We start from the raw sequence: 43,372 nt of genomic DNA, 5'->3' as shown, positions 1-43,372 counted from the left end.
AGTTCTACCGGGGCTCCGCTCCTCATGTCCGGCGAAACCACAGCTCGCGGCTACCTTGACAAACCCCACCCACCCACAAACTGAACGGCCTTGGGGCTAGCGGGGCGACCACCCTCGGCGCTCAAGTTCGCGGCGGAGAGCCAGGTTCTCCCCGTGCGCCTGCTCCAGCGCCTTCCGTAGCTCGGTGACCTCCTGACGGTGCTGGTTCTTCAGTCGGGCGACCTCGGCCGTCAGCGCGGCCACGATGTTGTTGCCGCTGTCGCCCTGCGTCGGGACCGGCCGGGGTGCCGGTCGGTGCGTGCGTCGCTGGTGCTCGATCCTCGCCCGCAGCTCGGCGTTTTTGTAGAGAAAGTTCTGCGAGACGCCGGCCTCGCGCTGGACGGCCTGGAAGGTCACCTGCTTGCCGCGCTTGACCAGCCGCCGTATGGCCGCCTCGGCGGCCTTCACCTTCTCCTCCGACTTGCGGCGGGCGGCTTGCTTGAGGGTGTCGATCCTCTGCTGTCGGTTGTCGTTCACGGCCACGTCCTCCGGTGGCGGGTGGTGTCGATCGTGATCGGGGTCGGCCCGGCGGTCGGGCTTCCGGCGCCCTGGCAGGGCCGCCCGGGGCTCTCCTGCATGGAGGTCAGCAGCTTCGCCAGGGCGTCACGCTCGGCGTTGCGCTGGACGAGCCACACGTTGTCGGCGGGCATCGGCCTGCCGTGCCGGGCCTGGAACGCGCTGGTCTGCCGCTGGATCAGGGCCTCGGTCTCGGCGAGTTGTCGCCGCAGCGTCTCCAGGTGGCTTGAGTCGGTGACGAACACCGAGCAGGTCAGGCAGGCGTTGCCCTTGTCGCAGGACTGGAGCGGAGGAAGCAGGCAGTAGCCGTGCGGCAGGAAGCGGTCTGCCCGGTTGAACAGTTGCATCCCGTCGTGGTCCTCGCGGGAGAACGTCACGGCGGTGCCGTCCGCCTTGAACTTCCTGGTGGCCAAGAACGCTTGCTCGGAGTGCTCCTCGCGCCGGGCCACGTAGTGCATGGACATGGTCGGGTTGGAGTGCCCGGCATACCGCTGGAGGACGTGAACCGGAAGACCCAGCTCGGCGAGCCGAGTGATCCGGGTGTGCCGGAACCGGTGGGTCTTGCTGACCTGGACCGTGCGGCCCTTGCTGTCGGTGATGTCGATCAGCTCACTGAACTCCCGCAGGGCTCGACGGTAGTTGGAGCTTCCGTAGGGCTTGGTTCCGTTGCTGTTGGCGGCACGTTGGAGAAAGAGATAGCGGACCTCGAGGCCAGGGAAGTGGTCGCGGACCCACTGCTGCTGTTCTTCGATCACCGCCACAACTTCGGCGTCCACGAGGATCGTGTCCGGCGCCCGGTCGATCTTGCTCTGTGCATAGCGGAAGCGTGCGACCTGCTCGCCCTCGGCTGCCTCGATGGCCCGATCGGTGGCTGGCGAGAGGCAGTCGAAGTCGCACAGGCTGATCTCGCTTGCCCTGCGGCCGGTGAGGATCTGCAACAGCAGCATCCGCATGGCTTGAGGGTCACCCCAGCCCTTCAGCATCTTCTCTGTGCCGTTGAGAGCGACGGTGACCTTCTTGTCGGTGCTGGCGCCGATCACCGGCAGGTATGCGGTGATCTGCGAGAGGGCCTGGTCATCGATGTAGTGCTCGTCATTCACCAGCGGGGCGCTCGGGCTGCGGGTGATCTGGCGAGTCCAGATTGCTGGATGCAGCTCAGTGAGGTCATCCCAGGGCGACGGGCCGCTGATCTTTTGGCATTCTTCCCGGTTGTCCAGCACGAACCTCATCAACGCGACGACGGCCCGAAGCTCATCGTTCACGTTGCGGGGCCTGACGGGCTGACCGGCGAGCCTGGGGCGTGTCTCCGGGGCGCTCGTCCAGCGGCGGAAAGCAGGAGCGAGGGACAACGCATCCGCCGGGGGTATCCAGGGCTGCCGCCCACTTCCCGAACCGAGCCAGGCAGGGGGTCCGCTTGGTGACAGTGCTCCAGGTCAAGGCTCCCGATTCCAGTGCGGTTCCAAGACAAAACTTGATCGTTTCCCGGAGCCATGGGATGTCCACTTGCCCCGGCGAACACCGCTCAGACGCCTTTGGCTCCCGAGCCCTGAGAGGAATGCGCGGGTCGCAGCGGGGATACCAGACATCCAGCTTCCACCAGGGGCCCTCGTTGAGCCGGGCGGTCAGGGCGAGTCGCGCATAGCTGAAGATCGCTCCCAGTCGGTCCTTTGCCGCCCCGGGAAGCCTTCCATGCTGGGACTCGAACCACGCTCCGTGGAGCTTGCAGAATGCCGTCAGATCGAGGTCTGCGAGCGACCGCACGGTTCGGCCGTGCTCTGCTGCCCATACAAGGGTCTTGGCGATCTGGTTGAAGGCGCCGACGCTGACCCTTGCGCCGTCGCGGAACTGCCAGTGAGCCATCCATGCCCGCTCGGTTCGCAGCCGATAGGGCAGCCCGCTGAGCTTGATAGAAGCACCTCGCCCCTGCTCGGCCCGTTCTTCCCAGCCGTCGATGCCGGGGCCAAGGACTTCGCCGTCCCATTCGGCCGGCAGGTCCGCCAAGACCCGCGAGAGCGGGTCCTGGGACGCCTGGTTGGGAACGACGCGGAGGAGTGCGTCAGAGCGCATCAACGTTGACCTTCCAGCCGTCGGTGTAGTTCTTCCAGTTCGCTGCCGCCTGCAGGGCCTCGTCTTCGGTGACCCAGCCGTAGAGATCCAGAGTGGTTTGAACGTGGGCGTGTCCGAGGCGGCGGGAGACGACCCACTCTGGGGTGCCGCCGATGAGGAGTGCGGTGGCGTGGGTGTGCCGGAACCAGTGCGGAGTCCAGTCGGCGGGGCCTGTGCCCTTGCGCTTGAGGGTGGCCACCTTGTCGCGGACGGTGCCCTCACGCATGGCGGCCAGGTAGGGCGGCCGGTCGAGGTTGACGAACAGCGGATCGCCGGGGTCGATGGGCATTCCGAGGTCGGCGGCCCTCATTGCGAGATGGGTGAGGTAGTCGGCGTAGAGGCGCTCGAGGTCGCTGCCAACGTAGACGCGGCGGGGCCTGAGCATCTTCACGCGGGCGTCATTGGGATTGTCGTCGCGGGGGACAACCTCCACGTGCGGTGTGCTGCCTCGGCCCATGACGAACTCGCGGATGTGCATCCCCAAGGCCTCGCCGAGCCGCATCCCGGTCTCGGCCAGGAGCGCGAAGAGGAACCGGTCGCGCAGGTTGCCGACCCATTCGCCGGAGGCGGGATGGTAGGTCGCGCAGCCATCGATGATCGCCTGTACCTGCTGTGGGAGGAGGATCGGGGGCCGGTCGCGGCGCTTGACGGTGCGGACGCGGACGAGCGACGACGGGCCTGGCGCGGTGCGAGCGTCCAGGTGAGACAGCAGTCCTCGGGCCGGTGCCCTGCGCGGGGCTCCGCGCAAGAGCTTGGCGGCCACGGGAACGTCGTTGATGGCGTCCTGCCACTTGTAGAAGGAGATCAGAGCGCCGAGCCTGGCCTCAAGCGTCTCGGGCGAGGGCCCGTCCCCGGCGGCGGTGAGGGCGTGCTCGACGGTCCGGCCGTTCCGCAGCCACGACAGGTACCCGGCGACAACGGGGACGCCGACCGAGCTCCACTTGTCGGCCTCCCCGCACTGTTCCAGGAAGGTCCACCACTGGGCCAGGCTCGTTGCGTACGACCGGACGGTGTTCGGCGACCAGTACCGGCGGTGGGCCTCAAGCCACTCCTCGACCGGGGCGACCGTCTTGTAGTCCTCGCCGACCACGGTCCAGGTACGGCGTTCCCCCGGCGGTCGGAGAGCAAGGGTGTAGGCCATCTCCCCCTCGTTCCTGCTCGTTGATGAGAGCCTGCTGATACCTCTTCATCAACGAGCAAGGTTGAGGGGGGTCACTGCTCGTTCAGTACGTAGATGAGGTGTGGCTGAGCCCCGTGGATAACATCAGGGAGGGGAGGATGTCAATGCCCCATGACGTACTTGACGGTCGGTCCGGCGGTCCAGCCGCCGTCCACTGCCAGTTCCGCGCCCGTGACGTAGGACGCGGCGTCTGACAGCAGGTACACCACGGCGCCCGCGATCTCGGACGGCTCGCCGATCCGGCCCATCGGCGTGTTCGGGTACTTGCCCTCGCCCTTCTCGATGCCGACGGACGCGGTCATCGGGGTGTACGTCATGCCCGGGTGAACCGAGTTCACTCGGATTCGGGCCGTACCCAGCTCCACCGCGCCGATCTTCGTCAGCCCCCGCACGCCCCACTTGGAGGCGCCGTAACCAGCCGTCAGCGCGAGGCCCATCAGGCCCGCCGCAGAGGATATGTTGACAATCGAACCGCCACCGTTCTCCTTCATCGCGGGAATCACGGTCTTCATGCCGATGAAGACTCCGGTGAGGTTGATGTCGAGCACCTTGCGGAAGTGCTCCACCGACTCGGACTCCAGGAGCTGGCCGGTCGAGACTCCAGCGTTGTTGACGAGGCCGTGGATCCCGCCGAACTCGGCGACCGTGAAGTCGGCGACCCGATGCCAGTCCTCCTCGGAGGTGACGTCGTGTTGCAGGAAGCGGGCGTTGCTGCCGAGTTCCTCGGCGGCAACGCTGCCTTCGTCGCTCAGCACATCGGTGATCACCACATTGGCTCCGGCCGCGATCGCCTGACGGGCCGCTTCGGCACCGAGGCCGCGGGCTCCGCCGGTGATGATCACGCTCTTACCGGTGAGGTCGTTCATGATTCGCTCCTTCGTTGTTGTCATCCCTACGGGACGGACGTCGATGGAAGGGGCCACGGTCTTCACGGGATCGACGGCGGACAGCGCCGCTCTCGTGCGCCGTAGCCGTACGTCCTCAAGCGTGGCCCCAGGCCGCCACCGGGGCCGTCTTCAGAAGTGGGTGCCGCCGTCGACGCGGACCTCGGTGCCGGTGATGAAACTGCCGTCGTCGGAGCCGAGCATCGCAACCACGGATGCCACCGTCTCAGGGCCGGCGAACCCCTGGCCAAGCGCCGGGGAGAGCTTCATGAACAGGCTCATGTCGGCGTCCTCGGGCAGCCCCGGTCCCACGCTCTGCTTGCTCGCACCGCTGCCGTCGGTCATGCCGGAGGAGATGGACCCGGGCTGGACAGCGGTGAAGCGGATGCCCTGCTTGGCGTACTCGCTGGCGAGCGCGTGCGTCATGGACTGGATGCCGCCCTTGCTCGCCGCGTACGCGGCCATGTAGGGGTGCGCGAACATCGCGGAGGTCGAACTGAAGTTGATGACCGCCGCACCCCGGCTCTCCAGCAACGCCGGGATGGACTCGCGGATCACGAGGAAGGTGCCGACGAGGTTGACCTGGATGACGCGGGTGAAGCCCTCGAGGCTCGTCTCGTGGGTGTGCGAGGAGCGCAAGATCCCGGCCGCGTTGACCAGCACGTCCAGACCACCGAGTGTGGTGACGGCAGCGGCGACTCCGTCGCGCACCGAGGTCTCGTCGGCTATGTCGATGACGAGCGTCGTGAGGCGGTCCGCGTCGGCGCCCGCCTTCTTGACGGTGTCCTTCAGACCTTGCTCGCTGACGTCCGCGGCCACGACGGCGCCGCCCTCCGCGAGGATGCGCAGCACGGTGGCCTGACCGATGCCCGAGCCACCACCGGTAACCAGGACTCGACGGCCTTCGTAGCGGTTCATGTGTTCTCCAAACCGAGCCTGAGATGTCCAGCCAGAGCCCTATGACGTCGGCTCTCTCGCCTTCGGGTTCTCAATCGTCATACACGTTACGCCGAGGTGGCACACTTTGCCACTTTGTCAGGGCATGCCAAACTGGGACCTCGAGCCGTATCCTTGTGCAGTGAGCACCCCCGCGTCCCCTTCCTTGACCGAGCGCCGCAAGGCCGCCACGCAGCTCGAGATCGCGAACGCTGCGGTGGAGCTGTTCGCCACGCGCGGACCGCATGGCACGACGGCCGAGGAGATCGCCCGGCGTGCGGGGATCGCACTGCGGACCTTCTACCGGTATTTCCGCTCCAAAGAGGATGCCGTGAGCCCCCTGCTCGCGATCGGTGCCGACCGCTGGCGGGCGCTGCTGGAGGCCACGAAGCCGGGAACGTCACTCCCCCAGGCGCTGGAGTCAGCGGTCGAGCAGGCGCTGCTCCCACCGGACGAGGAGGCCACCCAGGCACTGCTGCGTACGCGGGGGCTACTGCGGGCCGCGGCCGAAGATCCCGCGCTGCGGGCGGTCTGGTACCGGGTCAACCAGGAATCCGAGGAACGACTCGCCCCGGTGATCGCCCGGCTCTCGGGCGGGCGCGCCGAGGATTTGACGGTACGGCTCACCGCGGCCGCCGCCACCGACGCGATCCGGATCGCCCTGGAGACGTGGGCCGGCACGGAGGCCGGAGTCCAGGGACCCAACTCCCCAGCCGACCTCGCGGTCCGGTGCCTGCGCCAATTCGGGCACACAACGAGCTCGTTGGGGTCTGAGGACGAGGGCGCTCGCTGACGAGTTCGCGCATGGTCGGCGGTGAGGCGTCCAGCTCTTGATCGTTGATCCGCGATCCCGCTGGAGGGCGTCGAGCCGAGCCATGTGGTGCGGGCGACGCGGGCGGGCGAGCGCAGTCGCCTGGTGGCGGACTTCGGCACCTGCGCCCGAGCACTGCTCACGGGCCCCGTCCCCGCCGGGCCGCGGGACGGTGCCCAGGAGTGCGGCCTGCCCACTGGAGACCGCGGGATGGCGTGGGCGGACACCGTGCGCCCTGCCTGGGCAGATGCCTGAACGGACGGCCCGTCAGCCCCGCGGCGCGGGGCCAGTGGAGGCGCGGACGACCAGTTCGCAGCCGAGCAGCAGCGACCGGGGCGGTCCCGGTTGTTCGATGCACTTCAGCAGCATGCGTGCGGCCTCGGCACCGATTTCCTGCTGGGGCACGCGCACCGTCGTCAGCGGCGGGATCATCCGGGGCAGGAACGGCATGTCGTTGAAGCCCACCACGGACATGTCCTCGGGGCACCGCAGCCCGAACGCCGCGAGCGCGTCCAGTGCCCCGAGGGCCACCAGGTCGTTCGCGGCGAACACGGCTGTGGGACGTTCGTGACCTCGGTATGCGGTCAGGAGTTCGTCCATGGCCGCGGTGCCCGCGGCCTCGCTGAATGCGGTGGCGTCGACGACGGGGGTGTGCCGGGGGTCCAGCCCGGCGTGCTCACAGGAGTCGAGGAAGATGCGGCGCCGGATCAGCCCGGTCGACAGTTCCTGCGGGCCCGCGAGGTGGGCGATGCGCCGGTGTCCGAGACCGGTGAGGTGCCGGACGACGGCGTCGACGCCGATCGCCTCGTCCACCGCGACCGACGGTGTCCTCCGATCGTCCAGGACCCGGTTGACGAGCACCATCGGCACCCCGTCCGCCGCCGCGCGCTCGAGCAGGGGGTGCTCGCGGCGCGCGGTCGCGACCAGGAAGCCGTCACACTGACGACCGCGCAGCTCCGCGAAGAGCCGTGCCTCCTTGTCCTCGTCGTTGTCCGTGCTGACCAGCAGCGCCGAGTAACCCGCGACGGCGAGCGCTTCCTCCGCGCCTCTGACGATGGGAGGGAAGAACGGGTTGGTCAGGTCGGGGATGAGGATCGCGACCATCCGGGAGCGCCGGGTGCGCAGGGCACGCGCGACGGAGTTCGGCTGGTAGCCCAGGCTTTCGGCCGCTGCCAGCACCCGTGTTGCCGTCGCCGTCGACACCCGGTGGCGGGTGTCGGGATTCAGGGCTCTCGACGCCGTGCCGGGATGGACGCCGGCCGCTCGCGCCACGTCGCTCAACCTCGTCACAGGCCCCACCGTAAGGCCGGGAACAGCGCGATGGCAATGGATTGCATCAGGGCGATGGCAATGGATTGCATCAGTGGTTGCCGGACATCTTGACACCCCTTGGCCGCGAGCCTAACTTCGCGGCAACCGATTGCGCAGCGGTACGGCACGACCCCGTGCGGTGCACCGTTGCATTGCCCTGAATGGCCATGAATACCCCCTCTCTTCGAGCGTAGGGACGGCTCGCCATGAAAGACAATCGATTGTTGTTGAGGCTCAGTGGACACCGGTGGAGCCGCCGCGGGGTCCTGGGGGCCCTGGCGGCCACGACCGCGGTGGCGCTGGCCGCCTGCGGACCCGCGACCGGGGGACCCGCCCAGGGGGCGGGCAGTGGCCCCGACAAGAAGACGCTGACGATCGGCATCTCGCTCTCCCTGACGGGGGACTTCGCCGATCCCGGCAAGGCCGCCAAGCGCGGCTACGACCTGTGGGCGTCCGACGTCAACGCCCGAGGCGGTGTGCTCGGGCGCAAGGTCTCCGTCAAGATCGTCGATGACACGTCCAACCCGAACCAGGTCACGACGAACTACACCAACCTGATCACCAAGGACAAGGTCGATCTGGTCGTCGGCCCTTACTCCAGCCTGCTGACCATCCCTGCCTCGCAGGTGGCCAAGCGCTACGGCTACGCCTTCCTCGAGCCGGCCGGCGGCGGGCCGAAGGTGTTCGCCCAGCACCTGGACAACCTCTTCTTCGTCCAGCCCGCCGCCATCGTCAGACAGGGCGACATCTTCGTCGACTACCTGCTCTCACTGCCGCCCGCCAAGCGCCCGAAGACCGCCGCGTACGCGTCACTTGACGACCCGTTCGCCACGCCGCTCGCCGACAACGTCCGCAAGCGCCTGGAAGCGGCCGGTATCAAGACGGTGTACTCGCAGACCTACCCCGACAACCTGACCGACCTGACCCCGGTCATCACCAAGGTGGCGGCCGCCAAGCCCGATCTGCTCGTCGCCGGAACGCAGTCCGAGGACGCCTACGGCCAGGTCAAGGCGATGATCCAGCTGGGCTTCAACCCCCGTTGGCTGTTCGTCTCCAACGGCGCCAACAACCCGGTGGAGTTCCCCGACAAGGTCGGCAAGAACAACACCGAGGGCATCTTCACCACCGGTGACTGGTTCGCCGGCTCCCGGCAGCCCGGGGCCCCCGAGTTCGTCAAGGCGTACCTCGCCAAGTACGGCGGCGCGGAGACGGACATCGACACGACCAGCGCCGAGGCGTACTCGGTCGGCACGCTGATCGAAAACGTCGCGAAGAAGACCGGGAAGATCGACAACAAGACCATCATCTCCGCACTGCACTCGGGCACGTGGCAGACGCCGATCGGCAACCTCTCCTGGGACGCCAACGGCGAGCCGAAGAGCCACTACACCCTCGTCCAGTGGCAGAAGCAGCGGTTGACGCCGGTGTACCCGGCCGACGTGGCAGCCGCCAAGCCGGTCACCGCGAAGCCGGCCTGGGGGGAGTGAGCGGTTGTGCACACCTTCATCCAAGCGGTCCTGCTGGGCATCCTCACCGGCGGTGTCTACGCCCTGATGGCCAGCGGCCAGACCCTTGTCTTCGGCATCATGCGGGTGATCAACCTGGCGCAGGGCGCGCTGGTGGTCCTCAGCGCCTACCTGTCGTACTCGCTGTTCACCTGGGCCGGAATCGACCCGTTCGTCGGCATCCTGATCGTCACCCCCGTGATGTTCGTGCTCGGGGCCGTCATCCAATGGGTGTTTCTCCGGCCGCTCGGGAGCGGTGGGGGTGAGCTGAGTCTGCTCGTCATGTTCGCCGTCGCCCTTGCCATCGAAGGCGTGCTGGCGTCGGTGTACAAGACGACCTTCCGCTCCATCAACACCGGTTACCGCGACGCGGCCTGGCACCTGGGCGACTACCGGCTGCCGGTGACGAGGCTGGCGGCCTTCGGGCTGTCCCTCGTCGTCCTGGGCGGGCTGTGGCTGCTGCTGCACCGCACCCGCTTCGGTGCCTCGGTGCGGGCCACCGTGCAGAACCCGACCGCGGCCCGGCTGCTGGGCGTCAACCCCGAACGCATCTCCGCGTTCGGCTTCGGCCTGGGCACGGCGACCGCCGGAGCCGCCGGAGCGGTGTTCGGCCTGGTCTACCCCTTCAACTCGAGCAGCCACTACGACCTCATCGCACGGCTCCTGGCGATCGTCGTCCTCGGCGGACTCGGCAGCCTCGGCGGTGCCGTCGTGGCCGGCGTGCTGATGGGCGTCGCCGAGGCGGTGGTGGCTGCGACCTGGTCACCGTCATGGGCCGGATTCACCTTCTTCACGGCGCTGCTCCTCGTCCTGCTGCTGCGCCCGCAGGGGCTGTTCGGAACACGACTTCGGGGGGCGCTGTGACGTCAACCCTCTCCGCGACGCCTGTGGCCGCAGGCTCCCGCTCCGAACTCGTACGCCGTTCGCGGCTCTGGCGCATCGCAGTGCCGGTCGTCGTCTTCGCGGCGCTGCTGGCCGCGCCCTGGACCGTGGGCCAGGCGTGGATCGTCAACCTGCTGATCTTCACGCTCATGTACGCCACCATGGCGAGCGCCTGGAACCTGGTGGGCGGCCTCGCCGGCTATCCCTCCCTCGGCCACGCGGCGTTCTTCGGCATCGGCGCCTACGGCGAGGCGATCTGGTTCCACAACCACCCGCCCGTCTCCGGCTGGGAGCCCTTCATCGCGCTGCCGGCCGTGGCCGTCGGTACCGCACTGCTGGGGCTGCCGGTCGCCTGGATCGCCATGCGCACCAGAGCCGCGACCTTCGCGATCGTCACGATCACCCTGGTCTTCGTCGTCCAGACGCTCGCGTTCAACGTCCGCGGGCTCACCGGGGGCGCGCAGGGCATCGGGATCGGTCCGGCTCCCTTCAGCGCCGCCTACTTCGCCTTCCCCTTCTACTACGTGCTGGTGGCCCTGCTCGCCGTCGCCGTCGCGGTGACCGCTTTTGTCATGCGGTCGCGGCTGGGCCTGATCCTGGCGACCGTCCGCGACGACGAGGACAAGTCCCGCGGCATCGGGGCCCCCACGGCGGTGGCCAAGCTCGCGGCGTTCGCGCTGTCGGTCGGACTCACCGGTGCGGTGGGCGCGGTGTGGGCGTACTACGTGTCCTTCGTCTACCCGCCGTTCGCGGTGGACCCGCTGGTGACCATCGGCATGGTGCTCATGGTGTACCTGGGCGGGCGGGGGACGTTGTGGGGGCCGGTGCTGGGGGCGTTCCTCGTCGTGCCGGTGCAGCAGTACCTCGCCTACCGGCTCGGCGCCAACTCGCTGCACCTGGTGGGATACGCGGCCCTGTTCCTGGTGGTGATGCTCGTGCTGCCCCGCGGCATCCTGCCCTCGCTCGCGGACCGGATCGGAAAGCGGGTGAGCGGACGATGACGACACTCCTCGAAGTGCGCGGACTGACCAAGTCCTTCGGCGGGGTGCGGGCGGTGGACGACTGCTCGTTCGACGTCGAGGAAGGCTCGGTGACGGCGCTCATCGGTCCCAACGGATCGGGCAAGACGACCGCGTTCAACATGATCACCGGATATCTGGGCGCCGACTCCGGCTCGCTCCGGTTCGCGGGCACCACCTACCAGCACCCGGACCCGGCGGTGCTCTACCGCCGCGGACTCACCCGCACGTTCCAGCAGGCCCGGATCTTCGGCTCGCTCAGCGTACGGGAGAACCTGATCGCCGCCGCGGGGCACCGCTGGACCGGACTGCTCGCCCCGCGCGCCGCCCGGGCCGACCGGGCCCGCGCCGACGAACTGCTCGATGACTTCGGGCTGTCGGCCAAGGCCGACCTGAAGGCGGCCGAACTCTCCTACGGCCAGCGCAAGCTGTGCGAGTTCGCCGCCGTGCTGATGGCGGATCCACGGCTGGTGCTGCTCGACGAACCGACCGCGGGCGTCAACCCGGTGATGATCGAGACGATGGAGCGCCATGTGCGCAGCAGGAACGAGCAGGGAGTCACCTTCCTGATCGTCGAGCACGACATGCCGCTGGTGATGCGGCTGTGCGACCCCGTCGTCGTCCTCGACCGCGGCCGGCCCATCGCGGCCGGTGTACCCGCCGACATCCAGGCCGATCCCCGGGTGCTCGACGCCTACCTGGGGGAATGATGACCGACACCACCTCCGAACCCGCGAACGCGCTGCTCACTCTGGACGGCGTCACAGCCGGATACGGCGCGGGCCTGATCCTCAAGGGCGTCGACCTGACGGTCGCCGCCGGACAGGTCACCTGCCTCATCGGGCCCAACGGCTCGGGCAAGTCCACGACCCTGAAGACGATTTCGGGGCTGCTGAAGCCGGCCTCGGGCACCGTCACCTTCCGGGGCGAGGACATCTCGCGGCTCAGTGCCCGGGAACGGCTCCTGCGCGGCATCGTCCACGTACCGCAGGACCGCAGCCTCTTCCCGGCGATGACCGTGCGGGAGAACGTCGAGATGGGCGGCTACGTCCTGCGCGACCGGCGCCTGATCGCCGAGCGCTGGGAGCACATCGCCGCCTCCTTCCCGATGGTGGCCGACCGGGCGAGCGCCCACGCCGGCTCCCTGTCCGGCGGCGAGCAGAAGACCGTCGAGATCGCGCGGACCCTGATGCTCGACCCCGTCCTCATCCTCCTGGACGAGCCCTCCATCGGGCTCGACCCCAAGTCCCGTGTCGCCGTCTTCCGCAGCGTCGCGGACCTCGCGGCCGCCGGGCGTTCCGTCCTCCTGGTGGAGCAGAACGCCCGTTCCGGCCTGGCCGTCTCGCACACCGGCGTCGTCCTCGAGGGCGGCCGGGTCGCCCTGACGGGCACCGGCGCCGATCTGCTCTCCGATCCGGAGGTCGGCCGGCTGTACCTCGGGGCCGCAGCCCGGCCCGCCACACCTCTCGCCTCCTCCCTCCCGTCGCCCGCCGGCGACCGCACCCGACAGGACTGACTCATGACCGACAGCACGACTCGTCCCACCATCGGCTGGGCCGGCACCGGCCGCATGGGCTACGCCATGGTGTCCCGCCTCCTGCGCGCGGGCCACGACGTCACCGTCTACAACCGCACCCGCAGCAAGTGCGAGCCGCTGAGCGAGCTGGGCGCCACCATCGTGGACAGCGCCGCGGAACTGGCCGACCGCGACATCGTGTTCACCATGGTCAGCGCGAGCAAGGACTTCGCCGAGGTCACCCTCGGCGAGCAGGGCATCCTGCGGCAGTCCGCCAAGCCCCGAATCCTCGTCGACTCCTCCACCGTCTCCCAGGACGTCTCGGCACAGGTACGGAAGGAGGCGGAGAAGGCCGGCACCGCGCTGCTCGTGGCCCCCGTGTCGGGCAACGCCAAGGTCGTCAAGGCAGGCCGTCTCTCCACGGTCGTCTCCGGCCCCCGCGAGGTCTTCGACGAGGTCGAGCCGCTGCTCGGCATCATCGCCGCCTCGGTCACCTACGCCGGGCCGGACGACGTGGCCCGCCTGGTGAAGCTCGCGCACAACATCTTCCTCGGTGTCGTCGCCCAGTCGATGGCCGAGATCACCATCCTGGCCGAGAAGGGGGGTGTGAGCCGGGCCGCGTTCCTGGACTTCCTCAACGGCTCCGTCCTCGGCTCGGTCTTCACCCGCTACAAGACCCCCGCCTACGTGAACCTCGACTTCACGCCGACGTTCACGCCCCAACTGCTGCGCAAGGACTTCGACCTCGGCCTCGCCGCGGCCCGGGAACTGGAAGTCCCGATGCCGGTCGCGGCGCTGACCCACCAGATCGTCCAGCAGTCCGTCGGCCGTGGCTACGAGGACACCGACTTCGCGGTCCTGCTCCTGGAGGCCGCCCGCTCGGCCGGGCTCACCCTCGTGCCCGAGGAGGCGGATGTCTCCGACGGCCTGAGCGCCTCGTAAACCACACCTTCACACCACCAGGAGAAGATGGTGACCATCACCCAGCTGTCGGCGGCCCCCGGGCACACCGCCGTCGACTTCGAGACCCGTGTCGACTTCGACCGACTGCGCGCCTATCGGCTGTCCCGCGCCCGCGCCGCCCTGGACGCCTCGGAGCTGGGCGCGGTCCTGCTCTTCGACGTCAACAACATCCGCTATGTCACCGGCACCATGATCGGTGAGTGGTCGCGGGACAAGATGACCCGCTACGCGCTGCTGACCCGCGACCACGAGCCGATGGTCTGGGACTTCGGCTCCGCCGCCCGCCACCACCAGCTGTACGCACCCTGGCTGCAGCCGGAGAACTGCCGCGCCGGAATGCTGGGCCTGCGCGGCGCCGTCGCACCCGAAGTGGGTCTGATGCGACGCGCGATCGCCGAGCTGAAAGGCATCCTGGCCGACCACGGCGTCGCCGACGCGCCCATCGGCATCGACATCGTCGAGCCGCCGTTCCTGTTCGAGATGCAGGACGCCGGGCTCACCGTCGTCGACGCCCAGCAGGTCATGCTGGACGCCCGCGCCGTGAAGAACCCCGACGAGATCATGCTGCTGTCGCAGGCCGCGGCGATGGTCGACGGCGCCTACCAGCAGATCTCCGAGGCCCTCAAGCCCGGTGTGCGCGAGAACGACATCGTCGCGCTGGCCAACAAGTACCTCTACGAGCAGGGCTCGGACGACGTGGAGGCCATCAACGCCGTGTCCGGGGAGCGGTGCAACCCCCATCCGCACAACTTCACCGACCGTCTCATCCGGCCCGGCGACACCTGCTTCTTCGACATCATCCAGTCGTACAACGGCTACCGCACCTGCTACTACCGCACCCTGAACGTCGGCTCCTCCACCCCCAGCCAGCGCGACGCCTACACCAGGGCACGCGAGTGGATCGACGCCGCCATCGAGCTCGTACGCCCCGGGCAGACCACCGACGTCATCGCCAAGGCCTGGCCCAAGGCCACCGACTTCGGATTCGCCACCGAAATGGACTGCTTCGGCCTGCAGTTCGGCCACGGGCTGGGGCTGGGCCTGCACGAGCGGCCCATCATCAGCCGCCTGAACTCCCTCGAGCACCCGGCGGAGATCCAGGAAGGCATGGTCTTCGCGCTCGAGACGTACTGCCCGGCCTCGGACGGCTACTCCGCCGCGCGCATCGAGGAGGAGGTCGTGGTCACCGCCGACGGCGCGCGTGTCCTCACCCTGTTCCCCGCGCAGGAGCTGTTCGTCGCCAACCCCTACTAGACCCACCGGAAAGGAGGTACGGGATCGTGACAACCCCGCAGACCCGGCACACCGCGCCGGACATCGACGAGCCCACCCGTCTGGCGCTCTACCAGCAGATGGTGCGGATGCGCGGCATGGAGAAGCGCGCATACGACCTGTTCCTGCAGAACCTCGTCAAGGGCACCAGCCACCTGTCCCTCGGCCAGGAGGCCATCGCCGCCGGCTTCGGCGTCGCGATGCGACCTGACGACTACACCTTCGCCACCTACCGCGGCCACGCCCACACCCTCGCCCGCGGCGTACCGATGACCGGCATCCTGGCCGAGCTGATGGGCCGTGCCAACGGCCTGATGGCCGGCAAGGGCGGCAGCATGCATCTGACGTCCGTCGAGCACGGGATGATGGGGTCGTACGCCATCATCGGCGCGCATCTGCCGATCGCCACCGGAGCCGCCTGGTCGGCCCAGCACCGCGGCACCGGGCAGGTAGCCGTCTGCTTCTTCGGCGACGGCACGACGAACATCGGCGCCTTTCACGAGGCGCTGAACCTGGCGGCGGTCTGGAAGCTGCCCGTGGTGTTCGTGTGCGAGAACAACCTGTACATGGAGTACACGCCGATCGGCTCGGTGACCGCCGTGCCGAACCCGGCGGCCGACCGGGCCGCGGCGTACGGCCTGTCGCCGGTCACCGTCGACGGCAACGACCCCGACGCGGTGTACGAGACCGCGGCCGCCGCCCTGGCGCGGGCACGCTCCGGCGAGGGCCCCTCCCTCATCGAGGCCAAGACCTACCGGCACGGCGGCCACTCACGGGCCGACCCGGCCAAGTACCGCCCCGCGGCGGAGGTCGAGGCATGGCTGAAACGCGACCCTCTCCCCGCCTACCGGCAGCGGCTGCTCGATCTCGGTGTCGCGGAGTCGGTCCTCGGCGACATCGAGGCTGAATCGGCCCGCCTGGTGGACGAGGCGACCGAGCAGGCCAAGGCGGGACCGCAACCGGGTGTGGACCTGGTGTTCAAGGACGTGTGGGCTGACGGAGGTGCAACATGGCGCAACTGACCTACCGCGACGCGGTCGCCCGCGGCATCGCGCAGGAGATGCGGCGGGACGAGTCGATCGTCTTCCTCGGCGAGGACATCGCCGCCGCCGGGGGCGTGTTCAAGACGACGGCCGGCCTGCTGGACGAGTTCGGTCCGGCCCGTGTGCGCGACACGCCCATCTCCGAGCAGGCGATCCTGGGCGCCGCGATGGGCGCGGCCATGACCGGCCTGCGACCCATCGCCGAGATCATGTTCTCCGACTTCTTCGCGGTCTGCTGGGACATCGTGGTGAACCAGATCGCCAAGTCGCGGTACATGACGAACGGCCAGATGTCCTTCCCCCTGGTCATCAAGTCCGGCAACGGCGGCGGTCTGCGCTTCGGCGCGCAGCACTCCCAGGACATCGCCAACTGGGCGATGGCCGTGCCCGGCCTCAAGGTGGTCGTCCCCTCCAACCCCACCGACGTCGTCGGTCTGATGGCGGCCGCCGTCCGTGACCCCGACCCCGTGCTCTTCCTGGAGGCCAAGGGTCTGTACCCCACCAAGGCCGAGGTGCCCGAGGGCGACATCGTCGACGAGCTCGGCAAGGCGCGTGTGCTGCGGCACGGCGGCGACGTCACGCTGGTCTCGCTCGGTCTGATGGTGCCCCGCACGCTCGCCGCCGCCGAGCAGCTCCGGCAGCAGCACGGCATCGACGCCACCGTCATCGATCTGCGCAGTCTGGTTCCGCTCGACGTCAGCACGGTGCTCGGCTCCCTGGAGCACACCGGCCGTCTGTTCACCGTCGAGGAGAACCCCCGGCTGTGCGGCTGGGGCGCGGAGCTGGTGTCGATCGTCGCGGAGGAGGGCTTCACCACCCTGGACGGGCCGCTGGTGCGGATCACCACACCGCATGTGCCGCTGCCGGCCGCCGACGCCCTGGAGGACGCGACCCTCCCGAGCACCGCCCGCATCGTCGAGACCGTCGCGAAGAGCGTCGACTGACCGGCTCCGGGAGACCGATCGTGAGTACTTCTATGGACACCCCGACTCAACTGCTCATCGGCGGCCGGTGGACGCCGGCCGGTGACGGCGGAACCCTGGAGGTGGTCGACCCCGCGTACGCCGAACCTCTCGCGGAGGTCGCGAACGCCACCACGGAGGACGCCGTGGCGGCCGTGGACGCCGCGCACACCGCCCTGGACGCCTGGCGGGCCACGGCGCCGCGCGAGCGCGGCGAGATCCTGCGGCGGGCGTTCGAACTGATGACGGAGCGCGCCGACGCTTTCGCCGAACTCATCGTCAGGGAGAACGGCAAGGCCCTGGCCGACGCACGTGCCGAGGTGGCGTACGCGGCGGAGTTCTTCCGCTGGTACGCCGAGGAGGCGGTACGCGCGACGGGCACCGTCCAGACGGCGCCCTCCGGTACCAACAAGATCATGGTGCTGCGCCAGCCCGTGGGCGTCGCGCTGCTCATCACGCCGTGGAACTTCCCCGCCGCCATGGCCACCCGCAAGATCGGCCCTGCTCTGGCGGCGGGCTGCACCGTCGTCCTCAAGCCGGCCTCCGACACTCCGCTGACCGCGCTCGCGCTGGGGGCGCTGCTCGTGGAGGCGGGCGTGCCGGACGGTGTGGTCAACGTGGTCCCCTCACGCCGCTCCGCCCGGCTCGCCGAGGTCCTGCTCGCCGACCCGCGGGTCCGCAAGGTGTCGTTCACCGGTTCCACGGAGGTCGGGCGCGAACTGCTGCGCCAGGCGGCCGGGTCGGTGGTGAACGCCTCCATGGAACTCGGTGGGAACGCCCCGTTCCTGGTGCTCGCCGGTGCCGACCTCGACCGGGCCGTCGCCGGAGCCATGGTCGCCAAGATGCGCAACGGCGGGGAGGCGTGCACGGCCGCCAACCGCTTCTACGTCCATGCCTCGATCGCCGAGGAGTTCGGCCGCCGCCTCGCCTCGGCCATGACCGCACTCACGGTCGGGCCCGGACTGACAGCGGGCGTGGACGTCGGACCGCTGGTGAACGAGTCGGCGCGGAAGAAGGTCGGTGAACTCGTCGCGGGGACCGTCGACGCCGGCGCCCGGCTCCTCGCCGGAGGGACGGCCCCCGACCGCGCCGGATACTTCTACCTGCCGACCGTGCTGGGCGACGTTCCCCAGGACGCGCCCATCCTGTCGGAGGAGATCTTCGGCCCGGTCGCGCCCGTCGTTGCCTTCGACGACCTCGACGAGGCGATCCGGATGGCCAACGACACCGAGTACGGCCTGGTGTCCTACGTCTACACCGGGGACCTGGCCGAGGGGCTTCGGGTGTCCGAGGCGCTGGAGTCCGGCATGGTCGGCCTCAACCGCCCGGTCGTGTCGGACCCGGCCGCGCCGTTCGGCGGTGTCAAGCAGTCCGGTCTCGGGCGCGAGGGCGGGCCCGACGGCCTGCTGGAGTTCACCGAGAGCAAGTACATCGCCGTGGACTGGTGACCGGTCCGGCTCCCGGCAGCAGGGCAACGGGGCCGGTCGGGTTCGCCCGGCCCCAGGGGCTCGGCCACCTCGGCCGAGCCCCGGCCCCGCGGGATGAGAGCGATCCCGGCTCCATGGGGAAGGTGGTGGGACGAGCGGAGGGCGCCTGACGAGCGGTGGGGAGGTCAGGCGCCCTCCGCGCGGTCTCTGGAAGAAGCCCGGCACGGGTGAGCGGAGTGGGGCCGGATGAGCGGCCGGCCCGGCCGGCACCGACGTCAGGCGGTCGCGATGAGCGGCTCGGCCTGGTCGGCCCGGGCGGAGGCGGCGAGAGCCGTACGCTGACTGTGCAGATGCATCGTGCACCAGATGCCGATGACCGAGATCGCCATCAGGAGGGCTGCCGCAGGCCAGTAGTGACCGCCGGCCAGCGCGGTGAGCGATACCGCGGCGAGCGGGGCGAAGCCGCCGAAGACCATGTTGCAGATCTGGTACGACAGCGAGATGCCGGTGTACCGGACGCGCGGCTCGAAGCCCTCGGCGAGGATCGCGGCGATCGGGCCGTAGAGTGCGGACATCACCAGGCGCATCGCCAGCATGGCCGCGTAGATCAGGAAGACGCTGCCCGTGCCCATCACCATGAACTGTGGCGCCGCCAGCACCACCACGCCCACGAGGCCCCCGATCACCACCTTGTGCGCGCCGACGCGGTCGCCGAGCCAGGAGAGGACGGGGGTGACGACCAGTTCCAGGAAGGCCGCCAGGGACATGCCGTTGAGCAGCATCGACTCCGACAGCTTCAATTCGCCGGTGCCGTACGAGAGCAGGTAGCTGGTGACGACGTAGTAGCCGCCGGTCGCCGTGGCGAGGGCGAAGACACCGGTCAGCACCGTCCGCCAGGAGGTGTGGAAGACCTCGAGGACCGGCAGCCTGTCGTCGTCGGCAGCCGCCCGCTCGGCACGGATCTCTTCCATGACGGGAGCCTCCTCCAGCTTCAGCCGGATGGCGAGGCCGATGCCCACGAGCACGGCGGAGGCGAGGAACGGCACGCGCCAGCCCCAGGACTTGAACGCCTCGTCGCCCCACAGGTGCATCAGGGAGAACGCACCGGTCGACAGCAATGCCCCGACCGAGGAGCCCAGTTGGGCGAAGGACCCGAAGAAGGTCGCCTTGCCCTTCGGGGCGTTCTCGACGGCGACCAGCACCGCACCGCCCCACTCGCCGCCGATCGCGATGCCCTGAACCAGGCGCAGGGCGATCAGCAGGGCGGGGGCGAGAGCACCGACCTGGGCGTAGGTGGGCAGCAGGCCGATCGCGAAGGACGCGATACCCATCATCAGCAGAGTGATGACCAGGGTCTTCTTACGGCCGACCCGGTCGCCCATGTGCCCGAAGACGATGCCGCCGAGCGGGCGGAGGAGGAAGCCGACGGCGAAGGTGCCGAACGCCGACAGCGTCCGGAGGAACGGTGACATGTCCGACGGGAAGAAGACGTCGTTGAAGACGATCGCCGCCGCGGTGGCGAAAGCGTAGAAGTCGTACCACTCGATGGATGTCCCGACGAGCGCGGCGAACGCCGCTCTCAGTGGGTGCTGTCCATGCGCCTGCTGGGTTGTGTGGGACATACGGGCCTCCGGAAGGAGCGGGGGAGCGGGGACGGAAGGAGGGGAAGGAGAAGGGCGGGCGTCAGCGGGCCGGTGCCGACCAGGCACGTGCGCCGCCGATCCATGTCTCGCGCACGCCGATCGAGGTGAGTGCGTCCGGCTCGGCCGGCAGCGGGTCGGCGTCCAGGACGACGAAGTCCGCCAGCATGCCCGGTGCCAGGGCACCCACCATGTGCTCGCGGTGCAGGGCGCGCGCGGCCGAGGCCGTATGGGCGTGCAGGCCGTCGGCGACCGGCAGCCGCAGGGACGTGTCACCCAGAACGGTGCCGAGGACCGTCCGCCGCGTCGCCGCCGCCGACACCGCCTCCAGCGGGGCGGGCGGTGCCACCGGGGCGTCCGAGCTGAACACGACCGGGACGCCGGCGGGCAGGCACAGGCCGGCCGGGTTGTAGCGGTGGCCGAGCTCGCCGACCGCCGTCAGCGTCCCGTCGCCGGTCCGCAGATGGTGCTGCGGCTGCATCACGGGTACGACGCCGAGCGTTCCCATCCGGGTGATCTGCTCGTCCGTGGGCAGCCCGCAGTGCTCGATGCGGTGCCGCATGCCGGGGCGCGGCGTCTCCGCCTGCGCCTTCTCGACGGCGTCGAGCACCATGCCGATGGCGTACGGCGACTGGGCGTGCGTCGCGGTCTGCAGCCCGGCGCCGTGGGCGCGGCGGACGATCTCCGCGTACTCCTCGGCGGAGTGGTACAGCTGTCCGTGGTGGCAGCAGTCGGCCGCGTAGCCCTCCGGGAAGTACGCCGTCCAGCCGCCGAGCGTGCCGTCCGCGTAGAACTTGACGCCCTGCACGCGGAAGAGGTCGTCGCCGAAGCCGTGCACGACACCCAGGTCCAGGGCGGTGTCGAGCAGTGCGGAGGTGAGGTACGCGGAGACCCGCATGCGCAGGGTGCCCGCCTCGCGGGCGCGCAGATACGTCTCCATCTCACGACGCGAGGCCTGTGCGTCGCCGACCGTCGTCACACCGGCGGCGAGGAACGTCTCCTGAGCGCGCATCAGATGGTCGGCCATGATGTCGTCCGGCTCGGACAGATGGAAGTTCGGGCCGTGGTTGCCGATCTTGACCCCGCCGGGGCCGGTGAGCATGTCGCAGGCCGCGTCCCACAGCTGACCATCCGGGTCGCCGGACGGGAAGCGGCCGATGGAGCCGCCCTCCGGGTCCGGCGTGCCGGCGGTGATGCCGCAGGCGCGCAGCGTGTGGGTGTTCACGACGCCGCCGTGGCCGGAGGCGTTCATGACGTACACCTCGCGGTCGGTGGCGATCCGGTCGAGATCGTGGCAGGTGGGGTGGCGGCGCTCGGCGAGGCGGCGGTGTTCGTACCCGAAGCCGCGCACCGGTACGCCGCCGGGCAGTTCGCGGGCCGCCTCGGTCAGTACGGCGACGAGTGTGTCGATGTCCGGTACGCGCTCCGGGCGGCAGTCCACCCAGGCCAGCGCCTGGCCGTACATCACCGGGTGGCAGTGGGCGTCGACGAAGCCGGGGTGGACCAGTCCGCCGTCGAGTTCCAGGGACTCGTCGATCCGGCCACCGAGCGCTGCGCGGGCGTCGTCGACGGTGCCGATGTGCACGATGCGGTCACCGCGCACGGCGAGCGCATCGGCCCGCACCGGGGTGCCCGCGGCGGCGACGGCAGCACCGGTCACCAGCAGGGTGCGGTCGGTGCGGGAGTCAGGGAGGGGATGGTGCATGAGTGGTCTGCTTTCGGCCAAGGGAACGCCGCAGGGCACGAGTGATCCAGGACGCCTGAGTGCGGCTGATTCGTTCGTCGAGACCATAGATAACGAACGACAGATTGACTAGAAGGTGAGTAGAAAAACTTTTCGGAAGCCGTGAGGCTTCTTGCTTACGGATCCTCTGCACTGAAGGGATCGGGGCGGGTCAGGCGGTCGGGACGGTCAGGTCGTAGCGCTCCTTCACCAGCTCCAGATGCACCCAGCTCTCCACGCCTCGCACCCCCGGGCACCCCCGCATGTCGTCCAGCGTGTCCCGCACCGCCGCCAGCGACTCCGCGGTGATCGTGCCGACGAGCTCCGCCCGCCCGACGCATGCCGACAGGAAAGACACCCGGTCCCAGGCGGCCAGCGCCTGGGCTACCGGCTCGCGCGCTCCCTCGATGCGCACCGCGAAGCCGCACAGGTAGCCGAGTCCCAGGAGTTCGGGGCGGACCAGGGCCAGCACCTTCAGTACGCCGCCGTCCAGCAGGCGCAGGGCGCGGGAGCGGGTGGCACCCGCGGACAGGCCCACCCGGTCGGCCAGCTCCGCGAACGGCAGTCGCCCGTCCTGCTCCAGCTCGTCCAGAATCCGCAGATCGATGGCGTCGAGCTCGGCCGCGGACACGGTCGGTTCCTCGGCCGGCAGATACGGGTCCTTCAGATGCCGGATGCCGATCAGCGGGTCGACGGCCGACACCCCGGGCAGCGCCCTCACTCGCTCGATGCCCCGGTCCAGCTCGTCGAACCCCTCGGTGCGCAGCTCGGCCATGATCGCGCGCTGGCCGGCGGTGAGGGTGACGAACGGCGCCTGCGGCATCGCGGCGATCGCCCGGGCGACCGGCTCCGCCCTGCCGTACGTCGCGATCGACAGATGCGCGGACGAGGTCAGGCCGCGCACCGCCGGATGGACGACAGCCACGACGCGCACTGCTCCCGAGTCGAGCAGGCGCTGGACCCGGGCCCCGGTCGCCGGGCGCGACAGGCCCACCCGCTGTGCCAGCGTCTCGTAGGTGAGGCGGCCGTCCGTCTGCAGTTCGCGGACGACGGCCAGGTCGATGCGGTCCAGATCCACCGGGGCTGATCCCTTCGGTTCGGCGGCCCGGCTGCGGGCCGCCGCCCGGGTCCGGTGACATTCTCGGGCACCCGGCCGACCGGACGCGCCGCCGGTGAGATCCCTCACAGAATTACGAGCCAGTAGTGAATAGACAGAACGGCAAGAGGAATCGTAACTTGCAAGCGCAAGAAACCGACGAATCCTCTGTGGAGGGATGTGTGGGGCACCCCGTGGTCGTCTTCACGGACACCGAAGACCTCGATCCGGAGCCCGGAGTGCGGCTGCTGGCCGATTCCGGCTTCGACGTACGCGTCGGCGACAGCCGTGATCCCGACGCCATTGCCGCGCTCGCCCACGACGCGGTGGCCCTGATCGTCGGGTACGCCCCCGTCGATGCCGCGCTCCTGGACCGGCTGCCGCGGCTGCGGATCATCGCGACGATGTCCGCCGGACACGACATGGTGGACATCGCGGAAGCCCGGCGGCGCGGACTGTGGGTGGCCAACCTCCCCGACGCGGCCACCGAGGACGTCGCCGTCCACGCCCTTGCCTGCGCGCTGTCACTCGTACGCCGCCTGCCGCAGGCCGACGCGGTGGTCAGGGCGGGCGGCTGGAACACCGACTTCATCAGCGTCGGCACAGGCACCGGCGCCGGCACAGGCACCGGTGCCGGACTGCCTCGCCGGGCGAGCGAACTGACGCTCGGTCTCGTCGGTCTCGGCCGGATCGCCCGGCACTTCGCGCGCCTCGCGGCGCCCGTCTTCGGGCGGGTCGCCGCGTACGACCCACACCTCGGCCGGGAGCACTGGCCGGCCGGCGTCGAGCGGTACGACGACTTGGGTGCGCTGGCCGCCGCCTCAGGAGTGCTGTCCCTGCATGTGCCGCTCACCCCGGGCACCCACGGCCTGGTGGGGGAGGAGCTGCTGGGGCGGATGCCGACCGGCGCCTTCCTCGTCAATGTCGCCCGCGGCGAACTGGTCGACCCGGCCGCACTGCTCGCCGCGCTCGACAGCAGCCGGCTCGTCGGCGCCGCCCTCGACGTCTTCCCCGTCGAACCGCCGCCCGCCGACGACCCGTTGCGTCGGCACCCCCGTATTCAGACATCTCCGCACAGCGCCTTTCTGTCCGACGCCTCACGGCGGGCCTATGTCTGCAAGCCCGCCGAGAACGTCATCGCCTGGCTGCGCACCGGGCGCCCGCTGACCCCCGTCGTCGACCCGATCGCCGAAGGAGCCACCCCGTGACCACTGCCCCCCTTGCCGCTGAGGTGTCCACTGCCGAGGAGCTGCGGCTGCGCCGCGAACTGGCCGCCGTCTACCGGCTCGTCGCCCACTTCCGCATGACGGACCTGATCTTCACGCACATCTCGCTGCGGCTGCCGGGCCCCGACCACCACTTCCTCATCAACCCGTACGGGCTGCTCTTCGAGGAGATCACCGCGTCCAACCTGGTGAAGATCGACCTCGACGGGAACCTGGTGGAGCCCTCTCCGTACCCGGTCAACCCGGCCGGTTTCGTGATCCACAGCGCTGTCCACGCCGCCCGCCCCGACGCCCACTGCGTGCTGCACACCCATACCAAGGCAGGCTGTGCCGTCGCCGCCCAGCAGGGTGGGCTGCTGCCGCTGAACCAGATGTCGATGGAGTTCCACAACCGGGTGGGCTACCACGACTACGAAGGCGTCGCTCTCAACCTCGACGAACAGAAGCGACTGGTCGCCGACATCGCCGGCCATCCAGCCCTCATCCTGCGCAACCACGGCCTGCTGACGGTCGGCGAGACCGCCGCGCAGGCGTTCCTGCGCATGTACTACTTGGAGAAGGCCTGCGAGATCCAGGTCACCGCCCAGGCCGGCGGCGGCCCGCTGGTCGTCCCGCCCGCCGAGGTGTGCGCATACACGGCGCAGCAGCTCGCCGGCGAGGCGTCCGCCGACTTCCAGGACGAGGACGCCTACGAGCTGGCCTGGGCGGCGCTGCTGCGCCTGCTGGACCGGATCGCTCCTGAGTACAAGGACTGACAATGTGAAGTGGAGCGAGGCACAGCACCACGAGGCAGCGGTGGGCGGTGCTGCGGCCACCGTCACGACCCGGACGGCGTGCGCGACTGATGGCGCGTCGTGGCATGTCTGCCGCGGTCATCCCGATGGCGGTCCTGCAGCCGGCCGCCCGCATCAGCCTGGCGACCCGGCGGCGGCCGCAGGGGCACCCTTCCGTTGCAGGGCTGCGTGGATGCACGGGGCTTCGTAGCTGCCGCGCGAGTGCTGGTGAACCGCTGCGATCTGACCGGTCAGTTCGGCATCACGGACCGCCCGCGGACCGGGTCGTCCGGTTCGGCGGGCGTAGAAGGCGGTTCGCGAGACCTTCAGCAGTTCATACGCGCGCTTGACGTTGTGGCCGCTCTGCTTCTCCGCCTCGATGAAGGGGAGGGCCGGACGGTCCAGCCCTCCCCCCGTGTGTACCGGGAGTTACTCGGCGACCTCGTGGTCGTGGCCCTCGTGCAGGCCACCGCCGCTGCCCGCCGACCCCTTGGTGTTCTGCGGCGCCACCGGCTTGCTCAGGAGGCTGGTGTCCCAGGCGTACTGGCCCACAGCGTTGGCGATGACGTCGACGTTGACGTCGAACGCCTTCATGTTGATGTTCTTCAGGGTGTCGCAAGCGGCGTGGTAGCAGGCGTCGTACGCGACATCGGCCTTACCGCCGTACACCTTTGCCTGCTCGGCCGTCTTGATGCCCTCGGCACCGGTGAAGGTGCCGCCCGAGGGGATGCCCACCTCGATGAACGGCCCGTAGTCCGACCGGCCGGTGAAGTCGGTGCCCTCGTGCGGGATGCCCCGGCTGTCCAGGTAGTCGGTGATCTGCCGCTCCAACTGCGCCGAGCCCTCCGGGCCGGGGCCGGCACCGACCTGGTCGGAGTCGTCGCCGTCGTAGACGAACTGGGCGTAGTTCGGCGAGGCGATCATGTCAAAGTTCAGGTACAGCTTGACCTTCGCAAGGTCCGCCGCCGAGAGGCTGTTGACGTACGCCTGCGAGCCCAGCAGGCCGAACTCCTCAGCCGACCACCAGGCGAAGCGCACCTTGTTCTTGACGTTCTCGTGGGCAAGGTTCAGGGCCACATCGAGGATGCCGGCGGAGCCGGAGCCGTTGTCATTGATGCCCGGGCCGGCCGCCACCGAGTCCAGGTGGGCGCCGAACATCACCACGTTGTCGGTGTCGCCGCCCTTGGTCTCGGCGATTACGTTGTAGGTGTGCCGGGTCTCCGCGAAGGTGCGGATCTCCAGGTTGACGGTCACTGCGCCGGCGGCGGCCTTGGCCGCGAGCGCCTCGCCGTCCGCCTGCGTGACGCCGCCGGCCGGGATCTTGGCGACGGACGGGTCTCCCAGGGTGCCGTTGAGCGCGCCCTCGGTGTTGTTGTAGATGATCGCGCCGACCGCGCCCGCACCGGCGGCGGTCTCCTGCTTCTGCGCAAAGGGGCAGCCACCGCGCTTGATCAGCGCGATCTTGCCGGTGAACGTCCCGGGGGCGTAGTCCTCCGGCTCGCAGCCGGTGGTGGCGTCGACCGGCACCACCGCGACCGGGGCGGTGATACCGCCGACCGGGCTGCTGGCGGAGTACGTCATGGCGATCAACGGGACGTCCTGCTGCTGCGGCGACACCACCCGCAGGCTCTGCGCCAGCGTCTGGGTGAACGGGTAGTCGAACTCGTTCCGGGTCACCGAGTACCCGGCCTTCCTCAGCAGGCCTTCGACGTACTCGGCCGACTGTCGGTGCCCCTCCGACCCGGCCACCCGGGTGTTCCCGTTCTTGTCAGCGATCCGCTGGAACTGCTTCAGATGTTCGTAGGCATCCTCGCCGTTGCTCTTCTTGACGAGCTTCTCTGCGAGCTTGGCAGCTTCCTTGGCAGGGTCGCTGTGGGCGGAGGCGGTGCCCGATCCGATCAGCAGCAGCGGCGCTATGAGCCCTGCGACGGATACAGCGGCTACCGTGGTGCGGCGGTTCCGAGCGTTCAAAACGCTTCCTTCCGGCGGTTCATGAGAAAAAGGCGTAATGGCCGAACATAGGCCGAACGGCGTGAGGCGGTACTCCGGGGCAGGCAGGGGTGACCGGATCGCTCCGCCCTCTGCCACCGGCAAGGAGAAAGGTATCTGTTCAGTAAACGCTTGGTAATGGGTTGACATGAATCTTCGGCGGCGACGCCGTCCGTGCGCGGTACCGAGCACACCGATCGATGCTGATCCAACCGAAGTTGACGGCAAGTCACCGGAGCTGACCAGGGCCGTGACTGGTTCGCCCGGCCCGGGCACGCGGCGGCCGTCCGTTGGACTTGCGGGCTGAACTGGCCCGCCCGCTGCCGTGGGGGCCGGCCGTGCTCGCTTTCGCGGCCGCGTTCACCGCGATGCTGCCGTTCATGAACACCACGCTGCCTCGGCCGACGAAGTCGGAGGGCGACATCCTGACCGAGTGCGTGTGCGTGCGTTGGGTGGTGATGATGGGACCGTCCCCAAGGAGGCGGCACTTCCAGATCGACGTCGCACCCGGCAACTCCGTGCTGAGGAGGGCCTACCCGGACCGCCGAACGGACCCGCGCGACGTTCTACGACGCGTTGCGCGGGGTGGACCCTGCGACCGGCGCGCACCCCCGCAGCGGCGCGCCTGGCCTGTGCTTGTCATGGGCCGCCGTTCAGCAGCCCGATCGTCCAGGCCACCCTCCTCAGCGGCCTGCTGGCATACCCCAATGCGGAGAGTTCTGCATCGACGCCATGAAGGACGAGGTTGATCATGCCTCGATCACTGATCGTTCCGCAGCCTTCCTGCTCGACCGCGGCCTGGAGTGCGTGGCCGCGACGCCCGGGGTGACGATGGCCACGGTCACAGCAGTCCCGCTCGACCCGGACTGTCCCGGGCCCCGGCCACGACTGGTGATGTGCGGGCCTGCGGTGTGTCACAAGGAGTGGTCCGCGCGGAAGGCGTGCGAGTGGGCGTCGTCTCAGGTGCGCCGCTCCTTGTATTCGATGGGGCCACGACCAGGGTGTGCCGCTCGGAGGACCGGGTGCAGCACGTACGACTGGTCGCGGCACACCCGCGCGCACCGACGTCGTACTTCTACGACCGGCCCCCCGCGGCAGAAGCGGGCTGACCGACACCGGGGCCCTGCCCGCACGTATTCCGGCCCCGGCTTGCCGCTCAGAACTCCTCGTGAGTGTCCGGATCGCCGCCGGTCCGGCCGCGGGCCAGGGCCGAGAGTGCCGCGACCTCGGTCTCGGTCAGGGTGAAGCGGAAGAGGGCGAGATTGGCACGTTGGCGGGCCGGTGAGGCGGACTTGGGGATCGGCAGGGCGTCGAGCTGGAGGTGCCAGCGCAGGACCACCTGGGCCGGGGTCACGCCGTGGCGGTGGGCAGCCTCCAGGACGACGGGCTCGGTGAGGAGCTCGTTGCCCCGGCCCAGGGGGCTCCAGCTCTGGGTGGCGACACCGCGGGCGACGTGGGCCGCGCGCTGCTCGGGCTGGGGGAAGTAGGGGTGCATCTCGATCTGGTTGACCGAGGGCATGACACCGGTCTCCTCGTACAGCCGGTCAATCTGTCGAGGAGTGAAATTGCTGACCCCGAGGGAACGGATCAGCCCTTCCTCGCGTAGGTCGATCATGGCCCGCCAGGAGTCGGTGTACCTGTCCAGGCGGGGCAGCGGCCAGTGGATGAGGTAAAGGTCGACGTAGTCCACGCCGAGCCGCGCGGCGGACTCGGCGTACGCCCGGCGGGTCTCGTCGTAGCCGTGCGCGCTCCCGCGCAGCTTGGTGGTGACGAACACCTCCGCGCGCGGCAGACCGCAGGCCGCGATCGCGCGGCCCACGGCGACCTCGTTGCCGTAGCTGGCGGCGGTGTCGATCAGGCGGTAGCCGACGTCGAGCGCACCGCGTACCGCGGCCTCCGCGTCGGTCTCCTCCAGTGGATAGGTGCCGAAGCCGACGACGGGCATCGGCACGCCGTCGGAGAGGATGCGAGTGGGGGCCGTGGCCATGGGAATCCTCGGTCTCGAATGGGGGTACGTCGGTACGCCGACGTGTCCGCCCGGCGCCGGGTACGGCTCGCCGGGCGGACACGCCGGGGGTTCAGCCGGTCTGGGCCAGAGCGGTGTCGCGGGTTTCCGGGGCCGGTTCGGCCGGGGGCACCGACACCGGCCGCAGCAGCGCCCACGCGCCGAAGGCGGCCGCGAAGGCGAGCATCCCGAGCCCGCACCAGAGGTTGACGTTCCAGCCTCCGGCCTTGCGGAGCTCCGCGGGCGTCTCTCCGGCCGCACCCATCACGGTGAGCACGGTTCCGTAGATCCCGAACAGAGCGGCGATGATGGTGCGCAGGTCGAACAGTGCCTGCGCCCTCTGCGAGGGCATGGTCCGCGGTGGTTGGTTCTCGGACATGGAAGGTCTCCGCTTCTCACCAGAAGGCGATGTTCAGGGCGGTGGCGAGGGCCAGGACGCCGGCGGCGAGGACGGCGGGTCTGCGGTACCAGCCGGCGTCTTCCCCGGTCGCCTCGTGTACACGGTCGCTGCGTGGGGTCAACGACCAGACCAGGCCCTTCAGTTCGGCGTCGGTCTTGGGACGGGTGACCAGGGAGACGACGACGCTCAGCAGGACGTCGACCACGAAGGCGGCGATCGCGCCGAGGAAGCTGGCGCCCTGACCGGAGACGTGCAGGACCCCGGTCCGGTTGAGCATGTCGATGGTGACCGCGGACGCGGTGCCGGCGATGAGACCGATACCACCGGCCGCCGGGGTCATGCGCTTCCAGAACATGCCCAGGATGAAGGTGGCGAACAGCGGCGCGTTGAAGAAGCCGAAGAGCGTCTGCAGGTAGTCCATGATGTTGCCGAAGTTCCCGGCGATGAACGCCGTGCCGATCGCCACCAGGCAGCCGACCACGGTGAGTACGCGGCCCGTGCGCAGGTAGTACTCGTCCGGCCTGTCCTTCTTCACGTAGGTCTGCCAGATGTCGTAGGTGACGACCGTGTTGAAGGAGCTGACGTTGGCCGCCATACCGGCCATGAAGGCGGCGAGCAGACCGGCGATGGCGATGCCGAGCATCCCGTTGGGCAGGAGGTCGCGCATCAGCAGCTCGATGGAGTTGTTGAAGGAAACCCCGCCCAGGCTCTGCACCGAGGGGTCCGCGGCGTTGGCGGCCTTGAGGGCGGCCAGCTGCGGGGAGAGCACGGCGGCGACCATGCCCGGGATCATGATCAGCAGGATGAGCAGCGTCTTCGGATAGGCGCCGATCAGCGGGGTACGGCGGGCCGCGGACATGCTCCTCGCCGAGAGTGCGCGCTGCACCTCGGTGAAGTTGGTCGTCCAGTAACCGAAGGAGAGCACGAAGCCGAGGCCGAAGACGATGCCGAGCACGGAGAGCGTGGAGTCGCCGATGCCGGTCAGGTTGGTGCCGGGCCAGGAGTGCAGCTGCAGCGCGGCGTCGCCGCTGGTTCCGTCGATCTTGTCGACCAGTCCGCTCCATCCGCCGACCCGGTGCAGCCCGACGAGGGTGAGGGGCAGCAGCAGCGCCAGGATGACGAAGAACTGCATGACCTCGTTGTAGATCGCCGCCGACAGCCCGCCGAGCAGGGTGTAGACGAGGACGATCGCCCCCGCGGCGAGAATCGACAGCCAGGAGGGCCAGCCCAGCAGCAGGTTCACGACGGTGGACAGTGCGTAGAGGTTCACGCCGGCGATGAGTACCTGGGCGAGCGCGAAGCTGACGGAGTTGACCAGGTGGGCGAAGCGGCCGAAGCGGCGCAGCAGGAACTCGGGGACGCTGCGGACCTTGGAGCCGTAGTAGAACGGCATCATGACCAGGCCGAGGAAGACCATGGCCGGGATGGCGCCGATCCAGTAGTAGTGCACCGAGGGCAGGCCGTACTGCGCGCCGTCGGCCGTCATGCCGAGGATCTCGACGGCCGCCAGGTTGGCGGAGATGAAGGCCAGTCCGGTGACCCAGGCCGGCATGGAGCGGCCGGAGAGGAAGAAGTCCAGGCTGGAGGCGACCTTGCGGCGGGCGAGGACGCCGATCCCCAGGACGAAGGCGAAGTAGACCGCGATCAGCACGTAGTCGATCGGCTGGGCGTTCAGGCGCAGATTCGCGTCAGCGAGTGTGAGCACGGCTCGCACCTCCCACCCCTGCGGCGAGACGCGGGGGCGTCGTGCCCGTCGATCGTCTCGGCGGTGGTCCGGCGGGGCCCGGCGGCGCTGCCGGGGCCGGTACGGCTTCGATCATGTTGGCGTCCCTATTCTCCGGGGGTGCGTTGGGCCGCTCGCCCGGAAGACAGTGCGGGTGGTCGGAAAGACGCCCACTGTGATCAAATCACTAGTTAGGAAGGGGTCCTGACCAAAGAATTCGCGTTAACGTAACAGCGGCTACCGACGGCCGCAAGGGGTGAGATGGAAATCCGTAAGGGGCTCGGTCTGCAGGCATTGCCGAGCATGACGCTGCTGCGCGAGCTGACCGACCAGATCGTGCTGGACACCGTGTTCGAACAGGCGCCCATCACCCGGGCGGAGATCGCGCAGCACACCGGTATCTCGAAGACCACGGTCTCCGAGGCGGTGCGCCGCCTGGGGGCGGCCGGCCTGCTGCTGCCCGCGGGGGAGCAGCGTGGCCGGCAGGGCAGGGTCGGGACGTACTACAAGGTGGCGCCGAGTGCCGGTTTCGTGGTGGCGGTCGACCTCAACCCCACCCTGATCCGGGTCTGCGCGGCCGACCTGTTCGGCCGGCCCTTCCTGGAGACCGCGCACGCGCCGGTGCGGCCGCGCGAGCCGGTCCGGGTCGCGGAGCAGTTGCGTGAGCTGGTGGCTGACGCGATCACCGCGGGCGTCCCTGGCCACGGCAAGCCGCTCGCGGTCGCGGTCTCGGTGGCGAACCCGGTCGACCCCGCGACCTCGCGCGTCGTCGTGCTGGACGACACGCCCTACCCGGAGGGCCTGTTCCAGCCGCAGGAGGCACTGGACGGGCTGGCCGACGTGCCGGTCCTGGTGGAGAACGACGTCAACCTCGCCGCGGTGGCCGAGCGCTGGCACGGTGCCGCCCGCACGGCGGCCAGCTTCGCCTACGTCTACGTCGGTACGGGTATGGGCATGGGGCTGGTGATCGGCGACCAGTTGATCCGCGGTGCCCGGGGGGTCGCCGGGGAGATCGGTTACCTCAGCGTCAGTGTGCAGCCGCCCGGACCCCGTCACGGCCGCCACGGCCTCGCCAGGGCCGTCGCCGCCGGGTTTCCCCCGCGCCGCGAGCGGGGCGGCGACCAGGTCGGGGTCGAGGCCGCCCGCCAGGTCTTCGACCGCGCGGCGACGGGCGACATCGAGGCCGGGCGCATCGTGGAGCGGGAGGGCCGCATCATCGGCGAGGCGATCGCCGCGGTCTGTGCGGTGGTGGACCCGGAACTGGTGCTGCTGGGCGGGCCCATCGGGCTGCACCCGGCCCTGCTGGAGCCGGTTCGCGCCACGGTCCACGACCTCGCGCCGCTGACCCCGCCGATCGAGGTGGGCACGCTGGGTGACGCCGCGGTGGTGCGCGGCGCGCTCGCCCTGGCGTTGCGGCGGGCGCGCACCGACCTGTGGGCGGGGGCCGGTCGTCCGTCCGTCTGACCGGCGCGCCGGGCTTTAGTCAGGAGCCTTGTCTAAACATGGGTCGCTAGTTACGGTGACGTCAATAAGCTAGGACTCCTGACCAAAGGGGGATGCGCCATGTCCACCATCAACGATCGACGTCACGCCCTGCCCGCCCTGCCGAACTGGCAGAGCACCCCCGAAGACCTGCCGAAGGCCATTCGCGAGATCAAGGCGGCGCTGCGCGCCCGGATCGCGGCCTCGGGACGCACCGTCGAGGAGGTCTTCGCGGTCGTGGAACGGCGGGTCGCCGCCCGGATCGCCGAGATCGAAGCGGACCGGGAGCGCGGCGAGGAGGTGTGGCCGGTCATCGACTACGCCGACATCGCCTCGGGTGGCGTTTCCGCCGAGGAGCTCGACAAGCTGAGGCGGCGCGGCTGCCTCGTCGTGCGCGGCCACTTCCCGCGCGAGCAGGCCCGCGCCTGGGACTCCGGCATCGTCGACTACGTCGAGCGGAACGAATTCTTCGAGAACTACTCCGGCCCCGGTGACGACTTCTTCGGCAGCGTCGGCTCCAAGCCGGAGATCTACCCCATCTACTGGTCCCAGGCCCAGATGGAAGCGCGCCAGAGCGAGCGGATGGCCAACGTCCAGCGGTTCCTCAACGCGCTGTGGTGGCACGAGTCCGACGGCACACAGTGGTTCGACCCTGAACGCGACGCCCTCTATCCGGACCGCATCCGCCGCCGTCCGCCGGGCACGGACTCCGGCGGCCTCGGCACCCACTGCGACCCCGGCACCCTCGACCTGTGGATGACCCGGGAGAACCAGCAGGCCTTCCGTCACCTCTTCGACGGCACCGCCGAGCAGTACGACCCCTGGGACGCCGCCTTCCGCACCACGGGCCCCCAGTACCCGGGCACCACCATGTGCTCCGCCTTCCGCACCTTCCAGGGCTGGACCGCGCTCTCCGACATGGACCACGACCAGGGCGTCCTGCACACCGTGCCCGTCCCCGAGGCCATGGCCTACCTGATGCTCCGCCCGTTGCTGTCGGACGTGCCGGAGGACGACATGTGCGGCGTCACCACCAACCAGGTCTTCCCCGCCAGCGAGAAGTGGCACCCGCTGCTCCTCAAGGCCCTCAGCGGCATCCCGGACGTCAAGGCCGGCGACTCGGTCTGGTGGCATTGCGACATGATCCACAGTGTCGCGCCGGTCACCGACCAGCAGGGCTGGGGCAACGTCATGTACATCCCCGCCGCGCCCTGGTGTCCGCGCAACGAGCACTACGCGACGAGCGTTCGGGACGCCTTCCTCACCGGCTCCAGCCCCAGCGACTTCCCCGAGGAACACTACGAACGCTCCTGGACCAGCCGCTTCAGCCCGGCCGACCTCAACGAGACAGGTCGTCGGGGACTCGGTCTGGACTGAACCGGCAGCACGCTGATCGGCGGAAGACCGGGCCCCTTGCCGGGCGCCGAGGAGTTCGAAGCTGCGCGGGGTCGGCAGGACGAAGGTCGGCCGGCGCCGCCTCCCACCCCCGTGCACCCCCAGCGTGCGAGCTGCTGGCGCGGGGGAAACGTCGACACCCGACGACGGTGATCGTCGCGATCCGGTACCGCGGGACGGGCCGAGAACTGCCGGATCGGCGCGTTCCTCGCCTGTGCCACCGGCTGCTGACGCACGCTGATCGACCGGCGGTTGGGGCGGGTTCACTGGGAGTCCATACCGTGGCGCAGGGTGTCGGGTTGATCGCGGAGCGTGGTTTCTGTGCCGGTGGTCTGGAGCACAACGATGCCTCCAGGCAGCCGACTTCAGGCTCTAGTTAGCGAGACCTTGGCCCGGAAATGCCCCGAACTGCTGGTCGGAGCTGGGATGCGGGTGGGAGATATTGGGAGTAAGAGCGCGTTTCGACTCGCTGCTTAGATGATCACCGAGAAGGGCGCCTGCCGAGCATCTTCCCTGGTCAGGCGCCCTTTTCCTGCGCCTAGAAGAAGCCCAGTTTCTTCGGCGAGTACGACACCAGGAGGTTCTTCGTCTGCTGGTAGTGCTCCAGCATCATCTTGTGGGTCTCACGGCCGATACCCGAGCCCTTGTAGCCCCCGAACGCGGCGTGTGCCGGATACGCGTGGTAGCAGTTGGTCCACACGCGGCCCGCCTGGATGGCGCGGCCCGCGCGGTATGCGGTGTTGACGTCCCGCGTCCACACGCCGGCCCCGAGCCCGTACAGTGTGTCGTTGGCGATCTTGATGGCGTCGTCGAAGTCGTGGAACGACGTCACCGACACCACCGGCCCGAAGATCTCCTCCTGGAAGATCCGCATCCGGTTGTCGCCCTCGAAGACCGTCGGCTGGACGTAGTAGCCGCCCTTCAACTCGCCGTCGTGCTCGATGCGTTCGCCGCCCGTGAGGACCCTCGCGCCCTCCTGACGGCCGATGTCCAGATACGAGAGGATCTTCTCCAACTGGTCGTTCGACGCCTGCGCGCCGATCATCGTCTCCGTGTCCAGCGGGTGCCCGGTCTTGATCAGCTCCGTGCGGGCGACGGCCGCCTCCATGAACTCGGCGTAGTGGCCGCGCTGCACCAGCGCCCGCGACGGGCACGTACACACCTCGCCCTGGTTGAGGGCGAACATCGTGAAGCCTTCCAGCGCCTTGTCGCGGAAGTCGTCGTTCGCCGACCAGATGTCGTCGAAGAAGATGTTCGGGGACTTGCCGCCGAGCTCCAGCGTCACCGGAGTGATGTTCTCGGAGGCGTACTGCATGATGAGGCGCCCTGTCGTGGTTTCCCCCGTGAACGCGACCTTGGCGACGCGCGGGCTGGAGGCCAGCGGCTTGCCCGCCTCCACGCCGAACCCGTTCACGATGTTCACCACACCCGGCGGCAGCAGGTCGGCGACGAGGCTCAGCCAGTAGTGGATGGACGCCGGGGTCTGCTCGGCCGGCTTGAGGACGACCGCGTTGCCGGCCGCCAGGGCCGGTGCGAGCTTCCACGTGGCCATGAGAATGGGGAAGTTCCAGGGAATGATCTGCGCGACCACGCCGAGCGGCTCGTGGAAGTGGTACGCCACCGTGTCGTCGTCCAGCTCGCCCAGGGAACCCTCTTGGGCCCGGATGGCGCTCGCGAAGTAGCGGAAGTGGTCGATGGCGAGCGGGATGTCCGCGGCCAGGGTCTCCCGGACGGGCTTGCCGTTCTCCCAGCTCTCGGCCACCGCGAGCTTCTCCAGATTGGCCTCCATCCGGTCGGCGATCTTCCGGAGGACGTCGGACCGCTCGGTCACCGACGTACGGCCCCAGGCAGGCGCGGCGGCGTGCGCGGCGTCCAGCGCGTGCTCCACGTCCTCGACGGTGCCCCGAGCGATCTCCGTGAACGGCTGCCCGTTGACCGGACTCGGATTCTCGAAGTACTGGCCGCGGGCCGGCGGCACATACTCGCCGCCGATGAAGTGGTCGTAGCGCGCCTGGTAGGAGACGATCGCGCCCTCGGTGCCGGGCGCTGCGTAACGGGTCATACGGGTCTGCCTCTCGGGAAAGCGCTGCCCGCCGTTGGGCAGCTCTCGGCGCGAGGCTAGGCATGCGGACGTTGCGAGTACGTTGCGTCCGGGCCGTCCCCTCGCGGTTGTCGCGGCCTTCGTCCTGTCGCGGTCTTCGAGGCCGTTGCGTGGACGGGCGGTCGGGCAGGCTGTGGGGCCGCCCCACCGCCCGGCGCCTCAGCGAGGCATCGCCGGACGCGCCCACCCCGCCGGTGCCGCCAGCTCCGACTCCAGCTCGTCGAGGCGCGCCCGTACGGTCGTCGTGGGCCGCACCGCCGCGAGCGCCTGCCAGATGTCGAGGTCGTCCGCCCCCCAGGGCGCGTGAGCCCAGCAGGCCAGCAAGTCGGGATCACGGCGGGCGATGAGCGCCCTCCGCAGCCCGTCGGCCAGCCTGCGCCGCAACAGCGCTACCGCTGGCGCCAGCGAACCCGGCAGCAACGGTCCCGGGTAGGCGGCCGCTGCCTCCGCGAGCGCTCCCGCCGCCAATCGGCGTTCCACGACCGCGACGTCGGACTCGACCGGAGCCGCCAGCCGATAGGGACGCGAGGCCAGCACGCCGGGCCCGAGTATGCGGCGCAGCCGTGCCAGCTCGGCACGCAGCGTCACCGGGGTCACCGACTCGTCCTCGTACAGCGCGCACAGCAGCTCGTCACCGCTCAATCCCTCCGGATGCCGGGCCAGCAGCACCACGATCTCGCTGTGGCGGCGACTGAGCCGGAACTGCCGGCCGCGGGTGCGCAGCCCCGCCTCATCGCGGCCCAGCGCGGTGAGCTCCATCGTGTCCGCCGGTGTCTCTGCCGGCGAGAGCAGCGCCAGTTGGGACTCGGCCGCCCGCGCCACCGCCTGGACGAACCCCAGACTGTGCGGGTGTGCGAGCCCGTCCCCGCCGGTGATGTCCAGTGCGCCGAGCACCCGCCCGGTGCGCGGATCGTGCACCGGTGCCGCCGCGCAGGTCCACGGCTGGACCCGCCGGATGAAGTGCTCGGCCGCGAACACCTGTACCGGCCGGTCAACTGCGACGGCCGTCCCCGGCGCGTTCGTCCCGACCGCCGACTCCGCCCAGCGGGCTCCCGGTACGAAGTTCATCCGGGCTGCTCGCCGTCGTGTCGCCGGGTCCCCCTCGACCCAGAGCAGCCTGCCCTGTGCGTCGCACACCGCCAGCAGATGTTCGCCGTCCGACGCGAATGGGCCCACCAGCTCGCGGATCAGCGGCATCACACGTGCCAGCGGGTGCTCTACCTGGTAGGAGCCGAGGTCGCCGCCCGTCAGTTCCACGTGTGCGGTGCCGTCCGGTCCCACGCCCGCCCGAGCGGAACGCCGCCACGAGTCGGCCACCACGGGACGCACCTTTCGGGCGACCGTGCCCGCAGCCGTGAACGTCTCGTGGGCGCGACGCAGCTCCCGCACTCGCTCGACGGGATCGGCCCCCGGCTCCAGCGCCACCCACGGATCGGTCAATGCGGCCTCCTGGGACGGCGATGCGGTCCGGGACATCGTCACTCCCGGCGGGGACGCCGACAACCGTCTCGACAGCCATCCATCCGAACGAGACCGGGGGAGCCGCCCCGGACCCGGACGCGTCCCCAGGCGCTCCGCCGGCCGACGGCGCTGCCTTCCGGGTCAGGCGAGGTGCACGAGTCTCATGTAGCGCGTCCAGTCCCAGTTCGGCCCGGGATCGGTGTGGTCCGTCCCGGGGACCTCGTAGTGGCCGATGATGTGGGCCCGGTCCTTCGGGATGCCGTACCGCGTGCAGATGGCCGCCGTGAGCCTGGCCGACTCCTCGTACAGGGCGTTCGTGAAGTATCCGGGCTGCTCCACCCACCCTTCGTGCTCGATGCCGATGCTGCGCGTGTTGTAGTCCCAGTTGCCCGCGTGCCAGGCGATGTCGTGCTCCCGGACGCACTGGGCGATGTGCCCGTCCGCCGAGCGGACGACGTAGTGTGCGGACACTTTCTTCCGCGGGTTCGTGAAGATGCTCAGGGTGTTGGTGTACGTCGCCTGCGTGACATGGATGACGACGTGGTCCAGCGGCTGGCTCGCGGGCCGGTCCGCGGCCGTGTAGTTGGCGGGGTCGGCCGAGAGCCAGACGGCGGAGGGGTGATCGACGGTTCGGGGCCGGGCGCGGGCCGGAGCCGAGGGGAGCAGTACGTAGGGAACCGCGGCGAGAACCGCGCCCTTCAGCAATCGTCGTCTGCCGGTGAATGAGTTTGCTCGCTGTGACTCGGTTCGTTCCACGAAGAGAGCGCCTTCCGTATCCGGAGTTCCGAAATGTGTCGATCTCGTGTACTCAACGCCTCGGTGCGGCCGTCGTTTCGCGCGGATCAGACAGGGATCTCGCGTTGCGTCGCGCGTGCGGCGGGCCGTGCCTCGCGCGGTGCGACCGCTACGTGTGCGGTCGCCGGTGTGGACGTGAACCGTCTCACCCGTCATGTGACCCCCCCGATTCGACTCCCGTGCAACCGCCGCCCGACGGCTGCGTCGTGTGTGCATCACGTTACGATGCCGGGCGGTCACACAGCGGGAATGCGGCGTCGTCGGTGGACAACGCCGGAACTGTGGATATCTCCGCCACCCGTGGGAGGGAACACGCGCCGACCGAGGCCTTGGGCGACAGCACCTCGGGCGGATCCCCTTACCCCCGCCCGGCCACCGCCGCCGGATCGTCGAGCACCGCCCGTACCACCGAGTGCGCGGCACCGAGCAGCGGCCCCTCGGGCCCCAGACGCGAGACCGTCACGGCACAGGCGGGGCCGGCCGTACGGCGCGTCAGCTCCCGTTCCAGCGACGGCAGCAGCCAGGGCGCGAGCGCGGCCAGCGCTCCGCCGAGCACGACGGCCTGCGGGTCCAGCAGATTCACCGCACCGGTCAGTGCGATGCCGAGCGCGGTTCCAGCGCTGCGCAGGGCTCGGCGTACCACCTGGTCATCCTGCGTGGCGCGTTCGGTCAGCAGTTCCACGCGGTCCTTGCCCGGCGACAGCCCGGCCGCGCGCAGCAGGGCCTCCTCGCCGGCGTACTGCTCCAGGCAGCCTCGCCCGCCGCACGGGCACTTGGGGCCCTCCGGGCGTACGGGCACATGCCCCAGCTCGCCCGCGAAACCGCGCGTGCCCCGCAGCAGCCGCCCGTCCACGACAACCGCACCGCCGATGCCGATCTCCGCCGAGACATGCAGAAAGTCGCGTGGAGTGTCGTCGCCCAGCCAGAGTTCCGCGAGTGAACCGAAGTTGGCCTCGTTGTCCACGGTCAAGGGCAGTTCGGACGGCAGGAGCGGGCCCAGGTCGACGTCGCGCCAGCCGAGGTTGGGGGCGCGGACCACGGTCCGGGCGTCGCGCGCCACCAGACCCGGCACCGCGATCGCCAGGCCCGCGGGCCACAGCCCTTTCCGTTCCGCCTCGGTGACGACCTGTCGCACCAGGTCGGTCAGTTCGCCGAGTACCAGCCGCGGGGGGCGGCGGTTCGATCCGTGCCGCACTGCTCGCGCCCGTATGATCCCGCGCAGATCCACCGCACACACCGCCAGGTGGTCCACCCCGATCTCGGCGCCGATCCCCGCCGGACCCTGTCCGCTGACGGCCAGGGCGGACCCCGGGCGCCCCACCCGGCCGGGACGCTCCGGCCCCAGCTCCTCGAGGAGTCCCGACCGGATCAGCTCGTCGACCAGGGTGGAGACCGCCGCCCGGGTCAGCCCGATCCGTGAGGCGACCGCGGCGCGCGACAGGGGTCCCTCGGCGTTCACGGTGTGCATGACGCGCGCCAGATTGCGGCGACGCATGCCCTGCTGGGTGTCGGGCACCCGACTGCCGGGGCTGGACGGATGGGCTTCGTGCAGCGGTGCGGTCATGCCTCCCCCGGATCCGTCAGTGCCGGTCCGGCTCCCGCTCCAGCAGCGGGGCCGCGTCGGAGAGTACCCCGGCGATCCTGGCCAGGGTCGCCTCGTCCCGCTCCACGGCCTCCAGTACCGGGCCGCTGGCGGTGCCCCAGCGTCGGGCGACGGCGGCCGGGTCCTCACCCGTCAGCAGCCCGGCGGCCTGTGCGGCGGCGCCGAGGGCGACGAGTTCCCTGGCCTCGGGCACCTGCACGGGACGCCCGGACAGCCGTCGTACGGTCTCCTGCCACGCTCGTCCCCGCGCGCCGCCGCCGATGAGCAGCAGCGGAGCCGTGCGGTCCGCGTCCGCGTCGAGCACCAGGTCGAGGGCGCCGAGCAGCGAGTGCACCGCGCCGTCGTAGGCGGCCTGGAGCAGTTGCCCGGCGGTCGTGTCGTGGCGCAGGCCGTGGAGCAGGCCCGACGCGTGCGGGAGGTCCGGGGTGCGCTCACCGTCGAGGTAGGGGAGCAGCGTCACGTCCGTGCCCGGCTCGACCGCCTCGCGGTCCAGACCCAGCAGGGTGGCGATCCGGTCGACGGCGAGCGTGCAGTTCAGGGTGCAGGCCAGCGGCAGCCAGTCGCCATGGGCGTCCGCAAAGCCCGCGACGGTGCCGGTCGGGTCCGCGGGCCGCCGCTTGGAGACGGCATACACCGTGCCGGAGGTGCCGAGGCTCAGTACCGCGGTCCCGGGCCGCAGCCCGAGGCCCAGGGCGGCCGCGGCGTTGTCACCGGTGCCCGGAGCGACCAGCGTGCCCTTGGAGAAGGGCAGATCATGGGCGTCGCGTACGGTGCCCGCCACCTCGCCGGGCCGGACCACGCGCGGCAGCAGCGCCGGGGCCAGGCCGACGCGGGCGAGGATCTCCTCGTCGTACGACTCGGTCGCGGACGCCCACCAGCCGGTGCCGGAGGCGTCACCACGGTCGGTCGTGCCCTGCCCGGTCAGACGCTCGGTCAGATAGTCGTGGGGCAGCCGCACGGCCGCCGTGGCGCGGACGGCCTCCGGCTCGTGCTCGGCCAGCCAGGCCCACTTCGTGACCGTGAAGGACGGGCCGGGCACGCTTCCCGTGCGCTCCGCCCAGACCTTGGGGCCGCCCAGTTCCTCGACCAGCCGGCGGGCTTGCGGCGCGGAGCGCACGTCGTTCCACAGCAGGGCCGGACGCACCGGGTCGCCGTGTGCGTCCAGGGTGACCAGACCGTGCTGCTGGCCGCCGATCGACACCGCGGCGGCCTCGTGGGCCGGCTCGCCGCACTGGTGCAGGGCCTCGCTCAGGGCGTCCCACCACTGGCGGGGGTCGCTCTCGCGGGCCGCCCCCGACGAGACGGTGTGCGGTGCCTGGCCGCTTGCCACCACCTGTCCGGTCGATGCGTCGACGACCAGGACCTTGGTGGACTGGGTGGATGAGTCCACTCCGACGACGAGCGGACCGTCGGCTGCTGACATCGGGCTCTCCCTTTCCGCGGCTCGCGGGATCTGGTCTGTTGGCGGGGCGTGCCGGGACCGGCGCGGTCGGTGGTCCGCTCCTGGTCACCGTACGCAGTCACCGTACGAGGACGCATCGTCTCTTCCCAGAGGTGCCCCCGCATATTAATTTGTTAAGCGCCATGACGAAATAGCCCCAGCGAGCAAGGAGCCGTGGCATGAGCTACCAGCCCACCCCCGAGGACAGGTTCACCTTCGGCCTGTGGACCGTCGGCTGGCAGGGAAGGGACCCGTTCGGCGACGCCACCCGGCGCGCCCTGGACCCGGTCGAGACGGTGCGGTGCCTCGCCGAGCTCGGGGCCTACGGCGTGACCTTCCACGACGACGACCTGATCCCCTTCGGGTCATCGGACAGCGAGCGCGAGGCGCACATCAAGCGCTTCCGCCAGGCGCTCGACACGACCGGGATGACCGTGCCGATGGCCACCACCAACCTGTTCACCCACCCTGTCTTCAAGGACGGTGCCTTCACCGCCAACGACCGGGACGTCCGCCGCTACGCGTTGCGCAAGACCATCCGCAACATCGACCTGGCGGCGGAACTCGGCGCCCGAACGTACGTGGCCTGGGGTGGCCGGGAAGGCGCCGAGTCCGGGGCGGCCAAGGACGTGCGCGTCGCCCTCGACCGCATGAAGGAGGCCTTCGACCTCCTCGGGGAGTACGTCACTTCCCAGGGGTACGACCTGCGCTTCGCCATCGAGCCCAAGCCGAACGAGCCGCGCGGCGACATCCTGCTGCCGACGGTCGGTCACGCTCTCGCCTTCATCGAGCGCCTGGAGCGCCCGGAACTGTACGGCGTCAACCCCGAGGTGGGGCACGAGCAGATGGCTGGACTCAACTTCCCGCACGGCATCGCCCAGGCCCTGTGGGCGGGCAAGCTCTTCCACATCGACCTCAACGGTCAGTCCGGCATCAAGTACGACCAGGACCTGCGCTTCGGAGCGGGCGACCTCCGCGCCGCCTTCTGGCTCGTCGACCTCCTGGAGAGCGCCGGTTACCGAGGGCCGCGCCACTTCGACTTCAAGCCGCCGCGGACCGAGGACCTCGACGGCGTGTGGGCGTCGGCGGCCGCGTGCATGCGCAACTACCTCATCCTGAAGGAGCGTGCGGCCGCCTTCCGCGCGGACCCGGAGGTCCAGGAGGCTCTGCGCGCCGCCCGGCTGGACCAGCTGGCGCAGCCGACCGCCGCGGACGGGCTGCGGGCGCTGCTCGCGGACCGCAGTGCCTTCGAGGAGTTCGACGTGGAGGCGGCCGCCGCGCGCGGAATGGCCTTCGAGTGCCTGGACCAGCTGGCCATGGACCATCTGCTCGGCGCCCGTGCATGATCGACGCGGTGTTTCGTCGCGTAGGGGACCCGCGCGCGATCGAGCGGAAGCGCCGTGGATCATCCTGCGGACCCCTGTCAGGGACACCGACCAGGCCTGCGAGGGGTGACCGGACGGGCTTCTCAGGGATGAATGAGGGGTGCGGCTCAGGGTTGTCTCAGGGGTGCGGCCGGAACCGTGCGCCGGACGCACCCGTTCTCGTAGCAGAGAGCGGCACTGGCCGCGAAGGAGGCGACACATGTCGAAGAACGCGAAGATCGCCACGGGCGGAGCGCTGGTCGGGCTTCTGCTGTTGATATGGCTCCCTTGGTGGGCCGCCCTCCTGATCATCCTGGGAGTTCCCACGGCCGCGTACCTCACCCTGGACCCCTCCCAGAGGCGCAGGCTGCGCCGTGTGACGCGCAAGGAAATCGGCCGCTGAGGGGTGAGCAGCCCGCCACCTGCCCCGCCAGTGCCCAGGAGCTGACGAGGCCGCCGCCCGCGGGCCTGCCCACGGTACGGCCCGCGGGCGGTCGCTCGCCCCGCTCCATCCACGCCGCGAGCGCGTCGAAGGCAGCCCGGTAGCAGGGCAGGATCCGCCGCAGTCGATCGGGCCCGGTCGGAGACCTATGGGCGGGGGCGCACGGGGGTCGATGGCCGTGTGGGGGCTGAGGACCCAGCTCGGGCCTTCTTGCTGCGTCCGGCCTCGCGCGCTGGCCCAGCCGCTCGGGCGGATGTGACGCCGTTCACACACCTCCCGACGAGCCCGCACCCGACGGAACCCCCCGCGGGGCAACCGAAGCGATCTTGGCCGACAATGAA

The 43,372-nt window shown here is 70.0% G+C and carries 35 protein-coding genes; 17 read left to right on the top strand and 18 right to left on the bottom strand.

The genetic code is table 11. The features are described from left to right. Positions 1-96: 96 nt before the first annotated feature. The 5 genes from ACWD5Q_RS29535 to ACWD5Q_RS29515 all read right to left on the bottom strand — a co-directional run bounded on the left by ACWD5Q_RS29535 (position 97) and on the right by ACWD5Q_RS29515 (position 5,643). Complete coding sequence (locus tag ACWD5Q_RS29535) at positions 97-516, bottom strand: DUF6262 family protein (RefSeq protein WP_451430121.1); 420 nt, start codon at positions 514-516, stop codon at positions 97-99. Next, positions 513-1,817, bottom strand: coding sequence for a tyrosine-type recombinase/integrase (locus ACWD5Q_RS29530; RefSeq protein ID WP_451430120.1), 1,305 nt, complete (start codon positions 1,815-1,817; stop codon positions 513-515). The genes ACWD5Q_RS29535 and ACWD5Q_RS29530 overlap by 4 nt, the downstream gene beginning before the upstream one ends. Before the next feature lie 794 nt (positions 1,818-2,611). Beyond that, positions 2,612-3,802 (bottom strand): tyrosine-type recombinase/integrase, encoded by a 1,191-nt coding sequence (locus ACWD5Q_RS29525; RefSeq protein WP_451430119.1) that lies wholly within the window; start codon positions 3,800-3,802, stop codon positions 2,612-2,614. Between the two features lie 140 nt (positions 3,803-3,942). Beyond that, positions 3,943-4,707, bottom strand: coding sequence for a glucose 1-dehydrogenase (locus ACWD5Q_RS29520; protein WP_451430118.1), 765 nt, complete (start codon positions 4,705-4,707; stop codon positions 3,943-3,945). Positions 4,708-4,857: 150 nt separating this feature from the next. Next, the gene (locus tag ACWD5Q_RS29515; RefSeq protein WP_451430117.1) at positions 4,858-5,643 is read right to left on the bottom strand and encodes an SDR family NAD(P)-dependent oxidoreductase; all 786 of its coding nucleotides are present in this window, start codon (positions 5,641-5,643) and stop codon (positions 4,858-4,860) included. A gap of 160 nt (positions 5,644-5,803) precedes the next feature. Here ACWD5Q_RS29515 and ACWD5Q_RS29510 point away from each other — a divergent pair, with 160 nt between their 5' ends. Continuing rightward, positions 5,804-6,454 (top strand): TetR family transcriptional regulator, encoded by a 651-nt coding sequence (locus ACWD5Q_RS29510; protein ID WP_451430116.1) that lies wholly within the window; start codon positions 5,804-5,806, stop codon positions 6,452-6,454. A 285-nt stretch (positions 6,455-6,739) separates the two neighbouring features. Here ACWD5Q_RS29510 and ACWD5Q_RS29505 read toward each other — a convergent pair whose 3' ends face one another. After that, on the bottom strand, positions 6,740-7,762 hold the full coding sequence (locus tag ACWD5Q_RS29505) for a LacI family DNA-binding transcriptional regulator (RefSeq protein WP_451430115.1): 1,023 nt from the start codon (positions 7,760-7,762) through the stop codon (positions 6,740-6,742). 227 nt (positions 7,763-7,989) lie between these two features. On the opposite strand from ACWD5Q_RS29505, the gene ACWD5Q_RS29500 reads away from it, so the two are divergent. Genes ACWD5Q_RS29500 through ACWD5Q_RS29455 form a run of 10 tightly spaced genes read left to right on the top strand, consistent with a single transcriptional unit; the run spans position 7,990 to position 18,393 of the window. Then, entirely contained in the window at positions 7,990-9,270 is a 1,281-nt protein-coding gene (locus ACWD5Q_RS29500) for an amino acid ABC transporter substrate-binding protein (RefSeq protein WP_451430114.1), read from the top strand. Between the two features lie 6 nt (positions 9,271-9,276). Further along, positions 9,277-10,152 carry a branched-chain amino acid ABC transporter permease gene (locus ACWD5Q_RS29495; RefSeq protein WP_451430113.1) on the top strand — a complete coding sequence of 292 codons (876 nt, stop codon included), beginning with the start codon at positions 9,277-9,279 and terminating at the stop codon, positions 10,150-10,152. Further along, positions 10,149-11,171, top strand: a complete 1,023-nt coding sequence (locus ACWD5Q_RS29490) for a branched-chain amino acid ABC transporter permease (protein WP_451430112.1) — start codon at positions 10,149-10,151, stop codon at positions 11,169-11,171. Before ACWD5Q_RS29495 ends, ACWD5Q_RS29490 begins: the two co-directional genes overlap by 4 nt. Continuing rightward, positions 11,168-11,899, top strand: a complete 732-nt coding sequence (locus ACWD5Q_RS29485; protein WP_451430111.1) for an ABC transporter ATP-binding protein — start codon at positions 11,168-11,170, stop codon at positions 11,897-11,899. Before ACWD5Q_RS29490 ends, ACWD5Q_RS29485 begins: the two co-directional genes overlap by 4 nt. After that, positions 11,896-12,705: an ABC transporter ATP-binding protein gene (locus tag ACWD5Q_RS29480; protein WP_451430110.1), complete on the top strand. Its 810-nt coding sequence runs from the start codon at positions 11,896-11,898 to the stop codon at positions 12,703-12,705. Before ACWD5Q_RS29485 ends, ACWD5Q_RS29480 begins: the two co-directional genes overlap by 4 nt. Before the next feature lie 3 nt (positions 12,706-12,708). After that, positions 12,709-13,647 (top strand): NAD(P)-dependent oxidoreductase, encoded by a 939-nt coding sequence (locus tag ACWD5Q_RS29475; protein ID WP_451430109.1) that lies wholly within the window; start codon positions 12,709-12,711, stop codon positions 13,645-13,647. Positions 13,648-13,674: 27 nt separating this feature from the next. Further along, on the top strand, positions 13,675-14,922 hold the full coding sequence (locus ACWD5Q_RS29470; protein WP_451430108.1) for a M24 family metallopeptidase: 1,248 nt from the start codon (positions 13,675-13,677) through the stop codon (positions 14,920-14,922). Positions 14,923-14,948: 26 nt separating this feature from the next. Next, positions 14,949-15,962, top strand: coding sequence for a thiamine pyrophosphate-dependent dehydrogenase E1 component subunit alpha (locus tag ACWD5Q_RS29465; protein ID WP_451430107.1), 1,014 nt, complete (start codon positions 14,949-14,951; stop codon positions 15,960-15,962). Next, on the top strand, positions 15,950-16,927 hold the full coding sequence (locus ACWD5Q_RS29460; protein WP_451430106.1) for an alpha-ketoacid dehydrogenase subunit beta: 978 nt from the start codon (positions 15,950-15,952) through the stop codon (positions 16,925-16,927). The genes ACWD5Q_RS29465 and ACWD5Q_RS29460 overlap by 13 nt, the downstream gene beginning before the upstream one ends. Positions 16,928-16,959: 32 nt before the next feature. After that, positions 16,960-18,393 carry an NAD-dependent succinate-semialdehyde dehydrogenase gene (locus ACWD5Q_RS29455; RefSeq protein ID WP_451430122.1) on the top strand — a complete coding sequence of 478 codons (1,434 nt, stop codon included), beginning with the start codon at positions 16,960-16,962 and terminating at the stop codon, positions 18,391-18,393. Between the two features lie 254 nt (positions 18,394-18,647). Here the strand turns inward: ACWD5Q_RS29455 and ACWD5Q_RS29450 are convergent, their stop codons facing one another. The 3 genes from ACWD5Q_RS29450 to ACWD5Q_RS29440 all read right to left on the bottom strand — a co-directional run bounded on the left by ACWD5Q_RS29450 (position 18,648) and on the right by ACWD5Q_RS29440 (position 22,813). Continuing rightward, the gene (locus ACWD5Q_RS29450) at positions 18,648-19,994 is read right to left on the bottom strand and encodes an MFS transporter (protein ID WP_451430105.1); all 1,347 of its coding nucleotides are present in this window, start codon (positions 19,992-19,994) and stop codon (positions 18,648-18,650) included. 61 nt (positions 19,995-20,055) lie between these two features. Next, the gene (locus ACWD5Q_RS29445; RefSeq protein ID WP_451430104.1) at positions 20,056-21,717 is read right to left on the bottom strand and encodes an amidohydrolase; all 1,662 of its coding nucleotides are present in this window, start codon (positions 21,715-21,717) and stop codon (positions 20,056-20,058) included. A gap of 190 nt (positions 21,718-21,907) precedes the next feature. Then, the gene (locus tag ACWD5Q_RS29440; protein WP_451430103.1) at positions 21,908-22,813 is read right to left on the bottom strand and encodes an Lrp/AsnC family transcriptional regulator; all 906 of its coding nucleotides are present in this window, start codon (positions 22,811-22,813) and stop codon (positions 21,908-21,910) included. Between the two features lie 200 nt (positions 22,814-23,013). On the opposite strand from ACWD5Q_RS29440, the gene ACWD5Q_RS29435 reads away from it, so the two are divergent. Together ACWD5Q_RS29435 and ACWD5Q_RS29430 are read left to right on the top strand one after the other, a co-directional pair. Next, positions 23,014-24,039 carry a C-terminal binding protein gene (locus ACWD5Q_RS29435; protein ID WP_451430102.1) on the top strand — a complete coding sequence of 342 codons (1,026 nt, stop codon included), beginning with the start codon at positions 23,014-23,016 and terminating at the stop codon, positions 24,037-24,039. Continuing rightward, a complete protein-coding gene (locus ACWD5Q_RS29430; protein ID WP_451430101.1) occupies positions 24,036-24,812 on the top strand; it encodes a class II aldolase/adducin family protein in 777 nt (258 codons plus the stop codon). Before ACWD5Q_RS29435 ends, ACWD5Q_RS29430 begins: the two co-directional genes overlap by 4 nt. A 447-nt stretch (positions 24,813-25,259) precedes the next feature. Here the strand turns inward: ACWD5Q_RS29430 and ACWD5Q_RS29425 are convergent, their stop codons facing one another. The 4 genes from ACWD5Q_RS29425 to ACWD5Q_RS29410 form a co-directional block, all read right to left on the bottom strand. Further along, a complete protein-coding gene (locus tag ACWD5Q_RS29425) occupies positions 25,260-26,801 on the bottom strand; it encodes a M28 family metallopeptidase (RefSeq protein ID WP_451430100.1) in 1,542 nt (513 codons plus the stop codon). 1,174 nt (positions 26,802-27,975) lie between these two features. Further along, the gene (locus ACWD5Q_RS29420; RefSeq protein WP_451430099.1) at positions 27,976-28,806 is read right to left on the bottom strand and encodes an aldo/keto reductase; all 831 of its coding nucleotides are present in this window, start codon (positions 28,804-28,806) and stop codon (positions 27,976-27,978) included. A 91-nt stretch (positions 28,807-28,897) separates the two neighbouring features. Continuing rightward, the gene (locus tag ACWD5Q_RS29415) at positions 28,898-29,203 is read right to left on the bottom strand and encodes a hypothetical protein (RefSeq protein WP_451430098.1); all 306 of its coding nucleotides are present in this window, start codon (positions 29,201-29,203) and stop codon (positions 28,898-28,900) included. Between the two features lie 16 nt (positions 29,204-29,219). Beyond that, positions 29,220-30,929 carry a sodium:solute symporter family protein gene (locus tag ACWD5Q_RS29410; protein WP_451430097.1) on the bottom strand — a complete coding sequence of 570 codons (1,710 nt, stop codon included), beginning with the start codon at positions 30,927-30,929 and terminating at the stop codon, positions 29,220-29,222. 279 nt (positions 30,930-31,208) lie between these two features. On the opposite strand from ACWD5Q_RS29410, the gene ACWD5Q_RS29405 reads away from it, so the two are divergent. Both ACWD5Q_RS29405 and ACWD5Q_RS29400 read left to right on the top strand, forming a co-directional pair. After that, a complete protein-coding gene (locus ACWD5Q_RS29405; protein WP_451430096.1) occupies positions 31,209-32,411 on the top strand; it encodes an ROK family protein in 1,203 nt (400 codons plus the stop codon). Between the two features lie 99 nt (positions 32,412-32,510). Continuing rightward, the gene (locus ACWD5Q_RS29400) at positions 32,511-33,806 is read left to right on the top strand and encodes a DUF1479 domain-containing protein (RefSeq protein ID WP_451430095.1); all 1,296 of its coding nucleotides are present in this window, start codon (positions 32,511-32,513) and stop codon (positions 33,804-33,806) included. A 556-nt stretch (positions 33,807-34,362) separates the two neighbouring features. Here the strand turns inward: ACWD5Q_RS29400 and exaC are convergent. From exaC to xylB, 5 genes are all read right to left on the bottom strand, one after another. Next, positions 34,363-35,886 carry an acetaldehyde dehydrogenase ExaC gene (gene exaC / locus ACWD5Q_RS29395; protein ID WP_451430094.1) on the bottom strand — a complete coding sequence of 508 codons (1,524 nt, stop codon included), beginning with the start codon at positions 35,884-35,886 and terminating at the stop codon, positions 34,363-34,365. A 198-nt stretch (positions 35,887-36,084) separates the two neighbouring features. Next, positions 36,085-37,401, bottom strand: coding sequence for a GAF domain-containing protein (locus ACWD5Q_RS29390; RefSeq protein ID WP_451430093.1), 1,317 nt, complete (start codon positions 37,399-37,401; stop codon positions 36,085-36,087). A 126-nt stretch (positions 37,402-37,527) separates the two neighbouring features. Further along, complete coding sequence (locus ACWD5Q_RS29385) at positions 37,528-38,142, bottom strand: N-acetylmuramoyl-L-alanine amidase (protein ID WP_451430092.1); 615 nt, start codon at positions 38,140-38,142, stop codon at positions 37,528-37,530. Between the two features lie 397 nt (positions 38,143-38,539). Beyond that, on the bottom strand, positions 38,540-39,745 hold the full coding sequence (locus tag ACWD5Q_RS29380) for an ROK family protein (protein ID WP_451430091.1): 1,206 nt from the start codon (positions 39,743-39,745) through the stop codon (positions 38,540-38,542). Positions 39,746-39,761: 16 nt separating this feature from the next. Further along, positions 39,762-41,207, bottom strand: a complete 1,446-nt coding sequence (xylB, locus tag ACWD5Q_RS29375; RefSeq protein WP_451430090.1) for a xylulokinase — start codon at positions 41,205-41,207, stop codon at positions 39,762-39,764. 197 nt (positions 41,208-41,404) lie between these two features. Between xylB and xylA the strand changes: the two genes are divergently transcribed. After that, positions 41,405-42,571 (top strand): xylose isomerase, encoded by a 1,167-nt coding sequence (xylA, locus tag ACWD5Q_RS29370; protein WP_451430089.1) that lies wholly within the window; start codon positions 41,405-41,407, stop codon positions 42,569-42,571. A 238-nt stretch (positions 42,572-42,809) separates the two neighbouring features. After that, positions 42,810-42,992, top strand: coding sequence for a hypothetical protein (locus tag ACWD5Q_RS29365; protein WP_451430088.1), 183 nt, complete (start codon positions 42,810-42,812; stop codon positions 42,990-42,992). Positions 42,993-43,372 lie beyond the last annotated feature (380 nt).

It is taken from the genome of Streptomyces sp. NPDC002513, from assembly GCF_053595355.1.
The sequence above is the reverse complement of the archived record's forward strand: the minus strand, read 5'-3'. Positions and strand labels throughout refer to the sequence as shown.

Coding starts and splice junctions, on each gene's coding strand:
- ACWD5Q_RS29485 (WP_451430111.1), top strand. CDS start 11,168: ATGACGACACTCCTCGAAGTGCGCGGACTGACCAAGTCCTTCGGCGGG.
- ACWD5Q_RS29470 (WP_451430108.1), top strand. CDS start 13,675: ATGGTGACCATCACCCAGCTGTCGGCGGCCCCCGGGCACACCGCCGTC.
- ACWD5Q_RS29420 (WP_451430099.1), bottom strand. CDS start 28,806: ATGGCCACGGCCCCCACTCGCATCCTCTCCGACGGCGTGCCGATGCCC.
- ACWD5Q_RS29400 (WP_451430095.1), top strand. CDS start 32,511: ATGTCCACCATCAACGATCGACGTCACGCCCTGCCCGCCCTGCCGAAC.
- ACWD5Q_RS29525 (WP_451430119.1), bottom strand. CDS start 3,802: ATGGCCTACACCCTTGCTCTCCGACCGCCGGGGGAACGCCGTACCTGG.
- xylB (WP_451430090.1), bottom strand. CDS start 41,207: ATGTCAGCAGCCGACGGTCCGCTCGTCGTCGGAGTGGACTCATCCACC.
- ACWD5Q_RS29480 (WP_451430110.1), top strand. CDS start 11,896: ATGATGACCGACACCACCTCCGAACCCGCGAACGCGCTGCTCACTCTG.
- ACWD5Q_RS29365 (WP_451430088.1), top strand. CDS start 42,810: ATGTCGAAGAACGCGAAGATCGCCACGGGCGGAGCGCTGGTCGGGCTT.
- ACWD5Q_RS29405 (WP_451430096.1), top strand. CDS start 31,209: ATGGAAATCCGTAAGGGGCTCGGTCTGCAGGCATTGCCGAGCATGACG.
- ACWD5Q_RS29380 (WP_451430091.1), bottom strand. CDS start 39,745: ATGACCGCACCGCTGCACGAAGCCCATCCGTCCAGCCCCGGCAGTCGG.
- xylA (WP_451430089.1), top strand. CDS start 41,405: ATGAGCTACCAGCCCACCCCCGAGGACAGGTTCACCTTCGGCCTGTGG.
- exaC (WP_451430094.1), bottom strand. CDS start 35,886: ATGACCCGTTACGCAGCGCCCGGCACCGAGGGCGCGATCGTCTCCTAC.
- ACWD5Q_RS29390 (WP_451430093.1), bottom strand. CDS start 37,401: ATGTCCCGGACCGCATCGCCGTCCCAGGAGGCCGCATTGACCGATCCG.
- ACWD5Q_RS29450 (WP_451430105.1), bottom strand. CDS start 19,994: ATGTCCCACACAACCCAGCAGGCGCATGGACAGCACCCACTGAGAGCG.
- ACWD5Q_RS29520 (WP_451430118.1), bottom strand. CDS start 4,707: ATGAACGACCTCACCGGTAAGAGCGTGATCATCACCGGCGGAGCCCGC.
- ACWD5Q_RS29460 (WP_451430106.1), top strand. CDS start 15,950: ATGGCGCAACTGACCTACCGCGACGCGGTCGCCCGCGGCATCGCGCAG.
- ACWD5Q_RS29415 (WP_451430098.1), bottom strand. CDS start 29,203: ATGTCCGAGAACCAACCACCGCGGACCATGCCCTCGCAGAGGGCGCAG.
- ACWD5Q_RS29455 (WP_451430122.1), top strand. CDS start 16,960: ATGGACACCCCGACTCAACTGCTCATCGGCGGCCGGTGGACGCCGGCC.
- ACWD5Q_RS29500 (WP_451430114.1), top strand. CDS start 7,990: ATGAAAGACAATCGATTGTTGTTGAGGCTCAGTGGACACCGGTGGAGC.
- ACWD5Q_RS29515 (WP_451430117.1), bottom strand. CDS start 5,643: ATGAACCGCTACGAAGGCCGTCGAGTCCTGGTTACCGGTGGTGGCTCG.
- ACWD5Q_RS29445 (WP_451430104.1), bottom strand. CDS start 21,717: ATGCACCATCCCCTCCCTGACTCCCGCACCGACCGCACCCTGCTGGTG.
- ACWD5Q_RS29475 (WP_451430109.1), top strand. CDS start 12,709: ATGACCGACAGCACGACTCGTCCCACCATCGGCTGGGCCGGCACCGGC.